The 55,371-nt window shown below is 74.1% G+C and carries 56 protein-coding genes, 2 tRNA genes and 1 riboswitch (2 of these 59 running past the window's edge); of the genes, 41 read left to right on the top strand and 17 right to left on the bottom strand.

The window, feature by feature from the left end; translation table 11 throughout:
- Together ACIP60_RS05280 and ACIP60_RS05275 are read right to left on the bottom strand one after the other, a co-directional pair.
- Positions 1 to 192: the beginning of a DUF427 domain-containing protein gene (locus tag ACIP60_RS05280; protein WP_400680243.1), read on the bottom strand. Its footprint begins 528 nt before the window's first position; 192 of the gene's 720 nt are visible here — the first part of the coding sequence; its start codon is at positions 190 to 192; the stop codon falls past the left edge of the window.
- A 149-nt stretch (positions 193 to 341) separates the two neighbouring features.
- A tRNA-Cys gene (locus tag ACIP60_RS05275) sits at positions 342 to 416 on the bottom strand.
- Positions 417 to 710: 294 nt separating this feature from the next.
- Positions 711 to 778: riboswitch (guanidine-III (ykkC-III) riboswitch) on the top strand.
- A gap of 34 nt (positions 779 to 812) precedes the next feature.
- On the opposite strand from ACIP60_RS05275, the gene ACIP60_RS05270 reads away from it, so the two are divergent.
- Complete coding sequence (locus tag ACIP60_RS05270; protein WP_400680241.1) at positions 813 to 1,127, top strand: DMT family transporter; 315 nt, start codon at positions 813 to 815, stop codon at positions 1,125 to 1,127.
- Positions 1,128 to 1,277: 150 nt separating this feature from the next.
- Positions 1,278 to 2,726 carry an MFS transporter gene (locus ACIP60_RS05265; RefSeq protein WP_400680240.1) on the top strand — a complete coding sequence of 483 codons (1,449 nt, stop codon included), beginning with the start codon at positions 1,278 to 1,280 and terminating at the stop codon, positions 2,724 to 2,726.
- 106 nt (positions 2,727 to 2,832) lie between these two features.
- Here ACIP60_RS05265 and ACIP60_RS05260 read toward each other — a convergent pair whose 3' ends face one another.
- Positions 2,833 to 4,140 (bottom strand): hypothetical protein, encoded by a 1,308-nt coding sequence (locus ACIP60_RS05260; RefSeq protein WP_400680238.1) that lies wholly within the window; start codon positions 4,138 to 4,140, stop codon positions 2,833 to 2,835.
- Between the two features lie 291 nt (positions 4,141 to 4,431).
- On the opposite strand from ACIP60_RS05260, the gene ACIP60_RS05255 reads away from it, so the two are divergent.
- Complete coding sequence (locus ACIP60_RS05255) at positions 4,432 to 6,987, top strand: phosphatidylglycerol lysyltransferase domain-containing protein (protein WP_400680236.1); 2,556 nt, start codon at positions 4,432 to 4,434, stop codon at positions 6,985 to 6,987.
- A gap of 101 nt (positions 6,988 to 7,088) precedes the next feature.
- The gene (locus tag ACIP60_RS05250; protein WP_400680233.1) at positions 7,089 to 7,709 is read left to right on the top strand and encodes a class F sortase; all 621 of its coding nucleotides are present in this window, start codon (positions 7,089 to 7,091) and stop codon (positions 7,707 to 7,709) included.
- A gap of 31 nt (positions 7,710 to 7,740) precedes the next feature.
- Here ACIP60_RS05250 and ACIP60_RS05245 read toward each other — a convergent pair whose 3' ends face one another.
- Entirely contained in the window at positions 7,741 to 8,229 is a 489-nt protein-coding gene (locus ACIP60_RS05245) for an SsgA family sporulation/cell division regulator (protein WP_400680231.1), read from the bottom strand.
- A 260-nt stretch (positions 8,230 to 8,489) separates the two neighbouring features.
- On the opposite strand from ACIP60_RS05245, the gene ACIP60_RS05240 reads away from it, so the two are divergent.
- The 6 genes from ACIP60_RS05240 to ACIP60_RS05215 all read left to right on the top strand — a co-directional run bounded on the left by ACIP60_RS05240 (position 8,490) and on the right by ACIP60_RS05215 (position 14,322).
- A complete protein-coding gene (locus tag ACIP60_RS05240; RefSeq protein ID WP_400680228.1) occupies positions 8,490 to 9,395 on the top strand; it encodes an RNA polymerase sigma factor in 906 nt (301 codons plus the stop codon).
- A 251-nt stretch (positions 9,396 to 9,646) separates the two neighbouring features.
- On the top strand, positions 9,647 to 11,470 hold the full coding sequence (locus ACIP60_RS05235) for a DEAD/DEAH box helicase (RefSeq protein ID WP_400681525.1): 1,824 nt from the start codon (positions 9,647 to 9,649) through the stop codon (positions 11,468 to 11,470).
- A gap of 192 nt (positions 11,471 to 11,662) precedes the next feature.
- The gene (locus ACIP60_RS05230; protein ID WP_400680225.1) at positions 11,663 to 11,899 is read left to right on the top strand and encodes a TM2 domain-containing protein; all 237 of its coding nucleotides are present in this window, start codon (positions 11,663 to 11,665) and stop codon (positions 11,897 to 11,899) included.
- 100 nt (positions 11,900 to 11,999) lie between these two features.
- On the top strand, positions 12,000 to 12,377 hold the full coding sequence (locus tag ACIP60_RS05225) for a DUF2752 domain-containing protein (RefSeq protein WP_400681523.1): 378 nt from the start codon (positions 12,000 to 12,002) through the stop codon (positions 12,375 to 12,377).
- A 389-nt stretch (positions 12,378 to 12,766) separates the two neighbouring features.
- Entirely contained in the window at positions 12,767 to 13,417 is a 651-nt protein-coding gene (locus ACIP60_RS05220) for an IclR family transcriptional regulator (RefSeq protein ID WP_014135981.1), read from the top strand.
- A 95-nt stretch (positions 13,418 to 13,512) separates the two neighbouring features.
- Positions 13,513 to 14,322 carry a hypothetical protein gene (locus tag ACIP60_RS05215; protein WP_400680222.1) on the top strand — a complete coding sequence of 270 codons (810 nt, stop codon included), beginning with the start codon at positions 13,513 to 13,515 and terminating at the stop codon, positions 14,320 to 14,322.
- A 46-nt stretch (positions 14,323 to 14,368) separates the two neighbouring features.
- Here ACIP60_RS05215 and ACIP60_RS05210 read toward each other — a convergent pair whose 3' ends face one another.
- Together ACIP60_RS05210 and ACIP60_RS05205 are read right to left on the bottom strand one after the other, a co-directional pair.
- Positions 14,369 to 14,857, bottom strand: a complete 489-nt coding sequence (locus tag ACIP60_RS05210) for an Lrp/AsnC family transcriptional regulator (RefSeq protein WP_100838086.1) — start codon at positions 14,855 to 14,857, stop codon at positions 14,369 to 14,371.
- Between the two features lie 83 nt (positions 14,858 to 14,940).
- The gene (locus ACIP60_RS05205; protein ID WP_100838087.1) at positions 14,941 to 15,162 is read right to left on the bottom strand and encodes a hypothetical protein; all 222 of its coding nucleotides are present in this window, start codon (positions 15,160 to 15,162) and stop codon (positions 14,941 to 14,943) included.
- Between the two features lies 1 nt (position 15,163).
- Here ACIP60_RS05205 and ACIP60_RS05200 point away from each other — a divergent pair, with 1 nt between their 5' ends.
- The 4 genes from ACIP60_RS05200 to ACIP60_RS05185 all read left to right on the top strand — a co-directional run bounded on the left by ACIP60_RS05200 (position 15,164) and on the right by ACIP60_RS05185 (position 19,513).
- A complete protein-coding gene (locus tag ACIP60_RS05200; RefSeq protein ID WP_400680218.1) occupies positions 15,164 to 15,469 on the top strand; it encodes a hypothetical protein in 306 nt (101 codons plus the stop codon).
- Positions 15,470 to 15,666: 197 nt separating this feature from the next.
- Entirely contained in the window at positions 15,667 to 16,371 is a 705-nt protein-coding gene (locus tag ACIP60_RS05195; RefSeq protein ID WP_400680216.1) for a response regulator transcription factor, read from the top strand.
- 17 nt (positions 16,372 to 16,388) lie between these two features.
- A complete protein-coding gene (locus ACIP60_RS05190; RefSeq protein WP_400681521.1) occupies positions 16,389 to 17,777 on the top strand; it encodes an ATP-binding protein in 1,389 nt (462 codons plus the stop codon).
- A gap of 323 nt (positions 17,778 to 18,100) precedes the next feature.
- Entirely contained in the window at positions 18,101 to 19,513 is a 1,413-nt protein-coding gene (locus tag ACIP60_RS05185) for a glycosyltransferase 87 family protein (protein WP_400680214.1), read from the top strand.
- A gap of 199 nt (positions 19,514 to 19,712) precedes the next feature.
- Here ACIP60_RS05185 and ACIP60_RS05180 read toward each other — a convergent pair whose 3' ends face one another.
- Complete coding sequence (locus ACIP60_RS05180; RefSeq protein WP_400680212.1) at positions 19,713 to 20,132, bottom strand: SsgA family sporulation/cell division regulator; 420 nt, start codon at positions 20,130 to 20,132, stop codon at positions 19,713 to 19,715.
- A gap of 408 nt (positions 20,133 to 20,540) precedes the next feature.
- On the opposite strand from ACIP60_RS05180, the gene ACIP60_RS05175 reads away from it, so the two are divergent.
- Complete coding sequence (locus ACIP60_RS05175) at positions 20,541 to 22,298, top strand: RDD family protein (RefSeq protein WP_400680209.1); 1,758 nt, start codon at positions 20,541 to 20,543, stop codon at positions 22,296 to 22,298.
- A gap of 112 nt (positions 22,299 to 22,410) precedes the next feature.
- Positions 22,411 to 23,109 carry an RDD family protein gene (locus tag ACIP60_RS05170; protein WP_400680206.1) on the top strand — a complete coding sequence of 233 codons (699 nt, stop codon included), beginning with the start codon at positions 22,411 to 22,413 and terminating at the stop codon, positions 23,107 to 23,109.
- A 123-nt stretch (positions 23,110 to 23,232) separates the two neighbouring features.
- On the opposite strand, the gene ACIP60_RS05165 is transcribed toward ACIP60_RS05170, so the two are convergent.
- On the bottom strand, positions 23,233 to 23,496 hold the full coding sequence (locus tag ACIP60_RS05165) for a hypothetical protein (protein WP_400680204.1): 264 nt from the start codon (positions 23,494 to 23,496) through the stop codon (positions 23,233 to 23,235).
- A gap of 438 nt (positions 23,497 to 23,934) precedes the next feature.
- Between ACIP60_RS05165 and ACIP60_RS05160 the strand changes: the two genes are divergently transcribed.
- The 8 genes from ACIP60_RS05160 (at position 23,935) to ACIP60_RS05125 (ending at position 31,491) form a co-directional block, all read left to right on the top strand.
- On the top strand, positions 23,935 to 24,612 hold the full coding sequence (locus ACIP60_RS05160) for an endonuclease V (protein WP_282205802.1): 678 nt from the start codon (positions 23,935 to 23,937) through the stop codon (positions 24,610 to 24,612).
- Between the two features lie 141 nt (positions 24,613 to 24,753).
- Positions 24,754 to 25,200 carry a hypothetical protein gene (locus ACIP60_RS05155; RefSeq protein ID WP_400680202.1) on the top strand — a complete coding sequence of 149 codons (447 nt, stop codon included), beginning with the start codon at positions 24,754 to 24,756 and terminating at the stop codon, positions 25,198 to 25,200.
- A gap of 46 nt (positions 25,201 to 25,246) precedes the next feature.
- On the top strand, positions 25,247 to 26,782 hold the full coding sequence (locus ACIP60_RS05150; protein WP_400680199.1) for a WXG100 family type VII secretion target: 1,536 nt from the start codon (positions 25,247 to 25,249) through the stop codon (positions 26,780 to 26,782).
- Between the two features lie 90 nt (positions 26,783 to 26,872).
- Entirely contained in the window at positions 26,873 to 28,300 is a 1,428-nt protein-coding gene (mycP, locus tag ACIP60_RS05145) for a type VII secretion-associated serine protease mycosin (RefSeq protein ID WP_400680197.1), read from the top strand.
- 267 nt (positions 28,301 to 28,567) lie between these two features.
- Entirely contained in the window at positions 28,568 to 29,995 is a 1,428-nt protein-coding gene (locus ACIP60_RS05140; protein ID WP_400680194.1) for a S8 family serine peptidase, read from the top strand.
- 207 nt (positions 29,996 to 30,202) lie between these two features.
- Positions 30,203 to 30,379, top strand: coding sequence for a hypothetical protein (locus ACIP60_RS05135; protein ID WP_400680193.1), 177 nt, complete (start codon positions 30,203 to 30,205; stop codon positions 30,377 to 30,379).
- 70 nt (positions 30,380 to 30,449) lie between these two features.
- Positions 30,450 to 30,848: an HIT family protein gene (locus tag ACIP60_RS05130; protein WP_400680191.1), complete on the top strand. Its 399-nt coding sequence runs from the start codon at positions 30,450 to 30,452 to the stop codon at positions 30,846 to 30,848.
- An 82-nt stretch (positions 30,849 to 30,930) separates the two neighbouring features.
- Positions 30,931 to 31,491: a DinB family protein gene (locus ACIP60_RS05125; protein WP_400680190.1), complete on the top strand. Its 561-nt coding sequence runs from the start codon at positions 30,931 to 30,933 to the stop codon at positions 31,489 to 31,491.
- Positions 31,492 to 31,498: 7 nt separating this feature from the next.
- Here ACIP60_RS05125 and ACIP60_RS05120 read toward each other — a convergent pair whose 3' ends face one another.
- Together ACIP60_RS05120 and ACIP60_RS05115 are read right to left on the bottom strand one after the other, a co-directional pair.
- On the bottom strand, positions 31,499 to 32,653 hold the full coding sequence (locus ACIP60_RS05120) for a DUF2332 domain-containing protein (protein WP_400680188.1): 1,155 nt from the start codon (positions 32,651 to 32,653) through the stop codon (positions 31,499 to 31,501).
- A 367-nt stretch (positions 32,654 to 33,020) separates the two neighbouring features.
- Entirely contained in the window at positions 33,021 to 33,434 is a 414-nt protein-coding gene (locus ACIP60_RS05115; protein ID WP_100838103.1) for a hypothetical protein, read from the bottom strand.
- A 305-nt stretch (positions 33,435 to 33,739) separates the two neighbouring features.
- Between ACIP60_RS05115 and ACIP60_RS05110 the strand changes: the two genes are divergently transcribed.
- A complete protein-coding gene (locus ACIP60_RS05110) occupies positions 33,740 to 34,990 on the top strand; it encodes a cation diffusion facilitator family transporter (RefSeq protein ID WP_400680187.1) in 1,251 nt (416 codons plus the stop codon).
- Between the two features lie 327 nt (positions 34,991 to 35,317).
- On the opposite strand, the gene ACIP60_RS05105 is transcribed toward ACIP60_RS05110, so the two are convergent.
- Entirely contained in the window at positions 35,318 to 35,980 is a 663-nt protein-coding gene (locus ACIP60_RS05105; RefSeq protein ID WP_400680184.1) for a hypothetical protein, read from the bottom strand.
- A gap of 317 nt (positions 35,981 to 36,297) precedes the next feature.
- Between ACIP60_RS05105 and ACIP60_RS05100 the strand changes: the two genes are divergently transcribed.
- Entirely contained in the window at positions 36,298 to 37,329 is a 1,032-nt protein-coding gene (locus ACIP60_RS05100) for a type IV toxin-antitoxin system AbiEi family antitoxin domain-containing protein (RefSeq protein ID WP_400680181.1), read from the top strand.
- A gap of 33 nt (positions 37,330 to 37,362) precedes the next feature.
- On the opposite strand, the gene ACIP60_RS05095 is transcribed toward ACIP60_RS05100, so the two are convergent.
- Together ACIP60_RS05095 and ACIP60_RS05090 are read right to left on the bottom strand one after the other, a co-directional pair.
- The gene (locus ACIP60_RS05095; protein ID WP_400680180.1) at positions 37,363 to 37,953 is read right to left on the bottom strand and encodes an isochorismatase family protein; all 591 of its coding nucleotides are present in this window, start codon (positions 37,951 to 37,953) and stop codon (positions 37,363 to 37,365) included.
- Between the two features lie 279 nt (positions 37,954 to 38,232).
- Positions 38,233 to 39,546, bottom strand: coding sequence for a nicotinate phosphoribosyltransferase (locus ACIP60_RS05090; protein WP_400680179.1), 1,314 nt, complete (start codon positions 39,544 to 39,546; stop codon positions 38,233 to 38,235).
- A gap of 142 nt (positions 39,547 to 39,688) precedes the next feature.
- Here ACIP60_RS05090 and clpS point away from each other — a divergent pair, with 142 nt between their 5' ends.
- The 9 genes from clpS (at position 39,689) to ACIP60_RS05045 (ending at position 45,719) form a co-directional block, all read left to right on the top strand.
- Positions 39,689 to 39,982 (top strand): ATP-dependent Clp protease adapter ClpS, encoded by a 294-nt coding sequence (gene clpS / locus ACIP60_RS05085; RefSeq protein ID WP_199528063.1) that lies wholly within the window; start codon positions 39,689 to 39,691, stop codon positions 39,980 to 39,982.
- A gap of 42 nt (positions 39,983 to 40,024) precedes the next feature.
- A complete protein-coding gene (locus ACIP60_RS05080; protein WP_100838109.1) occupies positions 40,025 to 40,600 on the top strand; it encodes a DUF2017 domain-containing protein in 576 nt (191 codons plus the stop codon).
- A gap of 225 nt (positions 40,601 to 40,825) precedes the next feature.
- Positions 40,826 to 42,268 (top strand): amino acid permease, encoded by a 1,443-nt coding sequence (locus tag ACIP60_RS05075; protein ID WP_400680176.1) that lies wholly within the window; start codon positions 40,826 to 40,828, stop codon positions 42,266 to 42,268.
- 20 nt (positions 42,269 to 42,288) lie between these two features.
- Positions 42,289 to 42,720 (top strand): Mov34/MPN/PAD-1 family protein, encoded by a 432-nt coding sequence (locus tag ACIP60_RS05070; protein ID WP_400680174.1) that lies wholly within the window; start codon positions 42,289 to 42,291, stop codon positions 42,718 to 42,720.
- A 167-nt stretch (positions 42,721 to 42,887) separates the two neighbouring features.
- On the top strand, positions 42,888 to 43,001 hold the full coding sequence (locus ACIP60_RS05065; protein WP_318552237.1) for a putative leader peptide: 114 nt from the start codon (positions 42,888 to 42,890) through the stop codon (positions 42,999 to 43,001).
- A gap of 132 nt (positions 43,002 to 43,133) precedes the next feature.
- Positions 43,134 to 43,412, top strand: a complete 279-nt coding sequence (locus ACIP60_RS05060; protein ID WP_400680172.1) for a MoaD/ThiS family protein — start codon at positions 43,134 to 43,136, stop codon at positions 43,410 to 43,412.
- A complete protein-coding gene (locus ACIP60_RS05055; RefSeq protein ID WP_400680170.1) occupies positions 43,412 to 44,380 on the top strand; it encodes a PLP-dependent cysteine synthase family protein in 969 nt (322 codons plus the stop codon). The genes ACIP60_RS05060 and ACIP60_RS05055 overlap by 1 nt, the downstream gene beginning before the upstream one ends.
- Before the next feature lie 216 nt (positions 44,381 to 44,596).
- Positions 44,597 to 44,785, top strand: coding sequence for a MarR family transcriptional regulator (locus tag ACIP60_RS05050; RefSeq protein ID WP_100838114.1), 189 nt, complete (start codon positions 44,597 to 44,599; stop codon positions 44,783 to 44,785).
- A gap of 181 nt (positions 44,786 to 44,966) precedes the next feature.
- Positions 44,967 to 45,719 carry an MBL fold metallo-hydrolase gene (locus tag ACIP60_RS05045; protein ID WP_400680168.1) on the top strand — a complete coding sequence of 251 codons (753 nt, stop codon included), beginning with the start codon at positions 44,967 to 44,969 and terminating at the stop codon, positions 45,717 to 45,719.
- Here the strand turns inward: ACIP60_RS05045 and ACIP60_RS05040 are convergent.
- Positions 45,707 to 46,624 carry a branched-chain amino acid transaminase gene (locus ACIP60_RS05040; RefSeq protein WP_400680166.1) on the bottom strand — a complete coding sequence of 306 codons (918 nt, stop codon included), beginning with the start codon at positions 46,622 to 46,624 and terminating at the stop codon, positions 45,707 to 45,709. The genes ACIP60_RS05045 and ACIP60_RS05040 overlap by 13 nt on opposite strands.
- Positions 46,625 to 46,864: 240 nt before the next feature.
- Between ACIP60_RS05040 and ACIP60_RS05035 the strand changes: the two genes are divergently transcribed.
- Entirely contained in the window at positions 46,865 to 47,812 is a 948-nt protein-coding gene (locus tag ACIP60_RS05035) for a LuxR C-terminal-related transcriptional regulator (protein WP_400680165.1), read from the top strand.
- A gap of 38 nt (positions 47,813 to 47,850) precedes the next feature.
- Here the strand turns inward: ACIP60_RS05035 and ACIP60_RS05030 are convergent, their stop codons facing one another.
- Both ACIP60_RS05030 and ACIP60_RS05025 read right to left on the bottom strand, forming a co-directional pair.
- A complete protein-coding gene (locus tag ACIP60_RS05030) occupies positions 47,851 to 49,104 on the bottom strand; it encodes a PTS transporter subunit EIIC (RefSeq protein WP_100838118.1) in 1,254 nt (417 codons plus the stop codon).
- A gap of 232 nt (positions 49,105 to 49,336) precedes the next feature.
- On the bottom strand, positions 49,337 to 50,629 hold the full coding sequence (locus ACIP60_RS05025) for a PTS transporter subunit EIIC (protein WP_400680163.1): 1,293 nt from the start codon (positions 50,627 to 50,629) through the stop codon (positions 49,337 to 49,339).
- 370 nt (positions 50,630 to 50,999) lie between these two features.
- Here ACIP60_RS05025 and ACIP60_RS05020 point away from each other — a divergent pair, with 370 nt between their 5' ends.
- From ACIP60_RS05020 to rdgB, 4 genes are all read left to right on the top strand, one after another.
- Complete coding sequence (locus ACIP60_RS05020) at positions 51,000 to 51,233, top strand: glucose PTS transporter subunit EIIB (protein ID WP_014135942.1); 234 nt, start codon at positions 51,000 to 51,002, stop codon at positions 51,231 to 51,233.
- A 123-nt stretch (positions 51,234 to 51,356) separates the two neighbouring features.
- Entirely contained in the window at positions 51,357 to 52,082 is a 726-nt protein-coding gene (gene rph / locus ACIP60_RS05015) for a ribonuclease PH (protein WP_400680160.1), read from the top strand.
- Between the two features lie 88 nt (positions 52,083 to 52,170).
- The gene (locus tag ACIP60_RS05010) at positions 52,171 to 52,599 is read left to right on the top strand and encodes a hypothetical protein (RefSeq protein WP_400680157.1); all 429 of its coding nucleotides are present in this window, start codon (positions 52,171 to 52,173) and stop codon (positions 52,597 to 52,599) included.
- A 28-nt stretch (positions 52,600 to 52,627) separates the two neighbouring features.
- Positions 52,628 to 53,233, top strand: a complete 606-nt coding sequence (gene rdgB, locus ACIP60_RS05005; protein WP_400680155.1) for an RdgB/HAM1 family non-canonical purine NTP pyrophosphatase — start codon at positions 52,628 to 52,630, stop codon at positions 53,231 to 53,233.
- A 69-nt stretch (positions 53,234 to 53,302) separates the two neighbouring features.
- Here rdgB and ACIP60_RS05000 read toward each other — a convergent pair.
- Positions 53,303 to 53,386 (bottom strand) — tRNA-Leu (locus ACIP60_RS05000).
- Positions 53,387 to 53,639: 253 nt separating this feature from the next.
- Between ACIP60_RS05000 and ACIP60_RS04995 the strand changes: the two genes are divergently transcribed.
- A protein-coding gene (locus tag ACIP60_RS04995; protein WP_400680152.1) for a glycosyl hydrolase family 18 protein crosses the window boundary here: on the top strand, positions 53,640 to 55,371 show its 5' portion. The gene runs 611 nt beyond the window's last position; the window shows 1,732 of its 2,343 coding nt (coding positions 1-1,732); the start codon lies at positions 53,640 to 53,642; its stop codon lies off the right edge, out of view.

Raw genomic sequence — 55,371 nt, 5'->3', positions numbered from 1 at the left:
GGCGGCCCGGGCGGCCGGGGTCAGCAGGTCGGTGCGGACGTCGGCGGCCGGGACGTAGTGGACGGGGTACTGCGGGCGTTCCCAGACCAGCAGGGCGCGGGTGGTGTCGGCCACCGCCAGCCCGCCGAGGTAGGTGCGGATGCGTTTGCCGCAGGGCTCGACCCGCGGCACGGTGCGGTCACTGGAGGGCATGACCGGTACAACGGCCGGGCCGGCGGGAGAATTTCCGGGCGGTCGAAAAGGAAAGGAAGAGGGAAAGGGAAAAGCCGGAAAACGGCGTGGAATTCACCGGCCGCCCGCGCGGGAACGACGGGCGGCCGGTGAATCGCGGATGGAGTGCGTGGAGACCATGACGGGAATCGAACCCGTGTAAACCGCTTTGCAGGCGGTTCCCTCAGCCACTCGGGCACATGGTCAGGGGTGGGGCGGGTGAGCACGCGCGGGCGTCAACGAGCCCGCGGGACAGGGAGGTTGCGAATCAGGCGCAACAGCGGCCGCGACGACAGGAACGCGTGCGACCCGGACAGGGGGCACAGGTGCGGGGCGCTGCGAGGGCCACCGTCTTCCTGTTCATCGCCATCTCCTGTCGTCCAGCGGGTTCGCACCGGCTCGTTCCTTCGCTCCGGTGAATTCACTATAGCGGGCGGAAGCGGGGCGGAGTCAATATCCGTTCATGAATTCCGTGTGTCGCCGCCGTGCTACCGTCGATGGTGAGGCGGCCGTTCGCGGCGCGTCCCGGACGAGGTGCGTCGTACCCGGCACGACAAGACGGCGCGGTAGGTGGTTCGACTACTGCGGAGGAGTCTGTCGTCATGGCCTGGGTCGTTCTGATCGTCGCCGGAGTGCTGGAGACCGTGTGGGCGGTGGCACTGGAGGCGTCCAAGGGGTTCTCCCGGCTGGTGCCGGGCACGGTGTTCGTGGTGGCGCTGGCGCTGTCGATGGGCGGGTTGGCGTACGCGATGCGGAGCATCCCGCTGGGGACGGGGTACGCGGTCTGGGTGGGCATCGGCGCGCTGGGCACCGCGGTGTACGGGATGGTGGCGCTGGGGGACGCGGTGAGCGCGGCCCGGATCACCTGCCTGGTGCTGATCCTGTCCGGCGTGGTCGGGCTCAAGGCGCTGCACTGACGGACCGGTACTGACAGGCCGGTACTGACAGGCCGGCGCCGACAGACCGGTACTGACAGGCCGGCGGGGTGGTCCTAGGCCGTCGGACGGAGGCCCCGTTCCGCCCGCAGGTCAGGATCGAAACGCGGCCACGGCACTTACCATGTCGAGGTGACCAGCACCTCCCCGGCCGAGACGGCAGCACCCGCGCACCCCCTCCACCCCGACGACGACGGCACCGGCGGGGTGCTCAGCGGCCCCTGGCGGGCGCTGACCCTCGGCATCGTGTCGGTGGTGCTGCTGCTGGCCTTCGAGGCCACGGCGGTCAACACCGCGATGCCGACCGCCGCCCAGCAGCTCGACGGCATCGGCCTGTACGCCTTCGCGTTCTCCGCGTACTTCACCACCACGCTGCTGGCCCTGGTGGTCTCCGGGCAGTGGTGCGACCGCGGCGGCCCGATCGCCCCGCTGTTCAGCGGCATCGCGGTGTTCGCCGCCGGGCTGGTCACGGCCGGCACGGCGGTGAACATGTGGATGTTCGTCGCCGGCCGGGCGGTCCAGGGCCTGGGCGGCGGGCTGGTGATCGTCGCGCTGTACGTGGTGGTCGGCCGGGCGTTCCCGGAGCGGCTGCGGCCGGCCGTGTTCGCGGCCTTCTCGGCGGCCTGGGTGCTGCCCTCGATCCTGGGCCCGGTGATCTCCGGCGCGGTCACCCAGCACCTCGGCTGGCGCTGGGTGTTCCTCGCCGTGCCGGTGCTGGTGCTGCCGCCGCTCGCCGTGATGGGCCCGGCGCTGCGCCGCTCGGAGCGGTCCCGGCCGCCGCGCCGGGTCGCCCCGTACGACTGGCGGCGGACCGGGGACGCGGCGATGGTCGCGCTCGGCGCGGCGCTGCTGCAGTACGCGGGCCAGCGGCTGGACGGGTGGGCCGTGCTGCCGGCCGCGGCCGGGGTCGCGCTGATGGGCCCGGCGGTGCTGCGGCTGCTGCCGCGCGGCACGCTGCTGGCGGCGCGCGGGCTGCCGACGGTGATCCTGCTGCGCGGGGTCGCGGCGGGCGCGTTCTTCGCCTCCGAGCTGTTCATCCCGCTGATGATGCAGACCCAGCGCGGGCTGTCGGTGACGCTGGCGGGTCTGACGCTGGCGCCCGGCGGGCTGTCCTGGGCGTTCGGCTCCTGGCTGCAGGGCCGGCCGGGCGCGGACCGGCACCGGGCGGCGCTGATCCGGATCGGCTTCGTGTCGACGGCGGTGGCGATCGGCGGGGCGGCGCTGGTGCTGTTCCCGGCGGTGCCGGTCTGGGTGACGGCCGCGTTCTGGGCGGTCGGCGGCGCCGGGATGGGCCTGGCGATCGCCAGCATCAGCGTGCTGATGATGAAGCTGTCCAGGCCGGAGGAGACCGGCGGCAACTCGGCCGCCCTGCAACTCAGCGACGCACTGGGCAACGTCCTGCTGACCGGCCTGGCCGGGGTGCTCTTCGCGGCCCTGGGCGGCGGCGCGGTCGGCGCGGCGGCCCACGGCGGGGCGTCGCTGCCGGCGGGGGCGTTCGCCGCGGTGTTCCTGACCATGCCGCTGGTGGCCCTGGCCGGCGCGGCGCTCTCGGGGCGGGCGACGGCGGCCGGGAAGTCCTGACGGGGAGCCGAGGGGGTGACGGAGGGGGTCGGCCGGGCAGCGCTCCGGCCGGGCCCCGGTCGAGGAGCACCGGGGTCCGGCCGGAGGGGAACGCGGGGCCGGGGGCCTACTTGCCGCCCGTCACCGCCGGGACGGACGGGGACGCCGCGCCGCCCGCCGGGCCGCCGGACCCGGAGCCGCCGAGGTAGGCGTTCCAGCCGCCGGCCGGGGCCTGCCCGGGGGCGAGGGCCTGGAGCTTCTTGAGCACCGCCGGGTCCTGGACCTCCAGCCATTCGACGAGCTGCCGGAAGGAGACCATCCGGACCTCCGGCTTGTCGGCGATCTGCTTGAGCGTCTCCTCGACGGCGTTCATGTAGATGCCGCCGTTCCACTGCTCGAAGTGGTTGCCGATGATGAACGGCGCCCGGTTGCCGTTGTAGGCGCGGTCGAAGCCGGCCAGGTACGAGTCGCGGGCCTGGTTCTGCCAGGACGCCTGCTTGCCGGGGTCGCCCTTGGTGTTGTCGCCGGACTGGTTGTACATGATGTTGTAGTCCATCGAGAGCACCTGGAAGCTGTGCCCGGGGAACGGGATGGACTGCAGCGGCATGTCCCACAGCGCGCCGCCGGCGAACTTCTGCGGCCACATCTGGAGGCCGCCGGGGCCGGAGCTGTCGTACTTCCAGCCGCGCTTGACGGCGGTGGGGAGCAGGCCGCGCTGGCCCTCCAGACAGGGGGTGCGGCCGCCGATCAGCTCCTTGCGGTAGTCGAAGGGCAGCGCGGGCAGGTCGGTGTTGCCGGTGTTGGTGCGCCAGTTCATGACGAAGTCCATGGCCTGCTGGATCTCGCTGTCCCAGTCCTCGGGGGACCACTTCCCGCCGCCGTTGGCGCCGCAGAAGTGGCCGTTGAAGTGGGTGCCGATCTCGTGGCCCTCCAGCCAGGCCGCGCTGACCTGCTCGATGGTGGCGCGGATGTGCTGGTCGCTGAGGTAGCCGATGTCGGAGGCGCCGATCGAGTGCTGCGGGGGGTGGTAGAGCGTCTTCTTCGACTCGGGCAGGGTGTAGATGCCGCTGAGGAAGAAGGTCATGGTGGCGTCGTGTTCCTTGGCGAGCTTCCGGAACCGGCTGAACAGCTGGTTGTCGAGCTCGCCGGCGCCGTCCCAGGAGAAGACCACGAACTGCGGGGGCCGCTGGCCGGGCTCCAGCGGGACGGCCTGGGGCTGGTTGGGCTGCGGTCCGGTGTCGGAGGTGGAGCCGTCGCCGATCAGGGTGGCGGGGGGCTTGGGGACGGCACTGGGGCTGCCGTTCGCGGCGAGGCCGTCGGCCTGCGCCGGCGGGGCGGCGCCCCCGTTCCCGGAGGAGCTCGCGCAGCCGGCGGCGAGGGTGGCGGCGGTCGCCGCACCGGCGGCCAGCAGCGTCCTGCGGGAGAGGGCGTCCATGTCTCACATCCGTTCACCAGGGAGTAAGGGGAGGCACCGACCGGAGTAACGGATCATCAGATGAAATGACGAGATGCGTCGTCCGGGGGAGTCGGGCTCAGCATGGCACGCGTCCGGACATCGCGCCGGTAAGCACGCCCCGGGTACGGATGACCGGGGGACGCCACGCCGGGGCGCTCACCTGTTCGGAGCACCGGACCGGGGCCTCGGCGCCGCCGGAGAGTTGACTGGACGTCAGGAGCGGCCGAGGGCGGCACCGCCCGCCCGCAGACACGGAGGTCCCACCCGCCGATGTGGCAGTCGCTGATCGACGCCTACCGCGACCGGATCGTCGACACCGGACGGGAGCCGCTGTTCCTGCTGCTGCTCGGCCTGGTGCTGTCGTTCCTGTTCATCCGGCTCAGCACCCGGCTGATCCGGGCCCGGGTCCGCTGGTGGCCGGGCAACGTCGCCCCGGGCGGGCTGCACATCCACCACGTGGTGTTCGGCCAGACCCTGCTGCTGGTGTGCGGGGTGGCCGCGTTCGCGGTGCGCGGGGACGGCGGCGCCTGGTGGAACCTGCTCGGCTTCGGGTTCGGCGTCGGCGCGGGCCTGGTGCTGGACGAGTTCGCGCTGGTCCTGCACCTCAAGGACGTCTACTGGTCCACCCAGGGCCGCACCTCGGTGGACGCCGTGGTGCTGGCCGTCGTGACGATCGGGCTGCTGCTGCTCGGCGAACTCCCGCTCGGCGGCTTCGCCCGGCACCCCGACGGGCCGACCCTGGCCGGGGCGTCCGTGCTGCTCGCGCTGGTCGTGGTCACCCTGCTCAAGGGCAAGACCTGGACCGGGCTGCTGGGCATCATGCTCTGGCCGCTGGCCCTGGTCGGCGCCGTCCGGCTGGCCCGCCCCGCCAGCCCGTGGGCCCGCTGGCGCTACCGCTCCCGCCCCCGCCGACTGGCCCGCGCCGAGCGCCGCGAGGACCGGATCCACCGTCGCCTGGTCGCCGCCAAGACCGCCGCGTACGACCTGGTGGCCGGCACCCCCGACGCCGACCCGGAGAGCCCGGAGAACCCGGAGAGCCCGGAGGCCCGGGCCGTCCCGGCGGCCCCGACCGCTCCGGAGCCGGTCGGGCGGCAGGCCGGGCGGCCGGCCGAGCCGCCCGTCGGGCGCCCGCCCGCGCCCTGGCGGCTGCGCTGCGCCGCGGCGGCCCGCTGGTACCTGCGGATCGCCACCCTGCTGAACCTGCTCGGCGCGGTGGTCGCCCCGTTCCGGGCCCAGGTCGAGCGGGCCGACCGGGGCGAGTACTTCACCCCCGTGCTGGTCACCTCCGGCTTCACCACCGCGCTGCTGGCTGGGCTGCTCGCGGTCATGCTGCGCCGCCGCAAGCGGGCCGCCTGGATCGCCGCGCTGGCGCTCAGCGCCGGGCACGCCGCCGTCTACGCGGTGGCGCTGGCCTTCCCCGAGTACCGCGCCCACCCGTTCAACCAGGTCTCCACCGGGCTCACCGTGGCGCTGCTGCTGGCCCTGCTGGCGGCCCGGCCGGTGTTCCGGGTGCGCGGCGGGCGGGGCAACCTGTCGCTGGCCGCCGCCGTGCTGCTGCTCGGCGGGGCGCTGCTGACCGGCCTGGGCGCGGTCGCCGTCCGGCTGGCGCACACCGGCGCGGTGCCCGGCTGGGGCGCGGCGGCCCGGTACGCGGTGCTGCGGCTGGTCACCGTCTCCGGCGTGGTCGAGGTCACCGACGTGGACGTGCCGGGCTGGCTCGACCTCGGCCTCAACCTGCTGGCCACCGCCCTGCTGCTGCTCACCCTGCGGATCCTGCTGCGCTCCCCGCGCGGCACCGAGGGGCGGCGCCCGGAGGACGAACGGGCGCTGCGCGACCTGCTGGAGCGGCACGGCGGGCGCGACTCGCTCGGCTACTTCGCGCTGCGCCGCGACAAGGCGGTGTGCTTCTCGCCCAGCGGCAAGGCCGCCGTCGCCTACCGGGTGGTCAACGGGGTGGCGCTGGCCTCCGGCGACCCGGTCGGCGACCCGGAGGCCTGGCCGCAGGCGATCGAGGAGTGGCTGCGCCGGGCCCGCGCGCACGCCTGGATCCCCGCCGTCACCGGCGCCGACGAGCGCGCCGGCACGGTGTACGTCCGGACGGCCGGGCTGCGCGCGCTGCACCTGGGCGACGAGGCGGTGGTCGCCGCGGCCGGCTTCACCCTGGACGGCCGGGAGATGCGCGGCCTGCGGCAGACCTGCCGCCGACTGGCCCGGGCCGGGTACACCGTGGTGGTCCGCCGGCACCGGGACGTCCCGCCCGAGGAGTTCGCCGGTCTGGTCCGGCTCGCCGACGCCTGGCGGCACGGCCGCACCGAACGCGGCTTCTCGATGGCGCTGGGCCGGCTCGGCGACCCCGCGGACGGCGACTGCCTGCTCGCCGAGTGCCGCGACGAGGCCGGGCGGACGGCCGCGCTGCTGTCGTTCGTCCCCTGGGGCGCGGACGGGCTCTCGCTTGACCTGATGCGCCGCGACCGGGAGTCCGACAACGGCCTGGTCGAGTACACCGTCGCCGAACTGCTGCGCCGCGCGGGGGAGTTCGGGGTGGCCAGGGTGTCGCTGAACTTCGCCATGTTCCGCGAGGCGTTCGAGCCGCGGATGGGCGCCGGGCCGGTGCTGCGGCTGTGGCGCGGGGTGCTGCGCTTCCTGTCCCGCTGGTGGCAGCTGGAGTCGCTGTACCGGGCGAACGCGCGCTACCGGCCGGCCTGGGAGCCGCGCTACGTGCTGTACGAGAAGCCCTCCGAGCTGCCCGCGATCGGCCTGGCCAACGCGCTGGCGGAGGGCTTCCTGACCAGGCCCCGGCTGCGGCGGGGCGACCGCACCCGCTGACGGCGGGTCACCCGGACAGAACCCACCGGGTGCCCGAACCCGGGCCGCCGGGTGAACTGGGCGGGTCGGGGCCGGAGTCGCTGGCGGACGGAGGGCGTGCGGTGGGCGAGCGGACGTGGACGGGCGCGGTGGCCGCCTCGGGGGCCGTCCTGGCGGGCGCGTGGCTGCTGAACGGCGGCCTGACCGGCACCCTGCCGCCGGCCCCGGTCGCCGCGCAGGCGTACGACGGCACCCCGGTCGGCCCGGCCGTCCCCGCGCTGCCGCCCTCGCCGCCGGTACGGGTCCGGATCCCGGTGCTCGGGGTGGACGCGCCGGTGGCCCGGCTCGGGCTGGACGGCGAGGGCCGGCTGCAACCGCCGCCGGAGGAGGACCGCAACCTGGCCGGCTGGTACCGGGACGGCGCCGCGCCCGGGTCGAGCGGGACGGCGGTGCTGGCCGGGCACGTCGACAACGCGCACGGCCCGGCGGTGTTCTACCGGCTGGGCTCGCTGCACAAGGGCGACCAGCTGGAGGTGGCCCGGGCGGACGGGGCCGGCGCCTGGTTCCAGGTCGACGGGGTGGAGGTCTACCCGAAGAGCGACTTCCCCGACCGCAAGGTGTACGCGGCCACCCCGGACGCCCAGCTGCGGCTGATCACCTGCGGCGGGGGCTTCACCCGGGCGGGCGGCTACGACGGGAACGTGGTGGTGTACGCGCACCTGGTCCGCACCCGGCGGGCCTGAGCGCGGGCCCGGCCGGGGCCGTCCCGGCCGGTCAGGCCAGCAGCTCGGCGAGCGCCCGGTCGCAGTCCAGGTGGCTCAGCTCCTGGCCCTCGGGCACCGCGAGGTAGCTGTGCCACAGGAAGCGGCGCAGCTCGACGCGGTCGAACTGGAGCAGCGCGACGCCCTCGGGGGAGCGCAGCTCGACCACGGTGCGGGCGCCGAGCGCGGGGCGGATGTGGACGTCGCCCTCGCCGCTGGGCAGGTCGATCCCGGAGGCGAGCAGCTGGCGGGCGAACACCCACTCGACCCCCTCGGCGGGCCCGGCCGCCGTGGGCGGCCCGACCGGCAGCGCGGGCAGGTCCAGCGGGGTGCCGTCCGGGTCGGCCGGGTCCAGGGCGTACTCGGTGGGGAAGACCATCCGGACCGCCAGCGGGTCCTCGGCCCGGTAGCGCAGGGTGACCCGCAGCAGCGCGGAGCGGTGGGTGCTGACGATCAGCCGGGCGTGCGTGGTCTGCTCGACCGGTGCGGGCGCTGCGGACACGGCGGTTCCTCCCGAGGGTGCGTGCTGGTGCGGGTGCGACCGGTGCCGCCCCCTGGTGGTGAAGAGTCAGGAAGGGCGGCGGGGATTACACCGGTTTCCCACTTCCCCGAAGTGATCTGCGTCACACCACGGCGGACCAATCCGGGCATTCCGGGTCAACGGCGCGGCCACCCCATGGGCAGGGGCGGGCCGCCCGGGCAGGATCGCGGGAGCCGCGCGGGCCCCCACGAACCCCCGTCCGGCGACCTCAGGGGAGGGCCGTGACCATCGAGGAACGCGCACGGACGGCCGAGCGTGCCCCGCTCGCCGCGTACACCGAGCTGTACCGGCGCCACCACCCCGGCCTGCTGCGGTACGCCGGCGGCCTGACCGGGGGCGACCGCTGGCGGGCCGAGGACCTGGTGGCCGAGGCGCACCTGCGGGTGTGGCGGCGGATCGCCGCCGGGCACCGGATCGAGGACCCGCGGGCCTACCTGGCCGCCACCGTCCGGCACCTGGCGGCCGCGCCGGTGCGCGAGCGGGCCGTCGGCGTGCTGCCCGAACCGGCCGGCGCGGCGTCCGCCGACCCGGCGCCCCGGGTGGCCGAGACCGACCGGATGCGCGGACTGCTCGCCCAACTGCCCGAACGCTGGGCCCGCGCGCTGTGGCTCGCCGAGGTCGAGGGACTGCCGCCCGGCGAGGTCGGCGCCCGGCTCGGGGTGGGCCGCGGCGCCGCCGCCGTCCTGCTGCACCGCGCCCGCGAGGGGCTGCGGCTCGCCTACCTGCGGGCCTACCCCGGCGACCCGCGCGACCCCGGCTGCGCCGGGCACTGGGCGGCGCTGGCCGGCCAGGCCCGCGGCCGGGCCGGGCGGAGGGTCCAGCGGCACCTGGCGGGCTGCGCCGACTGCCGGGGCCGGCTGGCGCTGCTGCGCCGGGTCAACCTGCGGCTGGCCGCGCTGGCGGGCAGCGCGGTGGCGCTGCTGGCCGGGCTGCTGCTCGCCCCGTTCGACGGCGCGGAGCGGCGGGCGGAGGCGGTGGCCGCGGCGGCGGCCTGCGAGGTGCGCCAGCGGGTCGCCGGCGAGAAGGACGACCGGTTCACTGTCCGGGCCGTGCCGCGCGACGCCTCCGGCCGGCCGGCCCCCGGCTGGGCGCCGGACCGGCCGCCGCCCGCCGACGGGCGGCCGTGAGGGGCGCGCGGGGGCGGGGGAGGCGACCGCCCCGGGCGGGCGGCCCGGCCCGGTGAAGGTCCGGTGACAAGCCGACGATCATCCTGGGACGCGCGCCACAGGGGCGTGCCGCGGCGGCCGTCCGGGTGTCGGGAGGGGCTAGGCTGGGCAGGTTCCACGACCGCCCGCCGCCCGCGGGGGAAGGGCCGCACATGGGCCCTGACCTGCGACGACCCCGTTCGGAGACCGTGACTACCGCCGCCTCCTCCGCGATGTCCCCGCTGTTCTCGCACGCCGACAGCGCCCACCCCCGCCCGAGCGGCACCGCCGCCGCCGCGCACCTCTCCCCGGCCTTCCCGGGCCGCGCCCCCTGGGGCACCGCCGGCCGCCTGCGGGCCTGGCAGCAGGGCGCGCTGGACTCGTACATCGAGAAGCAGCCCCGGGACTTCCTGGCGGTCGCCACCCCGGGCGCCGGCAAGACCACCTTCGCCCTGACCCTGGCGTCCTACCTGCTGCACAACCACCTGGTGCAGCAGGTCACCGTGGTCGCGCCCACCGAGCACCTGAAGAAGCAGTGGGCCGAGGCCGCCGCCCGGATAGGGATCCGGCTCGACCCGGCGTACTCCTCGGGCCCGCTGTCCAAGGACTACCAGGGCATCGTGATCACGTACGCGGGCGTCGGCGTGAACCCGATGCTGCACCGCAACCGGACCGAGGCCCGCAAGACGCTGGTGATCATGGACGAGATCCACCACGCCGGCGACTCCAAGTCCTGGGGCGAGGCCTGCTTCGAGGCGTTCGAACCGGCCACCCGGCGGCTCGCCCTCACCGGCACCCCGTTCCGCTCCGACACCAACCCGATCCCGTTCGTCCAGTACGAGGCCGGCAGCGACGGCCTGCGCAAGTCGGTCGCCGACTACACCTACGGCTACGGGCACGCGCTGGCCGACCACGTGGTCCGGCCGGTGATCTTCCTCAGCTACTCCGGCAACATGCGCTGGCGCACCAAGGCCGGCGACGAGCTGGAGGCCCGGCTCGGCGAGCCGATGACCAAGGACCTGATCGCCCAGGCCTGGCGCACCGCGCTCTCCCCGCAGGGCGAGTGGATCCCGGCCGTGCTCCAGGCCGCCGACCGGCGGCTGACCGAGGTCCGCAAGGGCATCCCGGACGCCGGCGGCCTGGTGATCGCCACCGACCAGACGGTGGCCCGCGCGTACGCCAAGCTGCTGCGCGAGATCACCGGCGAGAAGGTCACCCTGGTGCTCTCCGACGAGGCCGAGGCGTCCCAGCGGATCTCCGACTACGCCGAGGGCACCTCGCGCTGGATGGTCGCGGTCCGGATGGTCTCCGAGGGCGTCGACGTGCCCCGGCTCTGCGTCGGCGTGTACGCCACCTCGATCTCCACCCCGCTGTTCTTCGCCCAGGCCGTCGGCCGCTTCGTGCGCGCCCGCAAGCGCGGCGAGACCGCCTCGGTCTTCCTGCCGACCATCCCGATGCTGCTCGGCTTCGCCAACGAGATGGAGCTCCAGCGCGACCACGTCCTGGACCGCCCGAAGAAGGAGGGCGAGGGCCTGTTCGACGAGGAGGACCGGCTGCTCGCCGAGGCCGAGAAGGCCAACGACGGGGCGGACACCGGGACGGAGGAGTTCTCCTACGAGGCGCTGGGCAGCGACGCGGTCTTCGACCGGGTGCTGTACAACGCCATGGAGTTCGGCATGCAGGCGCACCCCGGCAGCGAGGAGGAGGAGGACTACCTCGGCATCCCGGGCCTGCTCGAACCCGACCAGGTGCAGATGCTGCTGCAGAAGCGCCAGCACCGGCAGATCCAGCGCTCCAAGACCAAGCCCGCCGAGGAGGCCGACCTGCTGGAACTCCCCGCCGACGAACGGCCCGTGGTCACCCACCAGGAGCTGCGCGAACTGCGCAAGGAGCTGAACGCGCTGGTCGCCGCCTGGCACCACCGCACCGACCAGCCGCACGGCACCATCCACAACGAGCTGCGCCGCCAGTGCGGCGGCCCGCTCACCGCGCAGGCCACCGCCAACCAGCTCAAGGCGCGGATCGGCCGGATCCGGGAGTGGGCCAACCAGGCTTGACGGGGCGTCAGCCACACCTTCAACACTTGGCAAAGAAAGTGTGGAGACATGTGATCACATGATCCGCTAATCTTCCACATGCCGGTGCTGGGGGGACGCCATGCATGGGGACGCCCCGGCATGCGGTCACACCTGCCGACGCCGCCGCCCACGCGGCGGGCCGGCCCGCGCATTCCCCTGAGGAGCACCACCGTGGCGAACCCCGCCCAGAACCCCCCGCTGTCCGACAAGTCGAAGCTCGTCGCCGGCCTGCTGCAGATCTTCCTCGGCAGCTTCGGCATCGGCCGCTTCTACACCGGCCACGTCGGCATCGGCGTCGCCCAGCTGCTCACCTGCGGCGGCCTCGGCTTCTGGGCGCTGATCGACGGCATCATCTTCCTGGTCAGCGACACCCGCACCGACGCGCAGGGCCGCCTGCTGCGCCCCTGACGTGCCCACCGAACCGGCCGGCCGGCCCCCCCACCCCGCGGACGACCGCGACGGGGGCGCCGGCCGGCGGCCGTTCACCGGCCCGCGCCGCCTCGCGGCCCTGCTGCGCCACCCCGCGGCCGCCCCGCTCGGCCTGCTCGCCGCCGGCTCGGCCGGCGCGGCGTACCTCTCCTCGCGCGACCCGCACCGGCCGGGCCAGCTGCTGCCGTTCTGCCCCTGGCGCCGCCTGACCGGCCTCCAGTGCCCCGGCTGCGGCGGCACCCGGATGGCGTACGACCTGCTGCACGGCGACCTCGCCGCCGCCTGGCACGACAACGCCGCGCTGCTGCTGACCCTGCCGTTCGTCGCCGCCTGGTTCGCGGTGCGGCTGCGGCACGGGCTGGCCGGGCGCCACTGGCGGCTGCGGACGGGACCGCGCGCGGTGGCCGCGCTGCTCGCGGTCGCCGCGCTCTGGACGGTCGGCCGCAACCTGCTCTGAGCGCTCCGGGCCGTCCGGCCGGGGCGCCCCGGCCGGACGGCCCGACCGGCGGTGCGCTCGACCCGGCGGCGCACAGATAGCGGACGCTTGAGCGCTTGCGGCGCGAGTTATGGGCGCCTTATCCGATTTTTCATCACGACTTTTCATCGATGCTGCCCGAATTTTGGACAACCACTTCCACCGGGCGTCCCCGTTCATTAGCGTCTCCCCACACTCGTCCGGACCCCACCCACCGGTTCGGACGGGTACCGCGGAGCCCCGCGCCCCGTCGACGTCGCCGAGGTCGGACTCCCGCGCCGGACACCCTTCCTGCGCGCGACCAATTCCGGTGCGGCCCACGGCAGTTGTGTCGTAGGGTCGGACTTGCCGCGGAAAGGACCTGGCGCCTCGTGACTGCTGAGACTTCCCAAACCCTGGACAGGGGTGTCCGGGTACTGAAACTGCTCGCCGACTCCGAGCGCGGGCTGACGGTGACCGAGCTGGCCGCCCGGCTGGCCGTCAACCGGACGGTGGTCTACCGCCTGCTCGCCACCCTGGAACAGCACGGACTGGTCCGCCGGGACATCGGCGGCCGGGCCCGGGTCGGCCTCGGCGTGCTCCGGCTCGCCCACCGGGTCCACCCGCTGCTGCGCGAGGCCGCGCTGCCCGCGCTGCGCTCGCTCGCCGAGGACCTGGGCGCCACCGCCCACCTCACCCTGGTCGACGGCAACGAGGCGCTGGCCGTCGCCGTGGTCGAACCGACCTGGACGGACTTCCACGTCGCCTACCGCACCGGCCTGCGCCACCCGCTCTCCGAGAGCGCGGCCGGCCGGGCCATCCTGGAGGCCCGCAGCTTCCCCGGCCAGCGCCGCCCCGAGCAGGGCTGCGTGATCACCCGGGCCGAGGAGCAGTCCGGGGCCAGCGGGGCCGCCGCCGCGCTGATCGGCCTCAGCGGCATCGAGGGCAGCGTCGGCGTGGTGATGCTCAACGGCCTCGTCCCGGAGCGGGTCGGCCCGCGGGTGATCGAGGCCGCCACCGAGGTCGCCGACGCACTGCGCTGAACCCGCCGGTCCCGGTCCCGGCTCCGATCCGCGTGACCGGCCCCAATCCGCGCGGCCGTCCGTACCGGGCCGCGCGGTGTGTTTGGATGCGGGGTGTGCCTTCCCAGAACCTGCCCCCGGCCCTGACCGCCCCGCGCACCCGCGCGCTCGCGCTCTGCGCGCTGCCGGTGCTCGCGCTGCTCGCGGTGGCCGCGTTCGTACCGCTGCCCTACACCCTGGAGTCGCCCGGCGACACCGCCGACACCCTGGGCGCGTACAACGGGGACAACCCGGTGATCCGGATCAGCGGGACGCCGCAGCGCCCGACCACCGGGCAGCTGCGGGTGGTCACCGTCGAGGCCACCAACCCGGGCCAGCGCAACACCCTCTGGGACTCGCTGACCGCCTGGGTGGACCCGAAGCAGGCCGTGGTGCCCACCGAGGAGGTCTACCCGGAGAGCGACAGCGGCGAGGCCGACGAGGCGACCCAGCAGCAGATGACGCAGTCGCAGGACAGCGCCACCCTGGCCGCGCTCAACTACCTGCACCTGTCGCCGGACCAGGTGAAGGTCGACATCGACCTGGGCCGGATCGGCGGCCCGAGCGGCGGCCAGATGCTGGCACTGGGCATCGTCGACAAGATCGCCGGCGACGGCAGGGGCGGCGACCTGACCGGCGGACGGGACGTGGCCGGCACCGGCACGGTCGACCCGGACGGGCGGGTCGGCCAGGTCGGCGGCATCCCGCTCAAGACCCGGGCGGCGCGCGCGGCCGGGGCCACGGTGTTCCTGCTGCCGCGCAGCGAGTGCGCGCAGGGCAAGGTCAACACCCCCGACGGCCTCCAGCTGGTGCCGGTGGACACCCTCGCCGACTCGATCGCCGCGCTCCAGGCACTGAACAACGGCACCGCCGTCCCGCACTGCTGACGGGACGTCGCGCCAGCAGGGCGTCACGGCGCGGGCGCGGCCCCGGTCAGGACCCGTTCCCGGCCGCCTGCTCCACCAGCGGCAGGATCCGGAACGGCACCGGGTTCTCCAGCGCGATCGCGGTGGACGCCCGGACGATCCCGTCGAACCCCACCACCCGGTCGATCACCCGCTGCAGGTCCGCGTTCGACCGGGCCACGATCCGCACCAGCATGTCCCCGTGGCCGGTGATGGTGTGCAGCTCCAGCACCTCCGGCACCGCCGCCAGGTGCGCCCGGACGTCCGCGCCCTGCCCCTGCGAGATCTCCAGGGTGGCGAACGCCGTCACCGGGTAGCCGAGCGCCGCCGGGTCCACCTGCGGGCCGAAGCCGCCGATCACCCCGCGCGCCTGCAACCGGTCCAGCCGGGCCTGCACCGTGCCGCGCGCCACCTGCAGGCGGCGCGAGCACTCCAGCACGCCGATCCGCGGCTCCTCGGCGAGCAGCCGGATCAGCTTTCCGTCCAGCGCGTCGATGGCGTCGGGCTGCGGGGGCACGGGGCGGCTCCAGGGGCGGGGCGGACGGTGCGGGCGGTCGGGCGTCGAGCGACATGGTGCGGCCGGTCCGGTCCGGGGACCGGTCAGTTGCCCACGACGAAGGTCTGCACGTTGGGCTCGGTCCCGTTCCAGGACACCATGAGGGTGGAGACCCGGTCGTCCTGGGAGAAGTTGACCTGGAGCCACTGGTCGCCGTGCCAGACCTGCATCGACCAGCCGGCCTCCGGCACCGCCGACACCAGCCGGGCCTCGGTGGGCCGCACGTCGAGCGCCACCCGGCCGCCCAGCATCGGGTAGCTGTGCACCGTGCTCGGCGGGCTGGCGCTCTTCCGGGCCGTCGCGGTCGCGGTCGCGGACGCCGTCGACCGGGCCGGCGCGGTCGCCCCCGGCGCCCGGTCCGGGTCCGGACTCGGGCTCGGCGCCGCCGCGGACGGCGGCGGAGCGCTGCTGGGGGCGGGCGGAGGGGGCGTCCCCGCCGGGGTCGAGGAGGCCACCGAGGGCAGCTGGACCGCCACCGGCTGCTCGAACACCGTGTCGACGAGCACCGCGTGCACGCCGAGCCAGGACAACGCCACCGCTGCTCCGGTGGCCGCCGTCCAGGCGCCCAGTTGAACCAGTCCGCTCCGCATCGCGGGCCCATCCTGCCGTACGAAGGTCACGGGCAGGTCAGTGGGCCGGACAATTCGCAGAAACCTTGTGGAAAAAGCGCGGCCGGCTTCAGAGAAGCTCAAGCCGGGCCCCGGACCGGGCCGCTCACGGGCCCCCCGAGGTACAGACCAGTAGGCTGCCATGCCGTACCGTGCAGCCCCATGGCAACAGTGCTTGTGGTCGAGGACGACCCCTTTGTGCGTTCCGCCCTGATCCGCCATCTGGCCGACACCGGCCACGCCGTGCGCTCCGTCGGCACCGCGCTGGAAGCCCTGCGCGAGGTCGCCCAGGTCGGCTGCGACCTGGTGGTCCTCGATCTGGGCCTGCCCGACCTGGACGGCAGCGAGGCGCTCAAGATGATCCGCGGACTGACCAACGTCCCGGTGATCATCTCCACCGCGCGGGACGACGAGGCGGAGATCGTCCGGCTGCTGAACGACGGCGCCGACGACTACCTGGTGAAACCCTTCTCCGGGGAACACCTGACCGCCCGGATGGCCGCCGTCCTGCGCAGACTGGGCGGCGGCGCCCTGACGGCCCCCCAGATCCTCCGGGTCGGCGGCCTCGCCATCGACCCGCAGCGCCGCGAGGCCCTGCTCGACGGACAGCGGCTCGACCTCACCCGCCGCGAGTTCGACCTGCTGGCCTTCCTCGCCGCCCGCCCCGGCGTGGTCGTCCCGCGCAAGGAGATCCTGGCCGAGGTGTGGCGGCAGACCTACGGCGGCGACCAGACCATCGACGTCCACCTGTCCTGGCTGCGCCGCAAGCTCGGCGAGACCGCCTCCAGCCCGCGCTACCTGCACACCGTCCGCGGCGTCGGCGTCCGGCTGGAGGCCCCCGCCGTGCCGGTCGGGGGCGCGACGTGAAACGCGTCCTCCGCTCGCTGCGCTGGGCGATGGTCAAGGCGGCCATCGCCGGGACCGTCATGGTCGCGCTCGCCTTCCTCATCCCGCTCGGCCTGATGGTCCAGCAGACCGCCCGCGACCGGGCGTTCACCGCCGCCGAGCGGCAGGCCGCCGCCCTCGGCCCGGCGCTGGCCATCACCACCGACCAGGAGGCCATCGCCAAGGCCATGGCCTCCACCGACTCCGGCGCCCGGGAGCGGCTCGCCGTCCACCTGCCCGGCGGCGCGACGGTCGGCAGCGCCCGGACCGACAACGACCAGCTGCCCAGCGCCGACAGCCAGGGCTGGACCCGCACCGTCCGGGCCGGCACCGTCCGGGTCGAGGGCGGCTACGCGCTGCTCCAGCCGGTCGCCGTCGACGACGGCCGGGTCGCCATGGTCGAGGTGTTCGTCCCGGACTCCGATCTGTCGCGCGGCGTCGGCACCGCCTGGCTGGTGCTCTCCGGCGTCGCGCTCGCCCTGGTCGCGGTCTCCGTCGCGGTCGCCGACCGGATGGGCACCCGGATCATCCGCTCCGCCCGCCGACTGGCCACCGCCGCCCGCTCGCTGGGCTCCGGCAACCTCACCGTCCGGATCCCGGTGGAGGGGCGCGAGGCGGCCGGCGCGCCCGAGGAACTCCGCGAGGCCGCCTACGCGTTCAACGCCATGGCCGACCGGGTGGTCCACCTGCTCGCCGCCGAACGGGAACTCGCCGCCGACCTGTCGCACCGGCTGCGCACCCCGCTCACCGTGCTCCGGCTCAACGCCGCCGCGCTCGGCGGGGGCGACGCCGCCGACGCCACCCGGCACGCCGTCTCCCAGCTCGAACGGGAGGTCGACCAGATCATCCGCTCCGCCCGCCGCGACCCGGTGGACGCCCCGCCCGTCGTGCTCGGCTGCGACGCCGTCGAGGTGGTCCGGGACCGGGTCGCGTTCTGGTCCGCGCTCGCCGAGGACGAGGGACGCCCCTGGCAGCTGGCCGGCGACGAGGCGCCCGCGCCCGTCCTGGTGCAGCGCGGCGACCTGGCCGCCGCCGTCGACGCGCTGCTCGGCAACGTCTTCCGGCACACCGCCGTCGGCACCCCCTTCGCCGTCGACGTGGTCACCGCCGAGGACGCGGTCACCCTCCTGGTCGGCGACGGCGGGCCCGGCTTCACCGACCCCGACACCGCGATCCGCCGCGGCGCCGGGCACGGCGGCGAGGGCTCCACCGGCCTCGGCCTGGACATCGTCCGCAAGCTCGCCGAGGGCACCGGCGGCGACGTCGTCCTCGGCCGCTCCGCCGTCCTCGGCGGCGCCGAGATCGCGGTGCGGCTCAACACCCGCACCACGGTCGAACTGCCCAGGCAGCAGCGCCGCCGCACCGGCCGGCTGATCCGCAAGGACTGAGGCACTCCGCGAGGACTGCGACCCTCCGCGAGGGCCGGGGGCCGGGACCACCGGTGCCGGCACGGGAGCCGTCACCGCGGGGGCGACGGCTCGGCGTCGCTCCCCTCCCTTAAGCACGTCCTAAGCGTCGGCCAACGCTTCCTCATGACGCCCCGGCCCGGACGAGGGCGCCCGACGCCCCGCCCGACGCCTGCCACCGCCGGGGTGCGCGGCCCCGGATCCGCGCGTTCCCGTCGGCCGACCGCGACCGGTGGCGGCCGACGGCCGTTCGGGTAGTGTCGGCTGCTGGCCCAGCTGAGGTCGACGGCGGACGGAGCAAGACAGTGAGCACGGTGCAAGCGGAACGCGGCACGCCCCCCGGCAGCCCCGACCGGCCGCCCGTCCCGGCCTGGCAGCGCGCCCTGACCGCCCCCGGCCGACAGCTCACCGCCGCCGTCGAGGCCCTGCGCGCCGCCCCCCGGCGCCCGCTGCTGCTGGCCGGCGCGGTCGCCCTGGTCTCGCTGCTCGCCTACGCCACGGTGCGGCACTTCGTCGGCACCTCGATGGTCGACATGGTGGTCTACCGGGCCGAGGGCGCCGCCGTCGCCGACGGCCACGACCTGTACGCGCTGCGGGTCACCGAGTGGAGCCTGCCCGCCACCTACCCGCCGTTCGCCGCGATGCTGTTCGTGCCGACCACCTGGTTCGGCCTGCCGTTCCTGCGCGTCGCCGTCACCGCCGGGAACGTGCTGCTGCTCGCCGCCCTCGCCCACCTGTCCTTCAAACTGGTCGGCTGGCCGCGCCGCGACCTGCGGCCGATCGGCATCCTGCTGGTCACCGGACTGGGTGTCTGGCTGGAACCGGTCTTCACCACCCTGCGCTACGGCCAGATCAACCTCGCGCTGGCCTGCCTGATCCTCTGGGACCTCACCCGCCCCGACCGGGTCCGCAGCAAGGGCGTCGCCATCGGCATCGCCGCCGGGATCAAGCTCACCCCCGGCCTGTTCGCCGTCTACCTGCTGATCACCGGCCGGGTCCGGGCCGCGTTCGTGGCCGGCGCCACCTTCGTCGGCACCTTCCTGATCGGCGCGCTCTTCCTCCCCGACGCCACCCGCGGCTTCTGGACGACGTACCTGTTCGACTCCAGCCGGGTCGGCAAGACCGTCATCGTCGACAACCAGTCGCTGCGCGGTCTGGTCGCCCGGCTGACGCACCTCGAAACCCCGGGCGCCGCCGCCACCCTGCTCGGCGTGCTGGTCGCCGCCGCCGGCCTCGCCGTCGCCGTCTGGACGCACCGCAGCGCCCACTGGTCGCCGCGCGCCGACGCCTGGAGCGTGTGCACCGCCCTGGTCACCGCCGTGCTGGTCTCCCCGATCAGCTGGACCCACCACTGGGTGTGGTGCGTCCCCGTGCTCGTGCTGCTCGCCGCCGAGGCCGCGCACGAGCGCTCCCGTCCCGCCGCCGTCCGGCACCGGCGCTGGCGGGTCATCTTCGGCCTGACGCTGCTCGGCTTCCTCTCCTTCGCGATGTGGATCGTCCCGCACAAGGGCGACCTGGACCTGCACCTGACGCCGCTCAAGCAGTTCCCGGCGGGCGTCTACCCGCTGATGGGCCTCTGCTTCCTGGCCGTCGCCGCCCTGCGGGTCCGCTCCCGGCGACGCGCGGCCGGCGCCCCGCTGGTGCGCGTCCCCGCCCCGCGCACCGGCGTGGACGGGCTCGGCAGCGCCGGTGCGCAGAAGGCCCCCGCGGCCCGCTGAACCCCGGCGCCGACCGCCCGTCCCGGCGTCTCGGCCCGCCCCGGCATCTCGGCCCGCCCCGGCGTCTCGGCCCGCCCCGGACGCCCCGAGGGCGGGCGCTCCGGCGGACGGCCGGGCGGACGGGTCGGGCCCGCCGCGGGTCCGTGGGCCGGTCGTGCGTGCGCCGCCGCCAGCGCCCGGGGCCGGCCCGCACGCCCCCTCACGCCAGCAGCTCCGCCAGCGAACCGTCCAGGTCCATCGCCTCCAGCTCCGCCCCCGGCGGCACCAGCCGGTGCGCCCGCTCCAGCCAGGCCGCCACCGTCGGCAGCGGCGCCTCCAGCAGCGCGTCGCCGGCCGGCGAGCTGAGCGCCATGCACAGCAGGCTGCGCCGCCCCGACCGAATCGGCCAGATCCGCACGTCGCCCTGACCGCACGGCCGGAACGTCCCCTCCACCAGCAGCTCCCGGGCGAACACCCAGGTCACCGGCGTCCCGCTGTCCAGGTGGAACGTCACGTACACCGCGAACGGGTCGTGGCTCCCGTACGACAACCGCGCCGCCACCGGGACACTGCGCTCCGGCGACAGCACCAGGCTCAGCTCCAGCTCCTGCTCCACCACTCCGGTCGACTGTCCGGCCATCGCCCTCACCTCTCCGCCACCCGGGGCCGCCGTTCGGCCCCGCACCAGCCGAGAGCGGGGCCGCCGCGGACTCTTACACGGGTTCCGAGACTTTCCGGCGAACTTTTTTCCCGCCGAACCTCCAGAACCTTTTCCGCCCCGCCCCGGTTGTTCCGGACGGGAACACCGGCACCCGGGACCGCGCCGACCACCGCCCGCCACCACCCCGGGCCGCCCCCCACCACCACCGGGGGCACCTGCGGTACCACGTGTCCCCGCTCGTTTCACGAGTTCCGGTGAACCAGGGGGACGAGGTCGCTCCAGGTACTACCCTTTGTGACTGCCCGGCGACTCTCCGCCCGCGGCTCCCCCCACGCACGTCCGCAGACCCGCACGCCGCGGTGCCGGTACGAAGGAAGACGCGACGCAATGACGGACCGGCCCTCCACCGCAGGCTCGACCCTCGGCGCGACCCTGGCCGGGGAGGTCGGAGCGCCCGGCTACTACCCCGACCCCTCGGTCCCCGGGTTCCTCCGCTACTGGGCCGGCCACGCCTGGGTCCCCGGCACCAGCCGCCCCGCCCCCGCCCCCGGCGAACCGCTCGACCCGCCGCGCTTCGTCGCCCGCTACCTCACCGCGCCCCCCTACAACCCCCCGCCCGGCCTCGTCCCCGCCGCACCCACCGGCCCGCTGGTCGAGACCGGACCGATCTACTTCGACGAGACCACCGCCCAGGCCGTCTTCGCCGTGCCGGTCCACCCGGAGCCGATCCACCCGGAGCCGACCGGGCCGGTGCCGACCGGGCCCGGCGGCGAACCTGGCGCGGGCTCCGGCACCGGCTCCGGCTCCGGCGCGGGGGAGTACGCGGCGACCGCCGGGCCGGGGGAGCTGGAGGTCCGCCCCCGGAACGCGGTGGAGCCGCTGCGCCCGGTCGAGGCGGCCCCGTGGGCGGTCGCCGGGAGCGGGCTGCAACCGGTCACCGCCGAGTCCTGGGCCACCGCCGCCGCGCTGAACCTCGGCGCGGGTGCCGGTGCGGGACCGGGCGCCCCGGCCGGTGCCGTCGTCGCGCCGCAGGGCGGGCGGGAGGTGCGCGGGGTGCGCGGGGTGGAGCCCGCCGTCCGGCCGCTGGAACTGCCCGTGCCCGCGCCCATGGCGGAGGAGCCGGAACCGCGGGCCGCGCAGCCGCTCGGCGGTACGCCCTGGCACGGGGCCGGTGGTGACGGCGGCGACGGTTCGGTGGGCCTGTCCGCCGGGCCCGGGGCGCTGTTCGAACCGGTGCCGACGCCAGAGCAGTTGACGGAAGCGCTGTCGGAGCCGGAGCCGGAGCCGTCCTCGGCTGACCCCGCTTCGGGCTGGCGGGCCGATCCGCAGGCGCAGCGCGGACTGATGGAGACCGGCGGGGCGCCGCGCTGGGTGTCCTGGGGCGTCGAGCAGGAATCCGCATCCGAGCCCGTACCCGAGCCTGCGCCCACGCCTCAGCCCGCGCTGGAGCCCGAGCCCGAGCCCGTACGGACTCCGGCCGCGGCCAAGGCCCAGCCGCCCGGGCGGGAGCCGCGGACGGCGCACGTCACCAGCGAGCGGGTCCGTCCGCCGCGTCGGGCCGCGGAGCCCGCGGCACCCCGGACCGGGGCGTCCGCCCGCCGTCCCGCTCCGGCCGCCGGGGTCGGGAAGCGGCGGCCGGCGGCCCCGGCGCCCGTACCGGCGGGGGTGGGGGCGCGGGCGTTCGGCTGGCTGGTGGACGGCGCGGTCACGGCGGTGGTCGGCGCGGCCGTCGCGGTGCCGCTGGCCGGGACGGTGCGCGCGCACGTTCAGCAGAAGATCGACCAGGCGGAGCTGGCCGCGCGCATGACGGGACGTCAGCACCAGGTGTGGCTGCTGGACGGGACGGTGCTGGGCCGGGTGGGCGTGCTGCTCGGGGTGCTGCTGGTGTTCGGGCTGCTCTACCAGGTGCTGCCGATCGCCCGGACCGGGCAGACCTTCGGCAAGCGGCTGGCCCGGGTCCGGGTGGTCGCCGCGGGCGGGGCCGGTGCGCCGGGGTTCGGCCGCTCGCTGGTCCGCTGGCTGGTGCGCGGCCTGGGCACCGCCGTCCTGCTCGGCCCCGCCGCCGCGCTGCTGGACCGCACCGCCCGACGCGGCTGGCACGACCGGGCGGCCCGGACCCGGGTGGTGCGGGTGGAACGCGGCTGACCCGCCGTCAGCCGCCCGTGGTCCGCCACCTGTCCGAACGGAACACTGCGAAACGGGCGGAAACGGATCAAATATCCCAACATCGTAGTATTCGCGGTGGTCTACTCGTGCCATGAGCACCAGCGACCCCTCCGGAACCGAGCCGGAGGAGGGCGGACGGCCTTCCTTCGACAAGCAGCCCCCGTCCTCGGGCAGCCCGTACGACAGCCCGCCCGGCTACGGCGGCCAGTACGGTGCGCCGGCCGGCTCGGGCTCCCCCTACGACCGCGACCGGCCCCCCGGCTACGGCCCCCCGCCCGGTGCTCCCGGCAGCCCGGGCGGACCCGGCGGCCCCGGTGACCCCTACGGCGGGCCCGGCCCCGGCCCCGGTCCGGGGCCCGTTCCCGGCATGCCCGCGCTCGGCGGCTGGGGCGCGCGCATCCTGGCCCGGCTGGTCGACTACGTCATGGTGCAGGTCATCGCGGTGGCGGTGCTGCTGCCGTTCCTGCACTTCAACAAGCAGAGCGGCTGGATCGGCTCCTTCTGGTTCAGCTGCGCGCTGTACCTGGTCTACGAGGGCCTGATGCTCAGCCGGGACGGCCAGACCCTCGGCAAGAAGCTGATGAAGGTCCGGGTCGCGATGCTCGCCGACGGCTCCGCCCCCACCTCGGCGGCCGCCTGGACCCGCGCCGCGACCTTCATCGTCCCCGCGCTGATCTGCTGCGGCGGCCTCTGGTGGGCGATCGACGGGCTGTTCGGCGTCTTCGACAAGCCCTACCGCCAGTGCGTCCACGACAAGGCGGCCAAGACCGTGGTGGTCTCGACCGGCTGACGACCGGTCGGGCATCTCCCTGGGCCCCGGGCCTGCGGCAGTCGTTCACCTGCCGCCGGCCCGGGAGTCTTCGCGTGCCCCGCCCTGCTCCGGACGCCTCCGGTGGACCGGAGCGGCGGGGGTTCAGCGGGACTGGTGCGCGTACACCGGCTGCCGGGCGGCGGTGGCCGCGGCGGGCTGTTCGGCGGCCCACGGGGCCCGCCCGGCCGCGAGCGCCCGCGGCGGACGGCGGCGGGCGGCGGGGGAGAGCAGGACGGCCGAGAGCGTCCCGAGCGCGACGGCGAAGCCGATCAGCACCGCGATCCGCCACACCCCCGTCTCCCCGGACACGGCCAGCAGCGCCACCGCGGCGACCACCGCGATCAGCGCGCCGACCCCCAACTGCACGGCACTGAAACGGCTCCCGGACACGAGCCCGGCAGCCCGGGACGCGGTGACGGCACGGGACGGAACGGCGGGGCGCGGCATGGCGGACGACCCTTCGCGCGGAGCGGGGAGAGCGACGGGGAACGGCGGGTGAGCGACGGGCGGGGACCCGGCTCGACGGGAACGGGCGGAGCGGGAACAGCAAGTACAGGCTAACCGCCGGAAGTTGACCTGCCCCGGGGCACGGGGGGCGCACGGACTCACACCCCGGCAGCGCGCCGCCGTACCGGCCGGACGGCTCCCCGGGGCCGCCCGCTAACGTGCGTACGGAAATCACGTGCGGACATCACGTGCGGGCGGGGCGGGCGGCGCCGAGCACCGCGGAACGCGCCGGGAGCCGACCGCCGCCGCCCGCCGCCCGCCGCGCCCGTTCCCGACCCTGCCCCCCGGAGCCCCGCCATGACCGTCCCCGCCGACTGGCCCACCACCGCCGAGGCCGCCCGCGCCGAACAGGAACGCCTGCGCCCCCTGGTCGTCCCCGAAGGACCCGAACCCCCGCGCCGCCCGGGCACGTTGATCGCCGGCGTGGACGTCGCCTACGACGACGAACGCGACGTCGTCGCCGCCGCGGCCGTCCTGCTGGACTACACCACCCTCGACGTCGTCGAGGAGGCCACCGCCGTCGGCCGGGTCGCCTTCCCCTACCTCCCCGGCCTGCTCGCCTTCCGCGAACTCCCCGCCGTCCTCGACGCCCTCTCCCGCCTCACCCGCACCCCCGCCCTCGTCGTCTGCGACGGCTACGGCCTGGCCCACCCCCGCCGCCTCGGCCTCGCCAGCCACCTTGGCGTCCACACCGGCCTCCCCACCCTCGGCATCGCCAAGAACCCCTTCACCTTCACCCACCGGCCCCCCGACGACCACCGCGGCGCCTGGACCCCCCTCCTCGACGGCCCCGAAACCGTCGGCCGCGCCCTGCGCACCCGCCAGGGCGTCAAACCCGTCTTCCTCTCCGTCGGCCACCGCATCGGCCTCGACGAAGCCACCGCCGTCACCCTCGCCCTCACCCCCTCCTACCGCCTCCCCGAAACCACCCGCCGAGCCGACTCCCTCTGCCGCCGGGCCCTCGCCGCGACCTGACCCCACCCGCACCCACCAGGGGGCGTGTTGACGGCCCGTTCCATGTGTTAGACATAGAGGTTGGAGCCAACTTTCTTTCAGGCCCCAGGCGGTCGAGCGGCAGTCGCGCGGGGCAGCAGGTACGGGGGAGGTACGAGACACATGAGCACCAGCGGTAAGGGCTTCGAGGTCGAGGTCGACAGCCTGCGGGCGTTCGCGGCCCAAGTGCGCGGTCTGCTGAGCGAGTACGAGAGCGGGGCCAGCACCTCGGTGGTCTACGGCCCGAGCGGGGTCAGCTCGTCGGCGTTCGGGAGTTTCCCCGAGGCACAGGAGCTGTACCAGCAGTACAACGTCATGCGCACTCAACTGAGCACTCTTCTCAGCGACATCCAGAGCGCCATCGACACCGCGCAGCAGAACGCGGACCACACCGCGGCGAACTACGAGGAGCACGAGCAGGACACCCGCAAGCGCATGACGCTGACGCAGGACGGCTGGACCACGACCTGGAGCCAGTCGGAGCTGGACGCACGGCAGAGGGCCGCGTCCACGCCGCCGACGACGACCACGACGAGCCAGCCGACGACCACGACGAGGCCGCAATGGTGACGGCGCGCAAGAGCAGGGAAGCAGACATGGGGCGAGGTGCTGCACGATGAGGATGCTCGACCAGAGTGGCGGCGTGGTCACCGACTTCTCCACCCACAGCCACGCTGAGTTGATTTCCATGGTCCACTCGATGGACTCCGGTTCGGTCATGGCCGCAGCAGATCCTTGGCGTCGAGCCCACCAGACCCTGACGCAGATCCAGAGCGCGTTGACCACCGCCACCGGCGATGCCACCAGCACGTGGCAGGGCAGCACCAGCGACGCCTTCCAGACGCACATGATCACGCTCGCCGACAGCGTCAGTGCTCTGGCCGCCCATGCGGACCACACGGCCACCGCGCTGCAGTTGATGTCCGAGGCGATCGACCAGGCCAAGAGCGACATGCCGGAGGAGCCCGGGTTCTGGGACAAGGTCGGCGACGGAATCAGCGACGCCGCGAAGGAGTCGGTCGGCGTCACCGACGCGGACACCCAGCAGGGCATCGCCGACACGCGCAAGCAGGAGGCGGTCGGCGTGATGCAGGTGCTGGCAGCCAAGTACAGCGCCACCGCCAGCCGTCTGCAGCCTCCGACGAGAACCGGGATCGAGGACGACAAGTCGCAGGTGACGCCGCCGGACAACGGGGGCGCCGCAGGTCTCGTCGCGGCGATCGCGGGCATCAGCACCGGCCTCGTCCAGCCCACCGGGCGGGTGAGCGGCTCCTCCGGCTCGCAGACCTCGCTCAAGAGCACGTCGAGCAGCCGGACGCCGCAGGCACCGCAGGTCAAGCCCGCGGTGGTCCGTCCGACGGACGCGGGCATCTCCGGTGGAACGGCCAACGCCCTTCCGCAGCCGAAGGGCCCGGGCACGGGCATCGACGGCATCCACGGCGGTACCGGCGGCGTCCGCGGCGGCGGCACCACGACGATCGGCGGCCCCACCGTGTCCGGCGGTGTGCCCGGGACCGGTGGCGGTGGCCTCGGTGGTGGCGGCCTCGGCGGCACCGCCGGCGGGCTGATCGGTGGCGGCGGCGGGACCCTGGCCGGTGGCACCGGTCTCGGTGCCCGCGCCGGGTTCAGCGGCAACAGCGTGTCCAAGGCCGGGACGTTCGGTTCCAACGGCCTGGGCGGCGGGGCTACTGGTCCGGGCGGCTCCGCAGCGGGCGGCGCAGCCGGTGCCGGCGGCCGGGCCGGTGGCACGGGCAGCGGCGGTCTCGGCGGTGGCGCCGGAGCGGGTGGCGCCGGAGCGGGCGGTGCCGGTGGCGGCGCGGGCCTCCGGGGCCGTTCCGGCGGCAGCCTGGCGGGTCGGGCCGGCGGCATGGTCGGCGAGGCGGCGCACGGCGGTGCCGGTGGCCGGGCCTTCTCCGAGGGCGGGTCGGGCATCGGCCGCAGCCGCCTCGGCCAGGGCGCCGGAGCCTCCGGTGCCGGTCACGCCGGTGGCACGGGCCAGGGCGGCGCGGCCGGGCACGGCGCCGGCATGGCCGGTCACGGCCAGTCGAGCAAGCGCGCCAAGAAGGGCACCTCGGAACGCCCGGACTACCTGGTGGAGGACGAGGAGACCTGGGCCTCCGGCGGAAACGCCAATCCGAACGTGGTCGAATGACGTTCGGTCAGTAGAACAGTCGGACATTACCTGGCCGCCCTGCAGACTCAAGGGTCTGTGGGGCGGCCGCTCAACGAGGGGTGACGAGGCTTGACGACCAGCCGAACCGTGCGCGGTCTGGCCGCGCTCGCTGCGGGAGCCCTGCTGTGGGGCGTGAGCGCCGGCCCGGCGGCGGCGGACCAGATCCGCGAGGGTCAGTGGGCCCTGAAGAACTACGGGGCCGACACGCGGGTTTGGCCGATCAGCCAGGGCGAGGGGGTGATCGTGGCAGTCGTCGACTCCGGCGTGGATGCGAGCCACCCCGACCTGGCCGGGCAGGTCCTCCCCGGCTTCGACATCACCGGCGGTAGCGCGGACGGCCGGACCGACACCGACGGTCACGGGACGGCCATGGCCAGCGACATCGCCGCGCACGGCCACGGAAACAACGAAGGCGCCATGGGACTGGCCCCGAAGGCGAAGATCCTTCCGATCCGGGTCTCTCTGCGGGAAAAGACTCAGGCCGATGGCGGCAGCAGCGACGCGGATATCGCCAAGGGCATTCGCTACGCCGTCGACCACAACGCCAAGGTCATCAACATGTCCTTCGCCGGGGCCGGCTTCGCACCGGAGCTCCGCTCGGCGCTCGAGTACGCCGTCCAGAAGGACGTCGTCCTTGTCGGTGGCTCCGGAAACACGCCGGGCATTCCGGTCTCCTACCCGGCGGCTGCGCCGGGAGTGGTGGCGGTTTCGGGAGTGACCGAGCAAGGCGATCTGTGGGCGAAGTCCACCACGGGCCCGCAGATCACATTGGCCGCCCCCGCTGAACACATCATGCACGCGGACCTCAAGCAGGGGTACGCCTCGGGCGACGGTACTTCCGACGCGGCGGCTTTCGTCTCGGCGGTCGCCGCGCTGGTGCGGTCGAAGTACCCGGACCTGTCGGCGGGTCAGGTCATCAACCGGATGATCAAGAGCGCCGTCCAGCCGAAGGGTCAGGGCTCGTTCCCGAACGACAAGTACGGGTACGGCATCGCGTCCCCGTCCGGGGCGTTGGCGGCGAACCCGGCGGTGGACAACGGGCCGAAGGAGAACCCGCTGCTGGGCCGGGCGGAGCCGGACTACAGCGGGTCGGCCGGTAACTCGTCCGCGCCGTCGTCCCCGGCTTCGAAGGCGCCGTCGGCCGGTGCCGGGAATTCGGCGACTCCGCAGGCGAGCGGTGACGCGGGTGACAAGAAGAGCAACACGGGGATGCTGGTCGCGGTCGGTGGCGGTGTGCTCGCCGTGATCGTGATCGTGGTGGTCGTGGTGCTCGTGCGTCGTTCGAAGAACAACGGCGGCAACGGTGGCGGGCCCGGGGGCCCGGGCGGTCCGGGTGCGTCCGGCGGCCCCGGTGGTCCGGGGTACGGGTATCAGCAGCAGCCTGCCGGGTACGGATATCCGCAGGGGCAGCAGGTGGCGGGGTATCCGCAGCAGCAGGCCGGGCAGCCGGGCTATCCGCCGCAGCCGCCGGCCGGGGGGAACCCGTATCAGAGCTGAGTCGGCCCGTCTGACCACTGGGCGGAGAACGTGGCCTTCCTCAGCCCGGCCAGTGGGCATCGCGCCCTGGCCGGGCTGCGGAAGGCCCGTTGACGTCCGGGACCTGTGAAGGAACGGCACTGATCGGCTTAAGAGTCGAGCAGGACGGAATGGCGGCCGGCCGGTAGCGCGGCCGGGAATTACTAGGTCGCTCGGTGGGCCGTACAGCCTTCCGGGTGGCCTTTCAACATTTCAACAAGGGAGCGGGGAATGGGGAGCAGCCGATCCGTGCGCGGTCTGGCCGCGCTCGCTGCGGGGGCCTTGCTGTGGGGTGTGAGTGCTGTCCCGGCGGCGGCGGACCAGGATCGCCAGCAGCAGTGGGTACTGAACAAGTACGGCATGGCCAAGGATGTCTGGTCCGTGAGCCAGGGCGACCAAGTCATCGTCGCGGTCATCGACAGCGGCGTCGACGCCAGTCATCCAGACCTGGCCGGGCAGGTCCTCCCCGGTCTCGACCTCACCGGCAAGGGCGGGGACGGCCGGACCGACAGTGAGGGCCACGGCACGGCGATGGCTTCCGACATCGCTGCGCACGGGCACGGCGACAAAGCCGGCGTCATGGGCATCGCGCCCAAGGCGAAGATCCTTCCGGTCAAGTTCGATTTCAGTGACGATCTTGGTTCGGCCGAGAACGTGGACTTCGGCGCGGGGATCCGGTTCGCCGTCGACCACGGTGCCAAGGTCATCAACATGTCTTTCTACGGCGGGAATCCGAGCGACAGCGGATACCGGGGAGCCATCGAGTACGCCATTCAGAAGGACGTCGTCCTCGTGTCGGCCTCCGGGAACCACGCCGGTGTGCCGATCGACTACCCCGCGGGCTTCCCGGGCGTGGTGGTGGTGTCGGGCGTCGCGGAGGACGGAAGCATCTGGCCGAAGTCGACCACCGGCCCGCAGGTGACCCTGGCGGCTCCGGCCGACGGCATCCACCGGGCCGACCTCAAGCAGGGGTACGCGACGGCTTCCGGTACCTCCGAATCCGCGGCCATCGTGTCGGGGATCGCGGCGCTGGTGCGGTCGAAGTACCCGAACCTGTCGGCTGGGCAGGTCATCAACCGGATCACCAAGGGTGCCTTCAAGCCCGACGGCCAGGGCTCGTTCCCGAACGACAAGTACGGGTACGGCATCGCGTCCCCGTCCGGGGCGTTGGCGGCGAACCCGGCGGTGGACAACGGGCCGAAGGAGAACCCGCTGCTGGGCCGGGCGGAGCCGGACTACAGCGGGTCGGGTGGTAACTCGTCCGCGCCGTCGTCCCCGGCTTCGAAGGCGCCGTCGGCCGGTGCCGGGAATTCGGCGACTCCGCAGGCGAGCGGTGACGCGGGTGACGAGAAGAGCAACACGGGGATGCTGGTCGCGGTCGGTGGCGGTGTGCTCGCCGTGATCGTGATCGTGGTGGTCGTGGTGCTCGTGCGTCGTTCGAAGAACAACGGCGGCAACGGTGGCGGGCCCGGGGGCCCGGGCGGTCCGGGTGCGCCCGGCGGCCCTGGTGGTCCGGGGTACGGGTATCAGCAGCAGACGCCGCAGCAGCAGCCGGCCGGGTACGGATATCCGCCGCAGCAGCAGTCGGGGCAGGCGGTGTACCCGCCGCAGCAGCAGGCCGGGCAGCCGGGGTATCCGCAGCAGCCGCCGGCCGGGGGTAATCCGTACCGGAGTTGAGCGGGTCGGAGCGGAGGAAGAACGGCCCCTCGCGGGGCCACGGGGCAGGTGCCCGGTGGCCCGGCGGGGGGCCGTCGGCGTGGGCGGGGGCGACACGCCCACGGATGGGGGAAGGGGGGCGTGGGGGGTGAGGGCGGGTGGGTAGGGAGAGGGGACTGTGTCGTCGGATGTTCGGAGGTGGTTGCCGTGGTGCGGTGGAAGTGTGCGGTGGCGGGGTTGGTCGTGGCGGTGGCGGGAGTGGTGGGGGCTTCGGGGACGGCGGGGGCCGAGGGGCTGCGGGACGAGCAGCAGCAGGAGGTGTGTGCGCGGTTGTTGGACGGGCTGCTGCCGGGGTTGGTGCCGACGTCCTCGGTCTGCCGGGTCAACGTGGTGGGGCAGGGCTGAGCGGAAGGGGGGCGGCCGGGTGAGGGGTGGGGAGTGTTACGCGTGCGCGCGGGAGGCTGAGTTCGAGCGGTTGCCGCGGTACCAGCGGATCGCGGTGGACGAGCACTGGCGGGTGGCGCACGCGGTGGATTGCGCGCTGCCGGGGTGGTTGGTGCTGCTGCCCCGGCGGCACCTGGAGTCGATGGCGGAGCTGACCGGGGCGGAGGCGGCGTCGCTGGGGGTGTGGCAGGTGCGGCTGGCCCGGGCGCTGGAGGTGGTGACGGGGTGCCGGAAGGCGTACGTGGCGCAGTTCGGGGAGGCGGAGGGGTTCGCGCACGTGCACTTCCACGTGGTGCCGCGGGCGGGGGAACTGCCGGTGGAGTGGCGGGGGCCGCGGGTGTTCGGGCTGCTGGGGGCCGGCGGGCGGGCGGTGCCCGCGGAGCGGATGGACGAACTCGCCGGGCGGCTGGCCGAGGTGCTGGGGGGCTGAGCGGCGGGTTTGGCGGGATCTCGATGGGCGGTGGCATTCCTGCTGCTGGCCGGGTGGTCGTCCGGGCGGCCATCCTGGGGGCATGATCACTCCTGACACCAAGGACTGGACCTGGGTCCTCGAACGTCCTTGCGCCGAATGCGGGTTGGACACTTCGGCGATCCCCTTCGAGGCGGTACCGGGCCTGATCCGGGGCAACGGGCGGTTCTGGGCCGAGCTGCTGGCCGAGGGCGAGGCCGACGGCGAGGGCGGGGACGGGAGGGGGCTGCGGGAGCGGCCGGCGCCGGAGGTGTGGTCGCCGCTCGAGTACGCCTGCCACGTGCGGGACGTGTTCCGGACGATCGAGGGGCGGCTGCGGCTGATGCTGGCCGAGGACGACCCGGTGTTCCCCGACTGGGACCAGGACGCCACCGCCGTCGAGGACCGCTACCGGGAGCAGGACCCGGCCGCGGTGGCCGCCGAGGTCGGGGCGGCGGCCGAGCGGCTGGCGCGCGCCTACGAGGGGGTGCCGGACGCCGGCCGGGAGCGCACCGGCGAGCGCAGCGACGGCGCCCGGTTCACCGTGGCGTCCCTCGGCCGCTACGTCTTCCACGACGTGGACCACCACCGGTACGACGTCACCAGGGGGCAGCAAAAGGATTGACGGTCCGTCAGTCCGGCTGCCGGAGGGCCGGGTCGTCCGGCGCCGGCGTCCACGCGGGCAGGCCGTGCGGTACGGACTCGGCGAGCGTCGTGGTGATCGCGGAGCCGGAGCCCGAGCCGGGGCCGGAGCTGAGTCGGGCGGTGAGCAGGAAGCGGTGCCCGCCGCCGACCCGGCGGGGTTCGAAGGCGAGGTGGAGGAAGGGCGCGGACGGGGTCGAGGCGGCCGCGAGTCGTGCCAACTCGCCTTCCACGGAACGCCATTCGTCGACGGGAACGTACTGCCGTATGACCGAGTGCCAGACCACGGTCAGCGCGCCCGGCGCCGTTTCTAGGCCGCGCAGGAACACGGCCGCGCCGACCGCCTCGACCGGGGCGGGCGTCCGGGCGGCGAGGGCGAGTGCGCCGTTCAGCCGCTGTGCGCGCGGGAGTTGGTCGGCCCACAGGTAGGAGCGCAGGGCCAGGGCGCCGTCGGCGGAGCGCGGGTCGATCGGTGTCGGGTCGCAGCCGCGCCGCTCCGTCACCCGCTGGAGCGGGGCGTCGCGCAGCCAGGCGGGCGGCTCGCCGCGCCAGGCGTCGGCGAGGACGACGGGGGAGTCCGGCGGCCCGTACGAGAAGTCCTCCGAGACGCAGCGGAACTGCTCGGCAAGGAGGTTGAGGCCCGCGCTGGAGCCCAGCTCGTACAGCCGGACGGGGAGCGGGAACGGAGGTGTGGTGGCGGTGGAGGTGGCGGCGTCGGCGAGCTGTTGCTGGGCCCAGGCGAGGCCGGTGAGCAGCAGGTTGGACCGGCCGACCTCGTTGGTCTGCGGCGGGCGGGTGAGCCACTCGCGGACGAACGGCAGGTGGGCGGCGACGGCGGCGCGGAAGGCCGGCCAGGGGGCGTCCGGGTCGGCGGGGTCGAAGTGGCCGCCCGCGTCGGGGTAGTGCGCGGCGAGGTCGGGGGCCCGGCCGGACAGCACCAGGGCGTGGACGGCGCCGAGCAGTCGCAGGGCGATGGCGTTCGGGCCGGGGGCGTCCTCGTGCCCGGCGATCGCCTCCGCGCACGGCCCGCCGGCGGCCAGGTCACCGGCGGCCCGGTGCAGCAGCGCGGCGGACAGCGGGGAGCCCAACTCGGCGCAGGAGTCCGCCTGGTGGCGGAACATGGCCACGGCGTGGTCGAAGGACATCCGGGGTCTCCGTCTGGGTCCGGGGCGCCGCACACGGGGCGCCGCACACGGGGTGTCGGGCACGTGGGTCGGGTGCGAGTGCGGGCGCCGGGCGTGATCGAACGGCCCCATCCTTCGCCGACCCGATCCGCGGGGGGTAGTGCGACTGGCCGTGATGTCGATCACCGGTCCTCCGGGTGCGATCGGGCGCGATCGGCCCGGGCGGGCGCGCCCGGTTCACGGGGGTACGCCACGGGCGGGCGGAACGGTCCGGGGGCGTGCGTGCCGCCCCGCACGCCCTGCCGGCGCCGTCGACGAGGGGGCGCGGAGCCGGGGGCCGGGACGCCGGACGGACTCGATGGCTCAGCTGCTCAGCGGCCCCGCGGGATCACCAGTCGGTGGTGCGCCGGCGGTGGGTCTGGCGGAGCTGGCTGGTGATGCTGGCGGTGTCGCCGCCCATCACGTCCGCGATCTCGGGCGTGGCCAGGCCGACCACGTAGTGCAGGATCGCCAGGTCCTCGTCGCCCTCCACGTCGGGCCGCAGCCCGGCAGTCCCGGCGATCCCGGCGGCTCCGGCCGCCACGGCGGTGCCGTGCTGCTCGGTGACCGTCTCGCGGAGGATCTGCCAGGCCGCGGCGGCCGGGTTGGGGCTCTCCAGGACGGTCGGCCACACCGCGGCGATCGCGTGCAGGGCCAGCCGGACCACCCGGTGGGCGGCGCCGGGCTCCTGGAACCAGACCCGGGCGTAGCTCTGGTAGCGCGGCTCGTGCAGCTCACAGAAGGCGGCGAACTCGACGGACACGTACGGAAGTTCGGCGGACCGATCAGCAGATGCCGAGTCTGCGGCCGGGACATGACGTTCAGTCACATCAGCTGCCTCTCGATCTGGGTCCGGACGGGAGCGTCAGCGCTCACTCTAGGCCCTCGGGCGGGTGCGGTGGGTGACAAGTCTGCTGAGATGCCCGGGGCCGGGTCGGATTCGGGTCGTTGTGTGACGGCCCGTCAGCAGGGGTCGCTCGCCCGGTGCAGTTGCGAGGGCGTCGCACCTGGTCAGAGGTGGTACATCGGCAGTGGCTGCAAGCCAGTTGGTGTGCCACCGTAGGCCCTATGGGTGAACGCGAAATCGGTGACCGGCCTCACCTTCACGGGCGAATCCCGAGTCACGGGCATGACCACCATCACACACCGGACCGGCCGGACCGCCCCGGTCACGAGCCCCACGACCACCATCACCCGCATGGCGGCACCGTCCGGGGCCCGGAAACCCTCCCCACCCACCGGAGCGTGCCCCACGACCACGCGCCCCACGACCACGCCGAGCGCCACCACCCTCACCCGCACGATCGGCGCGATCACGATCACAGTCACAGTCACGACCGCAGCCACCAACACGGCCACGGCCACGCCCGCGCCCGCCTGCGGCACCGCCTGGCCCACCTGCTGCGCCCGCACTCGCACGACGCCGCCGACCGGGTCGACGCGGCGATGGAGTCCTCCGCCGAGGGCCTGCGCACGCTCTGGGTCTCGCTGCTGGTGCTGGGTGCGACGGCCGCCGCGCAGGCGGTGATCGCGGCGCTGTCGGGTTCGGTGGCGCTGCTCGGCGACACCGTGCACAACGTCGCGGACGCGCTGACCGCCGTCCCGCTGGGCGTGGCGTTCCTGCTGGGGCGGCGGGCGGCGAACCGCAGTTACACGTACGGGTACGGGCGGGCCGAGGACCTGGCGGGCGTCGCGGTGGTGCTGGCGGTGGCGGCGTCCTCGCTGGTGGCGGGGTGGACGGCGGTGGAGCGGCTGCTGCACCCGGAGCCGGTCGGGCACCTGTGGGCGGTGGCCGCCGCGGCCCTCGCGGGGTGCGTCGGCAACGAGTGGGTGGCCCGCTACCGGATCGCCACCGGCCGCCGGATCGGTTCGGCGGCGCTGGTCGCGGACGGCCTGCACGCCCGCACCGACGGGCTGACTTCGCTGGCGGTGCTGCTGGGCGCCGGGGGCAGCGCACTGGGCTGGCGGTACGCGGACCCGGTGGTGGGGCTGCTGATCACGGTGGCGATCCTGGGCGTGCTGCGCGGCACGGTGCGCGAGGTGGGCCGACGGCTGATGGACGCCGTCGACCCGGCGCTGCTGGACGCGGCGGAGCGCGAACTCGCGGGCGTGGACGGGGTGCGCGGGGTCGGCGCGGTGCGGATGCGCTGGGTCGGGCACGCGCTGCGCGCCGAGGCGGAGGTGGTGGTCGACGGCGCGCTGACGGTGGTGGCCGGCCACCGGGTGGCGGAGGACGCCGAACGGGCCCTGATCCGGGCCGTCCCCCGGCTGCTGGCCGTGACCGTGCACGTCGACCACGTCCCGGCCGGGGCGCTCTGACCGCGTCCGGGCGTCCTGGCGTCGGAAGCCGGAAGCCGGAAGCCGGAAGCCGGAAGCCGGAAGCCGCGAGCCGGAAGCGGGAAGCGGCAAATCGAAAGCCGAAAGCCGAAAGCCGCGAGCCGAGAGCAGGAAGCCGGGCAGCGCAGCTGACGTGCCGTCAGAAAGCCTTCCAGTGGGGCCAGTAGGGCCTGCGGAGGGCTTCGGCGACCCCGAGGGCCTCAGGGGTTGCCCGGGCCCGCTCGCGGGCCCTTCACGGCCTTCGCGTCCGCGGGCCGGTCCTTCGCGTCCGCGGGCCGGACCGTCACGTTCCCTGGTCCGGCCCGGGGCTCAGCTCTCGCGCGCCGACCGGGTGGCGGAGGCCCCGCCGAACCGGACGGTGGCGCCCGCACTCCCGGCGGTCCGCGCCGCCGCTTCACTGCCCGTCCGCCCGGCGGCCTCGCCGGTGCGCACCGCGTCCTCGCCCGCTCCGGCGGCGGACCCATCCGCGGCTCCGCCGACGGCTCCTCCGCCGACGGCTCCTCCACCGGCCCCGCCCGCGCTCCCGCCCGCCCGTGCCGCCGCTCCGGCGGCGGCCTCGGCCGCGGCGCTCTCGGCGGCCCGCACCGCGGCGGCCACGCTGTCGGGCTCGCGGCGGGTCTGCTCGGGGATGCCGGCGGTGCGGCGGTCGGTCCGGGCGGTGGTCTCGGCGGCCTCGACGCTCTCCCGGGCGGCCAGGTAGGCCTGCACGGCGGCGATGCCGTAGACCGGCTGGATGAGCTGGTGGCCCTTGAAGAAGGGTCGGGCGGGGGCGAATCCGGCGGCGGTCACCAGCTCGCGGATCTCGGTTATCTCCTCTTCGCTGCGCGCCGTGAAACGGACTTCCCAACCCTTCTTGTACGTACGGCCGTCCTCTCCGCCGCGTCTGGCGGGGTCGGGTTGGCGGACGTAGCCGGGCAGGCGGCCGAGGCGTAGTCGGGCGGCGCGCTGGGCTGATGACTCGTCGCGGGGCATGTGCCCGATGGTAGGCAATTCGTGACGGCCACCGACGCCAGCGGGTGTGACGTTGCGTGTGTGATCGATCACTTCCGGTCAGATCGCGCAGGTCGGCGGCGCGGACTCGATCGGATCGCAATGCTGTGTCGATCCGATGAAAATCGGATAGTAGAAAACAAGTCCGATCTATTACGGCAACGGAGTGAACACCCGATACGCCGAATGGGTGAGGGTATGGGGACTTTAGTGCGGAGCAGTCCCGGTTTGACGACGGTTGCGTAACAGGTCGTCAGGTCAGGCGTCGGGTGTCGGAGCCGAGGGGGAACGTGGACGGCATGAGCTACCGGATTCCGCAGCAGCCCGTGTCCCTCGAAGAACTCGCCCGGCGCCAGCAGAACGTGGTGACGGCCAGTCAGCTCCGCGCCCGCGGCGTCCCGGCCCGCATGGTGAGCGAGCACTGCCGCAGCGGCGGGCCGTGGCAGCGGCTGCTGCCGCGGGTCTACCTGCTGCAGGACGGCGCGCCGACGCCCGAGCAGCGGATGTGGGCGGCGCTGCTGTACGCGGCGCAGAACGGCCCGGCGGGGGACGGCACCCGCGAGGGCGCGGTGATCACCGGCGCGGCGGCGCTGGCGCTGTACGGGTTCGTGTCGGTGCCGCGGCTGCCCGCGGTGCTCGGGGTGGAGGTGCTGGTGCCCCGGCAGCGCCGGCTGCGGGACGCCGGGCAGGTGCGGATCCGGCGCACCGGGCGGGAGCTGGAGGCCCGTTCGGTGCACGGGCTGGCGGTCGCCCCGGTGGCCCGGGCGGTGGCGGACGCGATCAGCGAATGGGCCGAGCAGGGCGCGTTCGAGTCCGGCCGGGTCGGCCCGGGGCTGCTGCGGGCGCTGCTGCGCGAGGCGCTGCTGGCGCGCGGCGGCGGCTGCACGGTGGCGGAGCTGCTGGCCGAACTGGCCGAGGCGCGGCTGCTGGAGGCGCCCCGGGTGCGGGCGGCGGTGGACGAACTGCTGGCGGCGCGCCGGGAGGCCGCGTTCGCCGAGCTGGTGGCCCTGGCGGTGGAGCGCGGTCTGCCGTTGCCGCTGCCCGGCCCCGAGCTGCGGATGCGCGGCGGCACCTACATCGCGGTGCCGGACCTGTACTGGCCCGAGGCCGCGGTGGCGGTGGAGGTCGACTCCGAGCTGCGCTGCGTCAGCGAGGGCGAGGCGGCCTGGGTGCGCGGCGGCCAGCACCGGATGGAGTACCTGGGCGTGCGGGTGGTGTACGTCGGCTCCGCCCGCCTCGCCGCCGAACGGGACGCAGTCGGCGACGAGCTGGCGCAGGCGTACGGGACCGGCGGCGAGGACGTGGTGGAGTTGGTGGTCACCGAGCGCTGAACCGGCCGTGACGGCACGTGGATTGACGGACCGTCAGGCGCGGACGACCGGTGTGCCGGCCAGCTCGACCCCGGCGGAGCGCAGTTCCTCCAGTGCCTCGGCGGTGGTGGCGGGGGCGACGCCGGCCGTCAGGTCGAGCAGGACGCGGGTGGCGAAGCCTTCGCGGGCGGCGTCCAGGGCAGTGGCGCGGACGCAGTGGTCGGTGGCGATGCCGACCACGTCGACGTCGGTGACGCCGCGCTCGTTCAGCCAGTCGGTGAGGGTGCCGCCGTGCTCGTCGAAGCCCTCGAAACCGCTGTACGCGGCGGCGTGCGCGCCCTTGGAGAAGACCGCCTCGACCGCGCCCGAGGTCACCGAGGGGGCGAAGTTGGGGTGGAAGCCCACGCCCTCGGTGCCGGCCACGCAGTGCACCGGCCAGGAGCGGACGTAGTCGGGCTCGGCGGCGAAGTGCGGCCCTGGGTCGATGTGGTGGTCGCGGGTGGCGACGATGTGGGCGTAGCCGGGGGCGGACTCGGCGATCAGGTCGGTGATCGCGGCCGCGACCTCGGCCCCGCCGGCGACGGGAAGGCTGCCGCCCTCGCAGAAGTCGTTCTGCACGTCGACGACGATCAGGGCCCGGTGCATGGCTGGCTCTTCTCTCGTTGGCTCGTTGGGAGCTGGGGTGCGGCCCGGAGCCCGGGGGTCTCGGCCGCGGTGGCGTCGGGGTGGCCCGGGCGGGGCCCGGACGGTACAGCGGTTGGCACTCTAGGCAGTGCGGGGCGGGCGCGAAAGTGCCGGGGCGCCGCCGGGGGATCGCCGCGGGGCAAAGCCGGGCAAAGCCACGTCCGCGCCCGCCCCATCCGGTGTCCGCGCCCGTCCCACCCGGTGTCCGCGCCCGCCCCACCCGTGTCCGCGTCCGGCGGTTCAGTTGGCCTGCCGCTCGGTGTTGATCACCGGCTCGCCGCGGGAGAGCTGGGTCGCCGACAGCGGCAGCGCGGCGCGGGCCCGGCGGTGGCGGTCCCGGGCGGCGTCCAGCGGCTCGCGGCCGACCACCTCGCCGTCGGTGATCAGCGGGACGTGCAGCAGGTACGGCTCCAGCTCGGCCGGGACGGGGCCGGTGCCGACCACCTCGGCCTCGGCGAAGCCGTCCCGGTCGGGGCGGCGGGCGGCCCACTTGCGGCCGCCGACGCTGGTCTTGCCGCCGGCCGAGCGCTTGGCGACCGGGACGAGCTCGCCGCCGGGCACCGACTCGCGGGCGACCAGCTTGTAGACCATCGCGCAGGTCGGGTGACCGCTGCCGGTGACCAGGCTGGTGCCGACGCCGTAGCCGTCGACCGGGGCGGCGGCGAGCGCGGCGATGGCGTACTCGTCCAGGTCGGAGGTGACGATGATCTTCGTGGCGGTGGCGCCGAGCTCGTCGAGCTGGCGGCGCACCCGGTGGGCGAGCAGGGTCAGGTCGCCGGAGTCGATCCGGACGGCGCCCAGCTGCGGGCCCGCCACCTCGACGGCGGTGCGGACCGCCTCGCCGAGGTCGTAGGTGTCCACCAGCAGGGTGGTGTCGCGGCCCATCGAGTCGATCTGCGCGGTGAAGGCGTCCCGCTCGCTGTCGTGCAGCAGGGTGAAGGCGTGCGCGGCGGTGCCGGTGGTCGGGATGCCGTAGGTGAAGCCCGCCTCCAGGTCGGAGGTGGCGGAGAAGCCCGCCAGGTAGGCGGCCCGGGCGGCGGCCACCGCGGACTGCTCGTGGGCCCGCCGGGCGCCCATCTCGATCACCGGGCGGTCGCCCGCGGCGGCGGTCATCCGGGAGGCGGCGGCGGCGATCGCCGAGTCGTGGTTGAGGATCGACAGGATCACCGTCTCCAGGATCACCGCCTCGGCGAAGCTGCCCTCGACGGTGAGCAGCGGCGAGCCGGGGAAGTACGCCTCGCCCTCGGGGTAGCCGTGCACGCTGCCGGTGAAGCGGTAGTCGGCGAGGAAGCGCAGTGTCTCCTCGTCGACGACCCGCTGGTCGGCCAGCCAGTCGAGCTGCGGCGCGGTGAAGCGGAAGTCCTCGATGGCGTCCAGCACCCGGCCGGTGCCGGCCAGCACGCCGTAGCGGCGGCCGGACGGGAGGCGGCGGGTGAAGACCTCGAAGACCGAGCGGCGGTGGGCGGCACCGCTGCGCAGCGCGGCCTGCAGCATGGTCAGTTCGTAGCGGTCGGTGAGCAGCGCGGAGCTGCGGTGCGCGGTGATGGCGTCCATGGGGATGATGCTACTACCACTTAGCGTCAAAGTGACGATTTCTCTTCCGGTCCCCGTGTCGGGCCACCCTGATTCGCTCCCGGGTCCCTCGGATGGAAGCATGGGCCGGGGGGAAGCCGAGGTCGACGAGGAGAGACGGACTGTGAGTGTCGCGCCGGTGGAGGTCGAGCGCCCGGAGACGGAGGGGGTTCCGGTCACGGAACCGGACACGCCCTGGGTGACCATCGTCCACAACGACCCGGTCAACCTGATGAGCTACGTCCAGTACGTCTTCCAGAGCTACTTCGGCTACCCGAAGGACAAGGCCCACCAGCTCATGATGGACGTGCACCACAAGGGGCGGGCGGTGGTCTCCAGCGGCACCCGCGAGGAGATGGAACGCGACGTGCAGGCGATGCACGGCTACGGCCTGTGGGCCACCCTGCAGCACGACTGACGGCCCGTCACCCACCATCCACGAGGGACTGATTCGACACACATGGCCGGTTTGTTCGAGAGTGCGGGCGACGGCGGCGCGGCGATCGCGCTGGACGAGTTCGAGGCGTCCATCCTGCGTTCGCTGGAAGTGCAGATGCTGGAGCTGATCGGGCCGCCGCCCGGCGGCGGCAGCGACGACCCGCTGGCCGCGCTGTTCGCGGAGGGCCCCAGCGAGGCCCCCGAGGACCCGGCGCTGCTGCGGCTGTTCCCCGACGGGTACGGCGGGCCGGGCGCGCCGGAGGACCCGCGGACCGCCGAGCGGGCCGCCGAGTTCCGCCGCTACACCGAGCTGGACCTGCGGGCCCGCAAGCGCGAGGACGCGCTGGCGGTGGTCCGGGCGCTGGACGGGCTGGGCGGCGCGGGCGGGGTGCTGGAGGTCGAGCCGGACGACTTCCCGCGCTGGCTGGGCGCGCTGAACGACCTGCGGCTGACCCTGGGCGCCCGGCTGGAGGTCTCCGAGGAGGAGGACGAGGGCCTGTACCGGCTGCCGGACTCCGACCCGCGCAAGCCGCTGGTGATCGCCTACCTGTGGCTGGGCGCGATGCAGGAGAGCCTGCTGGAGGCGATGACGGGCTGACGGGGCCCGTCAGACCCCCGTCCGACCCCTTGTCCACGCCCCCCTCGCGCCCCTCGCCCGCGCCCCCCGTTCGGCCCCCTTCTTTCGTTCATATTGTCCGATTGCTCAGCTAAAGCTCAGATATGAGGCGTTCCGGGGCTCCGGCGTGGTTCACTGCTGCCTCCCCGGGATAGACGGGGCCCGTCGGCCGGCCGGCCGGCGCGGACCGGGAGGCGAGGCGGGCGGATGACGCAGCAGGTGACGGACGAGGCGGCCGGGTCCGCCCCCGACGAAGAGGGCTACCAGCGGGGGCTGGGCACCCGGCAGATCCAGATGATCGCCATCGGCGGCGCGATCGGCACCGGCCTGTTCCTCGGTGCCGGCACCGCGATCTCCAAGGCCGGGCCCAGCCTGCTGCTGAGCTACGCGGTGGCCGGCGTGGTGATCTTCGTGATCATGCGGGCGCTCGGCGAACTGCTCACCTACCGCCCGGTGGCCGGCAGCTTCGCCGAGTACGCCCGGGAGTTCCTCGGCCCGTTCGCGGGCTTCGTCACCGGCTGGACGTACTGGCTGTTCTGGGTGGTCACCGGCATGGCCGAGACCACCGCCGCCGCCGTCTACGTCCGCTTCTGGGCGCCCGACATCCCGCAGTGGACCACCGCGCTGGCCTTCCTGCTGGTGCTGTACGCCGCCAACCTGATCTCGGTGAAGCTGTTCGGCGAGATCGAGTTCTGGTTCTCGATGGTCAAGGTCACCGCGATCCTCGGGATGATCCTGATCGGCGTCGGCGTGCTCACCCTCGGCTTCTCGGACGCCGGCGACACCGCCTCGGTCACCCACCTGTGGCAGGACGGCGGCTTCTTCCCCAAGGGCGTCGGCGCCACCGTGATGACCCTGCAGATCGTCATGTTCGCCTACCTGGGCGTGGAGCTGGTCGGCGTCACCGCGGGCGAGAGCGAGAACCCGGAGAAGACCCTGCCGCGGGCCATCAACACCCTGCCGCTGCGGATCGCGCTGTTCTACATCGGCGCGCTGCTGGTCATCCTGTCGCTGGTGCCGTGGACCGAGTTCCAGCCCGGCGTCAGCCCGTTCGTCGCCGCCTTCGGCAAGATCGGCATCCCGGCGGCGGCCGGGATCATCAACTTCGTGGTGCTCACCGCCGCGCTGTCCTCCTGCAACTCCGGGATGTACTCCACCGGCCGGATGCTGCGCGACCTGGCCCTGCGCCGGCAGGCCCCCGGGCGGCTCACCCGGCTCAACGGCCACCGCACCCCCGCCGCCGCGATCACCGTCTCCTGCCTGCTGATGGGCGTCGGCGTGGTGCTCAACTACCTCGTCCCGGAACGGGCGTTCCAGTACATCACCTCGATCGCCACCGTCTGCGGCCTGTGGACCTGGGGCGTCATCCTGGCCAGCCAGATCCGCTACCGCACCGCCTGGAAGGCCGGCCGGCTGCCCGCCCCGACCTTCCGCGCCCCCGGCGGCAACTGGAGCCGCTGGCTGTCGCTGGCCTTCCTGGTCCTGGTCGCCGTCCTGATCGCCTTCGACCCCGACGCCCGGATCTCGCTGTACGTCTTCCCCGGCTGGGCGATCTGCCTGGCGGTCGGCTACGTGGTACTGCGCCGCCGCGACCCGGCCGCCCTGCACGCCGACCCGCACGCCCACCTCCGGGCCGGGGACGGCAACTGACGTCTCGCTATCCTGGCCGCATGCTGACCATCACCCGAGAACTGCGCGACCGGATCGTCGCCCACGCCCGCGCCGACCACCCGGACGAGGCGTGCGGCGTGATCGCCGGACCGGCCGGCACCGGGCGTCCCGAGCGGTTCATCCCGATGCTCAACGCGGCCCGCTCGCCCACCTTCTACGAGTTCGACTCCGGCGACCTGCTCAAGCTCTACCGCGAGATGGACGACCTCGACGAGGAGCCGGTGGTGATCTACCACTCGCACACCGCCACCGAGGCGTACCCCTCCCGCACCGACGTGAGCTACGCCTCCGAGCCGTTCGCCCACTACGTGCTGGTCTCCACCGCCGAGGGCACCGGTGAGCAGGACCCCTACCAGTTCCGCTCGTTCCGCATCGTGGACGGTGTGATCACGGAGGAAGACGTCGAGGTGGTCGAGGCCCACCAGAGCTGAGCGACCCCCGACCCGGCCCGGGCCGGGAACGGTGCGGGCCGTTCCCGGCCCGGCCCGGGCCGCCCGCGCGCGGCGGGTCGGCCCGCTTTCCCACCCCTCGGAACGCCGCCGACCGGATGTCGAGACAAGCATGTCAAAGCGGGGGCGGGAATCTATACGATGAGTCCATGCGTTCCGTCGATGTGAGCAATCAGGCCCCAGGCACCCGCCTCGTGGCGCGCCTGCACGTCGACCTGTGCCGGCTCGCCAGCGCGATCTGTCCCGGCACCGCCGCGCACTGACCGGCGGCACCGACCGGCGAGCCACCGACCGGCGAGCCCCAGACAGCACCCGCCCCGCGCGCCGGGGCCCCCTCCCCTGCCGCGCCCCGCCCGGCCCGGCAACCCGAACTCACACTCCACAGGAGCGCAGCCATGGCCATCGAGGTCCGCATCCCGACCATCCTCCGCACCTACACCGACGGCGCCAAGGCCGTCGACGGCAACGGCGCCGACCTCGGGGAGCTCTTCACCGACCTCGACTCCCGCCACCCCGGCATCGCCGCCCGGCTGCTGGACGGCGGCGAGCTGCGCCGCTTCGTCAACGTCTACCTGAACGACGAGGACGTCCGCTTCCTGGACGGCGTCTCCACCGCGCTCGCCGACGGCGACAGCGTCACCATCCTCCCGGCCGTGGCCGGCGGTATGAAGTAATGCGCTACGACAGCCCGATCGAGGCCATCGGCAACACGCCACTGGTGCGGTTGCCGCGGCTCTCGGCCGCAATCCCCGGGAACGAGGACGGTCGGGTCACGCTCTGGGCCAAGCTGGAGGACCGCAACCCGACCGGCTCGATCAAGGACCGCCCGGCGCTGCGCATGATCGAGCGGGCCGAGGCCGAGGGCCGGCTCACCCCCGGCTGCACCGTCCTGGAGCCCACCAGCGGCAACACCGGCATCTCGCTCGCCATGGCGGCCAAGCTCAAGGGCTACCGGATGGTCTGCGTGATGCCGGAGAACACCAGCGAGGAGCGCCGCGAGCTGCTCCGGATGTGGGGCGCGGAGATCATCTCCTCGCCCGCCGCCGGCGGCTCCAACACCGCGGTGCGGATCGCCAAGGAGATCGCCGCCGAGCACCCCGACTGGGTGATGCTCTACCAGTACGGCAACCCGGACAACGCCGGCGCGCACTACGCCACCACCGGCCCGGAGATCCTCGCCGACCTGCCCACCGTCACCCACTTCGTGGCGGGCCTGGGCACCACCGGCACCCTGATGGGCGTCGGCCGCTACCTGCGCGAGAAGGTCCCGGGCGTGCAGATCGTCGCCGCCGAGCCGCGCTACGACGACCTGGTCTACGGCCTGCGCAACCTGGACGAGGGCTTCGTCCCCGAGCTGTACGACGCCGCGGTGCTCACCACCCGCTTCTCGGTCGGCTCGGCCGACGCCGTCACCCGCACCCGCGAACTGCTCCAGCAGGAGGGCATCTTCGCGGGCGTCTCCACCGGCGCGGTCGCGCACGCCGCGATCGGCGTGGCCCGCAAGGCCGCCAAGGCCGGCGAGCGGGCCGACGTGGTGTTCGTGGTCGCCGACGGCGGCTGGAAGTACCTGTCCACCGGCATCTACACCGCCGAGACCACCGAGGCGGCGGTCGAGGCGCTGCAGGGCCAGCTCTGGGCCTGAGCCCCGCGGCAGGACCACGGCGCGGCACCCCGCCGAGGAGGCCGCGCCGTCCGCTCGTCCGATCATCGGCCCGCTGTGACATCCCGGTATTTGTCCGTTCCCGGTGACCGCTCCGTCACGGAACGGTCACCGCGCCGGTCGCGCCCCGGTCGCCGGAGTCCGCCGCGCCAGGCTGGCGGCGCACCACTGGTACGCCGTCACCCGGAGGTGGGCGCGATGCCCGGCCGAGAGCTCTGGTCCTACGTCGAGATCGCCCGGCACATCAACGTGCGGGTCGAGACCGTCCGCAACTACAAGCGGCACGGGCTGCTGCCCGAACCCGACCGGGTGGACGCCGCGGGCCACCCCCGCTGGTACCCGGAGACCATCCGCGGCTGGGCGCTGGCCCGCCCGGGACGCCGCTGAACCGGGCCCCGCCCCGTCCTGGTGATTCCGCCCACAGCCCGGCACGGGAGAGGGGGCAAAGTGCCGCCCGGCCCTTACCCTCGACAGTCAAAGCACCGACGGAGTCGAAGAACCCCGCCCCGCCCGACCGGCGGCGCGGACGGCCGCGGACGATGGCCCGACGGGGCGGGAAGGGCTCGGCATGAAACTGACCGTGGTGGGGTGCTCGGGGAGCTTCCCGTCCGTGGACTCCCCGTGCTCCAGCTACCTGGTGGAGCACGACGGCTACCGCCTCGTCGTCGACCTCGGCAACGGCGCGCTCGGCGCCCTGCAGAAGTACGCCGGCCTCTACGACGTGGACGCCGTCCTGCTCAGCCACCTGCACGCCGACCACTGCGTCGACCTGTGCGCCTACTGGGTCGCCCGCAACTACCGGGTCGAGGGCTGCCCCGACCCGCTGCCCGTGCACGGCCCGGCCGGCACCGCCGAACGCCTGGCCCGCGCCTACGACATGCCGGAGAAGCCCGGCATGACCGAGGTCTTCGACTTCCGCGACCTCGCCGACGGCGCCCGGCTGTCCCTCGGCCCGTTCACCGTCACCGCCGCCCGGGTCAACCACCTCGACTGCGAGGCGTACGGCTTCCGGATCGAGGCCGGCGGCCGCAGCCTGGTCTACTCCGGCGACACCGGCGTCTGCCCCGCCCTGGTCGAACTCGCCCGCGGCGCCGACCTGTTCCTGTGCGAGGCCGCCTACACGGACGGCAAGGAGACCTTCGACTCCATCCACCTCAACGGCACCCAGGCCGGCGAGCACGCCGCCGAGGCCGGCGCCGCCCGCCTGGTCCTCACCCACGTCCCGCCGTGGACCGACGCCGAACGCAACCGCCGCGACGCCGCCGCCGTCTTCCCCGGCCCGGTCGAACTCGCCCGCGCCGGAGCCGTCTACGCGCTGTGAACCGGCGTCAGCCAGTGCCGGTAACGGGGGTCCGCGCCGCTCACCGCGCCCCGGTACGCCTCGGCCAGGCGCTTGGTCAACTCGCCTTCGGAGGACGGTAGTTCGCGGTTGTCCAGGGAGGCCACCGGGACGACGCCGGCCGCCGTGCCGGAGAGGAAGACCTCGTCGGCCGCGTACAGGTCCGAGCGCAGCAGGTTCTCCACCCGGACCTCCACGCCCAGGTCCCGGGCCAGGGTCAGCAGGGTGTCCTGGGTGATGCCCTCCAGGGCGCCCGCGCTGGCGGGGGTGGTGCGCAGGACGCCGCCGCGGACCGCGAAGACGTTCTCCGAGCTGCACTCGCTGACCGTGCCGTCCGGAGCCAGCAGCAGCGCCTCGTCGAAGCCCGCGTCGGTGGCCTCCCGCCGGGCCAGCGCCGAGTTCAGGTACGGGCCGGTGGCCTTCGCCGCCGGGGGGACGGCGTTGGGGTCGGTGCGCCGCCAGCTGCTGGTCATCAGCCGCAGTCCGCGCCCCGCCGCCAGGTAGGCGGGCCACTCCCAGGAGGCGATCGACACGCTGGTGGGGGAGTGCCGCATGTCCAGGCCCATCGAGCCGTAGCCCAGGAAGGCCAGGTGCCGCAGGTAGCAGGAGCGGTGGCCGTTGGCCGCCACCAGCGCCACCGTCGCCGCCGCCAACTCCTCCCGGCTGTAGGGGAGTTCGATGCGCAGCATGTGCGCACTGCGCTCCAGCCGGGCCAGGTGCTCGGCCAGCCGGAACACCGCGGGCCCGTCGGCCGTCTCGAACACCCGGGTGCCCTCCAGCACCCCGGTGCCGTAGTGCAGGGCGTGGGTCAGGACGTGGACGCGGGCCTCCTGCCAGGGCACCAGCGCGCCGTCGAACCAGATCACGGAAGACTCGGGAATCGCCATGCCGCCCATCCTGGAGACCCCGGCCCGCCCGGCGAAGGCCCCCGGCCCCGCCGGATCAGGCCATGGCCGCCACCGGAGCGCCCGTCTCGGATGCCGGGACCGCCTCCCGGACGCGGACCCGCTCCCGGCCGCCCCACCACCGCGCCGTCCGGCCGCCCCGCCGCCGCCCGCCCGCCCGGACCGTCTCGCATGCTGAAAACCGCGCTCCGCCTCCCGCCCGCGGCCCTAGGCTCCCGGAGGGTGGAGACCAGCACCGCCCTGTACGCCCGCCTGCTCGCCGACCCCGGCCTGCCGCTGGACTCCCTGCGCGAGGAACTCGGCTGCGAGGAAAGGGAGTTCGAGCAGGCGCTGGACGAGCTGCGCGGCCTCGGGCTGCTCCAGCGGACGTCGGCGACCACCAGCGGGATGGCCGCCGTCTCGATCGACACCGCCGTCCGCCAGCTGCTGGCCGACTCCGACCGCCGCTTCACCGCGCTGCTCGGCGAGGCCCGCCGCACCCGTGAGCGGGTCGAGCACCTGCACGCCCGCTACCTGCCGCTGCACACCGGCGCCGCCCACGAGCTGGTCCGCGGCACCGACCGGGTGGCCGCGCTGCTGGAGGACGCCGCCCGGGCCGCCCGCACCGAGGCGCTGTCGCTGCGGCCCGGCCAGGACCAGTCGGAGAGCGGCCTGGCCGAGAAGCTCGCCCGCGAGCGGATCGCGCTGGCCCACCGGGTCGCGCTGCGCACCATCTACCCGGCCGCCGCGCTGCACCAGGGCGCGGTCCTCGCCCACGTCCAGGCGCTGACCGCGGCCGGCGCGCGGATCCGGGTCGCGCACACCCTGCCGCTGTGGCTGATCGTGGTCGACGCGGGCCTCGCCGTGCTGCCCGCGCCGGGGGAGCCGCCGGGCAGCGCCGCGGTGGTGGTCCGCGACCCGGCGGTGGTCAGCGTGGTGCGCGAGCTGTTCGAGCACTTCTGGGCGGCCAGCTGGGTCCCGCCGGAGCTGCTCGGCCGCACCACCCCGGACGACCGCCACCGCGAGGTGCTGCGGCTGCTCGCGGCCGGGCTCACCGACCAGGCGATCGGCCGCAAGCTGGAGGTGTCCGACCGCACAGTGCGCCGCCTGGTCGCCGACCTCACCGCGGCGCTGGGCGCGCAGTCGCGCTTCCAGGCGGGCGTGCACGCGGCGCGGCTGGGGTGGATCTGACGGGACCGCCCGGGCCGCGGGCCCCACCCGCGCCCCGGCTACCCGTCCTCGAAGCCGTCGTCGTCCTCGCGTCCCGGGGTCTTCAGGTCGAAGCGCAGGATGACGAACCGGAAGAGGGCGTAGTAGACCACCGCGAAGCACAGGCCGATCGGGATGATCAGCCAGGGTTCGGTGGCCAGGTTCCAGTTCAGGACGTAGTCGATGACGCCCGCGGAGAAGGTGAAGCCGTGGTGCACGCCCAGGCCCCAGGTGAGTGCCATGGACAGGCCGGTGAGCACGGCGTGCAGGACGTACAGGGCGGGGGCGATGAACAGGAAGGCGAACTCGATCGGCTCGGTGATGCCGGTGGCGAAGGAGGTGAGGGCCAGCGAGAACATCATGCCGAGCACGGCGCGGCGGCGTTCGGGGCGGGCGCAGTGGGCGATGGCGAGGGCGGCGGCGGGCAGGCCGAACATCATGATCGGGAAGAAGCCGGACATGAACTGGCCGGCCGCCGGGTCGTGCTGGAAGAAGCGGGTCTGGTCGCCGTGGAACTCCTGGGTGCCGACGGTGTAGCGCCCGGCCTGCTGCCAGAAGAAGGTGTTGGCCAACTGGTGCAGGCCGAACGGCAGCAGGGCCCGGTTGATCAGGCCGAACAGGCCGGCGCCGAGCGCGCCGAGGCCGATCGCCCAGGTGCTGAAGCGGTCGACGACGGCGCCGATCGGGCCCCAGCACAGGCCGAAGAAGACGCCCAGGGCGGTGCCGACGAAGGCCATCACGATCGGGACCAGGCGGCGGCCGTTGAAGAAGCCCAGCCAGTCGACCAGGCGGGTGCGGTGCAGCCGCTGCCAGAGGATCGCGGAGAGCAGGCCGACCACCACGCCGCCGAGCACGCCGGGGTCCTGGTAGGTGGCGGCGACGTCCCGGCCGGGCAGCACCTGGTAGGCGGTCTTGGGGAAGGCGGTGAGCACCTGGTGGTACGTCAGGAAGCCGACCAGGGCGGCCAGCGCGGTGGAGCCGTCGGCCTTCCGGGCGTAGCCGATGGCGATGCCCACGCAGAACAGCAGCGGCATCCAGTCGAAGACGGCGTGGCCGGAGGCGGAGAACACCTCGGCGACCCTGGTCCAGCCCAGGCCCTGGTCGCCGAAGACGTCCTCCTGGCCGAGCCGCAGCAGGATGCCGGCGGCGGGCAGCACGGCGATCGGGAGCTGGAGGCTGCGGCCGATCTTCTGGAGCGCCGCGAAGACCCGGGAGCGCAGCTCCCGGCCGCCGGACGCCGCCGCGGGCAGGGGGTTCTGCGCGGTGGTACTCATAGCGGTGGTTCCTCACGGCAGCGCGATCCTGGTCTAGACCACTTGTGGCCTCCTCCAGCTTTCTAGCACGCGCCGAACAGCGACCGGAACCCTCTTAAGGTTCGCCGGGGACAAGCGCCGCTGAATCGAAACCTTCGAACGGTTGACGCCGGGTCAGCCTACGTCCGGGCAGCACGGCGCCCCCGGCCGGGAGGGGTCTCCCGCCGGGGGCGCGCGGTGCGCCGGGCGGAGGTCAGGCCTTGGTCACGTCGTCGATCTCGTCGTCGTCCTCGCGACCCGGGGTCTTGAGGTCGAACTTGACGATGACGAACCGGAAGACCGCGTAGTAGACCACCGCGAAGCACAGGCCGATCGGGATGATCAGCCAGGGTTTGGTGGCCAGGTTCCAGTTGAGCAGGTAGTCGATCAGTCCGGCCGAGAAGCTGAAGCCGTCGTGGACGCCGAGCGCCCAGGTGACGGCCATCGAGACGCCGGTGAGCACCGCGTGGATGCCGTACAGCAGCGGGGCCACGTAGGCGAAGGAGTACTCGATGGGCTCGGTGACGCCGGTGACGAAGGAGGTCAGCGCGACCGAGGTCATCAGGCCGTAGATCTCCTTGCGCCGGTGCGGCTTGGCGCAGGCCGCGATGGCCATCGCGGCGGCCGGGAGCGCGAACATCATGATCGGGAAGAAGCCGGAGAGGAACTGGCCGGCGTCCGGGTCGCCGGCCAGGAAGCGGCCGATGTCACCGGTGCCGGACTTGCCGGTGTCCGGGTTGGTGTAGGAGCCGAACTGGAACCAGACGAAGGTGTTCAGCAGCTGGTGCATGCCGATCAGCAGCAGGGCGCGGTTGGCGAGGCCGAAGATGCCGGAGCCGACGGCGTCCAGGTCGGAGAGCCACTTGGAGAAGTCCTCCAGCCCGGAGCCGATCGGCTGCCAGATCCACACCATCAGCGAGCCGAGCAGCAGGCCGACCAGGGCGGTGATCATCGGGACCAGGCGGCGGCCGTTGAAGAAGCCCAGCCAGTCGACCAGCCTGACCCGGTGGTAGCGCACCCAGAGCCAGGCCGAGAAGAGGCCCATCAGGATGCCGCCGAGCACGCCGGGGTTCTGGAAGTCGGCCGACACCACCGTCTTGTCGGTGTAGTTGACGCAGATCGTGCCGTCGAGCGTCGAGCCGGTCGGGCAGTCCTTGGGGAAGGCGTGCAGGACGGCGTAGTAGACCAGGAAGCCGGCCACCGCGGCGAGCGCGGTGGAGCCGTCGGCCTTCTTGGCCATGCCGATCGCCACGCCGATGCAGAACAGCAGCGGCAGGCCGAGCGCCGGGTTGAGCAGCGCGCCGCCGGCGGCGCCGATCGCGGCGGAGACCTTGTTCCAGCCGAGGCCGTCCTTGCCGAAGATGTCGTCCTGGCCGAGCCGGGTCAGCAGGCCGGCGGCGGGCAGGACGGCCACCGGCAGCTGGAGGCTGCGGCCCATCTTCTGCAGGCCGCCGTAGAAGGTGTGCCACCAGGTGGACTGGTTCGCTGTGGCGCCTGTCGAACTCATCGTCGGCCCTCCGCTGCCGTTCCCGCTGCCTCTGGGTTCATCCGTGCGTGGGGCCAGGAACACCTGCGGACCGTCCGGCGTTGTCCCGAGTACACCTAGAATTGGTGTAGACCATTTATGGGGCAGTGGCGGTCCGCGGGTTTCGAGAGCCCGATGATCGCCATCCTCCGGCGGCCCGGGGGGCGGCCGCGCGCGGAGGTAGTCCGAAAGTGGACTAACGTGGCATATCGGTCGGAATCGGGTGATGCTGGTCGCGCCGTCGGAAGGCGCGGCAGACTGATCCCGGGTCACCTCCGGCCGGCACCACCGCACACGCAGTACGGCACCCGGCGACCGACCGCCGAAGCGCCGAGACAGAGGGAGAAAGACCATGGCCAGCAAGGCTGAGAAGATCGTCGCCGGTCTCGGCGGAATCGAGAACATCGACGAGGTCGAGGGCTGCATCACCCGGCTGCGCACCGAGGTCCACGACGCCTCCAAGGTCGACGAGGCGGCGCTCAAGGCGGCCGGCGCGCACGGTGTGGTGAAGATGGGCACGGCCATCCAGGTCGTCATCGGCACCGACGCCGACCCGATCGCCGCCGAGATCGAGGACATGATGTGAGCTGAGCCTCCCCGCAGGCCCGCTCCACCCGCGAGGGCCCGCCCGCCGGAGACCACCGGCCGGCGGGCCCTCGCGCGTGCGCCCCCGCCGGGGCCGGGGCGCCGACCCGATACGCTCGTGCCCATGTCTCGCATCGACGGCCGCACCCCCGACCAGCTCCGCCCCGTCACCATCGAACGGAACTGGAGCAAGCACGCCGAAGGCTCCGTCCTGGTCTCCTACGGCGACACCAAGGTGCTGTGCACCGCCAGCGTCACCGAGGGCGTCCCGCGCTGGCGCAAGGGCAGCGGCGAGGGCTGGGTCACCGCCGAGTACGCCATGCTGCCCCGGGCCACCAACACCCGCGGCGACCGCGAGTCCGTCCGCGGCAGGATCGGCGGCCGCACCCACGAGATCAGCCGGCTGATCGGCCGCTCGCTGCGCGCCGTGGTCGACCACCGCGCGCTCGCCGAGAACACCGTCGTGCTCGACTGCGACGTCCTCCAGGCCGACGGCGGCACCCGCACCGCGGCGATCACCGGCGCCTACGTGGCCCTGGTCGACGCGGTCTCCTGGGCCCGGGAGAAGAAGCTGCTGCGCGCGAAGGGCCAGCCGATCACCGGCGGCGTCAGCGCGGTCAGCGTCGGCATCATCGACGGCGTCCCGATGCTCGACCTCCAGTACGAGGAGGACGTCCGGGCCGGCACCGACATGAACATCGTCTGCACCTCCGACGGCCGCTTCGTCGAGGTCCAGGGCACCGCCGAGGGCGCCCCGTTCGACCGCGACCTGCTCAACCGGCTGCTCGACCTCGGCAGCCTGGGCTGCGCCGAGCTGGACGAGATCCAGCGCAAGGCGCTGGAGGCGTAGGGAACCGCGGGGGCTGAACGGCCGTCAGAGAGGGTGGGCGGGCCCGGGAGTGCTGTACAGGCACGCGGGCCCGGCCTTACCGTTCGGGGTGAGCCCGCACACCCTCCTGGAGGACTCGCCGATGCAGCAGCCGCTGAGCATCAACCGCACCACCGCGCTCGCCGTCGCCGCCCTGGCGCTGGTCCTGCCGCTGAGCGCGGTGAGCTGCTCCGCCGCCGAGAAGGCGCTCAGCTGCGCCAACACCGCGGTGCAGGTCAGCACGCACGTCGCCCAGCTCGGCGCGGCGTTCAACAACGCCGACCAGGACCCGGCCGCCGCCGGGCAGGCGCTGCAGAACCTCAAGGGCGACGTGGACAAGCTCGGGCGCAACTCCAACGACGCCGACCTGGGCCGGGCGGTCACCGACCTGCAGACCCAGATCGACAACGTGCAGCAGGCGCTCGACGACAACCGGACGCCCGACCTCGGGCCGCTGGGCAGCGCGGCCGGGCGGGTCAGCAAGGTGTGCACCGGCTGAGCGGCGGGGGCGCACTAGGCTGGGGGCCATGACCAAGCGACTCGTTCTCGCCACCCGCAACCAGCACAAGCTCGCCGAACTGCGCGACATCCTCGGCGCGGCCGGGCTGGAGGTCGAGCTGGTCGGGGCCGACGCCTTCCCCGAGGTGCCGGACGTGCGCGAGACCGGGGTGACCTTCGCCGAGAACGCGCTGCTCAAGGCGCACGCGCTGGCGAAGGCGACCGGGCTGCCGGCCGTCGCGGACGACTCCGGGCTGTGCGTGGACGTGCTGGGCGGGGCGCCCGGGATCTTCTCCGCGCGCTGGGCCGGGCGGCACGGCGACGACAAGGCCAACCTGGACCTGCTGCTGGCCCAGCTCGGCGACATCGCCGCGGAGCACCGGGCCGCCTCCTTCGCCTGCGCCGCCGCGCTCGCGCTGCCGGACGGCACCGAGCGGGTGGTCGAGGGCCGGCTGCACGGCACCCTGCGCACCGAGCCGGCCGGGACGGGCGGCTTCGGCTACGACCCGGTCCTCCAGCCGCTCGGCGAGAGCCGGACGTGCGCCGAGCTGAGCGCCGAGGAGAAGAACGCGATCAGCCACCGCGGGCAGGCGTTCCGCTCGCTGGCGCCGGTGGTCGCCGAACTGCTCGGCTGAGGACGGCGGATGCGCGAAGAGGCCCGCCCCGGCTCCCCGGGGCGGGCCTCTCGGCGTGCTCAACGCCGGTGCGGCCTGAGGGACTCGAACCCTCACGAGATTGCTCTCACGGGCACCTAAAACCCGGGCGTCTGCCAATTCCGCCAAGACCGCCGATACCTGATGTCCGCCATGCTACTGGCCCGTTGCGCGGGCGTGCACCACCCTTTCGGGCGGCGGTGCGGGGTGTCCGGACTTGTTCAAGAATTGGTACAGACCTATTGACCCTTGTGGTCCAGACCACGTACGTTCGCGCCGATCCGCGGAAATCCGGGCCCCGGGCGGTGCGCAACGGCCGGGCCCAGGCACGTCTTCCTCCCCCACGGCGTCCGGCCCCCCACGCCGGGCGCGAGCATTGGAGCGACCCATGCCCGAACGCGCCACAACCGCGCGCTCCGCCGCCCGGACCGGGCGGCGCCCGCTGAAGGCCCACGCCGCGCTGGTGACCGCGACCGCCCTGGTGGCCGGCGCCGCCGGACTGGTCACCGCGATCGGCGGCACCTCCTCGGCCGCCACCGTCAACCTGCTGGTCAACGGCGATTTCGAGAGCGGCACGCTGTCCGGCTGGAACTGCTCGGCCGGACTCGGCTCGGTCACCGCCACCGCCCCGCACGGCGGTGCCAGGGCGCTGCAGGCGGCGGCCTCCGCCTCGGACACCGCCCAGTGCTCGCAGACCGTCGCGGTCAGCCCGGGCACCACGTACAGCCTGAGCGGCTGGCTGAAGGGCAACTACACCTACCTGGGCGTCACCGGCACCGGCACCACCGACACCAGCGCCTGGGGCTCCGGCGCGGACTGGGCCAACCGCAGCACCACCTTCACCACCGGCGCCTCGACCACCTCGGTGACGGTCTACACCCACGGCTGGTACGGCCAGGGCACCTACTACGCGGACGACCTGGTGCTCACCGGCCCGGGCGGGTCGGGCTCCGCCGGCCCGTCGGCGAGCACCTCGGCGAGCGCGTCGGCCAGTGCCGGCGCGTCCGCGTCCGCGTCGGCCGGTCCGTCGTCGAGCCCGTCCTCCAGCGCGTCGTCCAGCGCCAGCCCCTCGCCGTCGGCCAGTGCCTCGCAGGGCGGGACGCCGGGCGGGGACGGGGTGGTGACCACGCCGACCGGGCTGAGCGCGAGCGTGGCGGGCACCGCGGTGACGCTGAAGTGGAACGCCTCCGCCGACAACGCGCAGAACGGCAACAGCGCGGTCTACCGGATCTTCACCGGCGGCACCACGACCCAGACCGCCACCTCGATGGGCACCTCGGTGACCGTCTCCTCGCTGCTGCCGAACACCCCGTACACCTTCACCGTGCAGGGCTACGACAAGGACGGCCACAGCAGCGGGTACTCCGCGCCGGTGACCGTCACCACCGGGGCGGCCCCGAGCGGCGCGCTGAAGTCGGCGTACTTCGCCCAGTGGGGCATCTACGGGAACAAGTACTACCCGTCGACGATGGCCGCCACCGGCGCGGCGAGCGGGCTGAACACGATGACCTACGCGTTCGCCAACATCAACCCGTCCACGCTGAGCTGCTTCGAGACCATCAAGGCCGCCGACACCAACGACAACAACCCGAACGCCGGCGACGGCGCGGGCGACGCGTTCGCGGACTACCAGAAGGGCTACACCGCCGACATCGCGGTGGACGGCACCACCGACGCCTGGACCCAGCCGTTGAAGGGCAACTTCAACCAGCTGCGCGAGCTCAAGGCGAAGTACCCGAACCTGAAGATCACCATGTCGCTGGGCGGCTGGACGTACTCCAAGTACTTCTCGGACGCGGCGGCCACCGACGCCTCGCGCAAGAAGCTGGTCTCCTCCTGCATCGACATGTTCATCAAGGGCAACCTGCCCTCGATCCAGGGCGACGCCACCGGCGGGGCCGCCGCGGCGATGGGGATCTTCGACGGCATCGACATCGACTGGGAGTACCCGGCCTCCGCGGGCGGCCACACCGGCAACCACTACTCGGCCGCCGACACCGCCAACTTCACCGCGCTGCTGGCCGAGTTCCGCAACCAGCTGGACGCGTACGGGCAGACCGTCGGCAAGAAGTACCTGCTCACCGCGGCCCTGCCGTCCGGCCAGGACAAGATCGCGCTGC

Origin of the sequence: Kitasatospora sp. NPDC088783, from assembly GCF_044750705.1 — a bacterium.
Classification (GTDB): domain Bacteria; phylum Actinomycetota; class Actinomycetes; order Streptomycetales; family Streptomycetaceae; genus Kitasatospora; species Kitasatospora fiedleri.
This window is presented reverse-complemented; position numbering and strand designations above follow the sequence as displayed.

Excerpts from the sequence above, each read along its gene's own strand:
- ACIP60_RS05270 (WP_400680241.1), top strand. The coding sequence starts at position 813 with ATGGCCTGGGTCGTTCTGATCGTCGCCGGAGTGCTGGAGACCGTGTGG.
- ACIP60_RS05260 (WP_400680238.1), bottom strand. The coding sequence starts at position 4,140 with ATGGACGCCCTCTCCCGCAGGACGCTGCTGGCCGCCGGTGCGGCGACC.
- ACIP60_RS05255 (WP_400680236.1), top strand. The coding sequence starts at position 4,432 with ATGTGGCAGTCGCTGATCGACGCCTACCGCGACCGGATCGTCGACACC.
- ACIP60_RS05235 (WP_400681525.1), top strand. The coding sequence starts at position 9,647 with ATGTCCCCGCTGTTCTCGCACGCCGACAGCGCCCACCCCCGCCCGAGC.
- ACIP60_RS05195 (WP_400680216.1), top strand. The coding sequence starts at position 15,667 with ATGGCAACAGTGCTTGTGGTCGAGGACGACCCCTTTGTGCGTTCCGCC.
- ACIP60_RS05180 (WP_400680212.1), bottom strand. The coding sequence starts at position 20,132 with ATGGCCGGACAGTCGACCGGAGTGGTGGAGCAGGAGCTGGAGCTGAGC.
- ACIP60_RS05175 (WP_400680209.1), top strand. The coding sequence starts at position 20,541 with ATGACGGACCGGCCCTCCACCGCAGGCTCGACCCTCGGCGCGACCCTG.
- ACIP60_RS05170 (WP_400680206.1), top strand. The coding sequence starts at position 22,411 with ATGAGCACCAGCGACCCCTCCGGAACCGAGCCGGAGGAGGGCGGACGG.
- ACIP60_RS05160 (WP_282205802.1), top strand. The coding sequence starts at position 23,935 with ATGACCGTCCCCGCCGACTGGCCCACCACCGCCGAGGCCGCCCGCGCC.
- ACIP60_RS05155 (WP_400680202.1), top strand. The coding sequence starts at position 24,754 with ATGAGCACCAGCGGTAAGGGCTTCGAGGTCGAGGTCGACAGCCTGCGG.
- ACIP60_RS05150 (WP_400680199.1), top strand. The coding sequence starts at position 25,247 with ATGAGGATGCTCGACCAGAGTGGCGGCGTGGTCACCGACTTCTCCACC.
- ACIP60_RS05125 (WP_400680190.1), top strand. The coding sequence starts at position 30,931 with ATGATCACTCCTGACACCAAGGACTGGACCTGGGTCCTCGAACGTCCT.
- ACIP60_RS05120 (WP_400680188.1), bottom strand. The coding sequence starts at position 32,653 with ATGTCCTTCGACCACGCCGTGGCCATGTTCCGCCACCAGGCGGACTCC.
- ACIP60_RS05110 (WP_400680187.1), top strand. The coding sequence starts at position 33,740 with ATGGGTGAACGCGAAATCGGTGACCGGCCTCACCTTCACGGGCGAATC.
- ACIP60_RS05105 (WP_400680184.1), bottom strand. The coding sequence starts at position 35,980 with ATGCCCCGCGACGAGTCATCAGCCCAGCGCGCCGCCCGACTACGCCTC.
- ACIP60_RS05100 (WP_400680181.1), top strand. The coding sequence starts at position 36,298 with ATGAGCTACCGGATTCCGCAGCAGCCCGTGTCCCTCGAAGAACTCGCC.
- ACIP60_RS05095 (WP_400680180.1), bottom strand. The coding sequence starts at position 37,953 with ATGCACCGGGCCCTGATCGTCGTCGACGTGCAGAACGACTTCTGCGAG.
- ACIP60_RS05090 (WP_400680179.1), bottom strand. The coding sequence starts at position 39,546 with ATGGACGCCATCACCGCGCACCGCAGCTCCGCGCTGCTCACCGACCGC.
- ACIP60_RS05080 (WP_100838109.1), top strand. The coding sequence starts at position 40,025 with ATGGCCGGTTTGTTCGAGAGTGCGGGCGACGGCGGCGCGGCGATCGCG.
- ACIP60_RS05075 (WP_400680176.1), top strand. The coding sequence starts at position 40,826 with ATGACGCAGCAGGTGACGGACGAGGCGGCCGGGTCCGCCCCCGACGAA.
- ACIP60_RS05070 (WP_400680174.1), top strand. The coding sequence starts at position 42,289 with ATGCTGACCATCACCCGAGAACTGCGCGACCGGATCGTCGCCCACGCC.
- ACIP60_RS05065 (WP_318552237.1), top strand. The coding sequence starts at position 42,888 with ATGCGTTCCGTCGATGTGAGCAATCAGGCCCCAGGCACCCGCCTCGTG.
- ACIP60_RS05060 (WP_400680172.1), top strand. The coding sequence starts at position 43,134 with ATGGCCATCGAGGTCCGCATCCCGACCATCCTCCGCACCTACACCGAC.
- ACIP60_RS05055 (WP_400680170.1), top strand. The coding sequence starts at position 43,412 with ATGCGCTACGACAGCCCGATCGAGGCCATCGGCAACACGCCACTGGTG.
- ACIP60_RS05050 (WP_100838114.1), top strand. The coding sequence starts at position 44,597 with ATGCCCGGCCGAGAGCTCTGGTCCTACGTCGAGATCGCCCGGCACATC.
- ACIP60_RS05045 (WP_400680168.1), top strand. The coding sequence starts at position 44,967 with ATGAAACTGACCGTGGTGGGGTGCTCGGGGAGCTTCCCGTCCGTGGAC.
- ACIP60_RS05040 (WP_400680166.1), bottom strand. The coding sequence starts at position 46,624 with ATGGCGATTCCCGAGTCTTCCGTGATCTGGTTCGACGGCGCGCTGGTG.
- ACIP60_RS05030 (WP_100838118.1), bottom strand. The coding sequence starts at position 49,104 with ATGAGTACCACCGCGCAGAACCCCCTGCCCGCGGCGGCGTCCGGCGGC.
- ACIP60_RS05025 (WP_400680163.1), bottom strand. The coding sequence starts at position 50,629 with ATGAGTTCGACAGGCGCCACAGCGAACCAGTCCACCTGGTGGCACACC.
- ACIP60_RS05020 (WP_014135942.1), top strand. The coding sequence starts at position 51,000 with ATGGCCAGCAAGGCTGAGAAGATCGTCGCCGGTCTCGGCGGAATCGAG.
- rph (WP_400680160.1), top strand. The coding sequence starts at position 51,357 with ATGTCTCGCATCGACGGCCGCACCCCCGACCAGCTCCGCCCCGTCACC.
- rdgB (WP_400680155.1), top strand. The coding sequence starts at position 52,628 with ATGACCAAGCGACTCGTTCTCGCCACCCGCAACCAGCACAAGCTCGCC.